The following is a 57,671-nucleotide window of genomic DNA, read 5'->3' on the forward strand; positions in this document are numbered from 1 at the left end:
GAGCTTATGTCACGAAAACCCCTCGCGTGAAATCTGGTCGGATAACCTACTTTGGATTCAGAAGTCCGGTGCAAGGCAAAGCGATTCACAACAGGTCGTTTGCAAATTCGCGATCAATGCAGCACTAGTCTGATGGTCGATCCGATGAGTTAACGCTAGTGCCATGCAGGGAAAGGCCCCGTTCAGACCAACGTCAGCGAATGTCGGCTTTCGCGCAAAAGCATCCCGTTTGAATACGAGTCGTTGCCATCGAGGCCGAACAATGGAGTGACCGATTCAGAATCGAAGTATGAGCCGAATCGCGTCATCTCCAATGTTTTCAAGCAACATCGAGGCTATGCAGGAATCTGCAAATCGGTCTGTTGGCGAGGTATCAAGCGATTCAGATCGAGAAGTGTGATCAATCTCTCGCCCACTTTCGCAATTCCGTTCACACAGGTTGCATCGAATTCGGCACAGATACTGGGCGTGTCCTCGATGTCTGAATTAGCCACATTGAGAACGTCATTGACACCATCGACCAATAGGCCGGTGATTTTGTCGTTGATCGTGACGACAATAATCACGGCAAACTGGTTGTACTCGATGGTGGGCAGCGACAGCTTTGAACGCAGATCCAAAATCGGAACAACCGTGCCCCGCAGGTTCATCATCCCACGAACATAGCCAGGCATATTTGGAACGGGCGTGATTCGCGACAGCCCCTTGATTTCTTGGACCCGCAGGATTTCGACACCAAATTCTTCATCGTTCAGCTTGAACGTAAGGAACTGACTCCCGTCGCCGGTTCGTTGAGCTAGGACGTCCGACTCATCGATAACTTCTGACATTCAAAACTCCAAAACTTGTTTGATTGGATGACCGCCAGCTGCTGTCGAATAAAAGTAACTGGAATGTCGCTCGACTCGTCTAAACGCAGAGTCGTCTGAATTCATTCCGAACTTTTCTTGGCAAGGCTGCAACTGCGATCGAACGTGCTGGGTAGCCAATCGTGTTCAGGATTGGCTATCGTAAGAATGGATCTGTACCGGCAATGCTCTGGCACGCGTCCTGTAGTCAATCTATGCCGATCGATGGATCGGTGACGTATCGATGTGGGCAAACCTTCGCGGGACCTGTTGCGGTTTGCCCTCTGTGCATTGCTAAATGCCTCTCTGTCGCTACGGGATGTCGCCAAATTGGCGATTCCCAGACAAGGGTCCATCAGTACGGGAATCCAACGATTCAAAAGAGAAGAAAAGGAGTAGACGTCGTCCAGCGGAAGCGTTCGCTAATCACGTGCCAACAGCCATACACCACGTTTGATCTGTTCGAGCAAAGGTTTCCCCTGGATGGTTGCCAGGTCTTCAAGAGTGAAGTCATACACCGAGATCGAATTCGAGCTCAGTTCATCCACCCGTATCACTCGTGATTCGTCATCACCGGCCAAAAGGTAGAAGCGGCCCGGCTGAAATTGCGGATCGACCCTCACCTTGTTATCGGAGCCGCGGTGCAGATCCAACTTTGCCTCGATGCGGTAGCCTTTCGCGAAAGTCCCTGGCAGTTTTGGTATGTCGCTGGCTGAATCAATGACTGGTCGCTCGCCGTCATTCTGCTGATGACCTTCTAGGGTGATCTCGAATTCGAGTGCCGTGACCAGATCCCGAAACGCTTTGATGGCAGGGTTGATCAACCCTTGCATTCGGGTCTGAGCGTTCCGAACCTCGTTTAGCTTTGCAGCCGGAACCGCTTGTCGTCCCTGTTTGGCACCGGAGATCACCATATTGACGGTGCCGTTCCACTGGCCGACGGTCGTGCTAAAGCTGGTTTCCAATTGCCGAACGCGTTCCAGTGCCGTCCGTGACCTGCCGAGTTCGAACTCCTTTTGTGCTTCGGCAACGGACGAAGGGTAAGAACCTACACCAGGAAGCCCGTCGATGACCACTTCGTTCGGAAGTCCTCGAACGGCACCGCCTGGAAGGCTTCCGGTCCGCTGAACCGCGGCGATCAAGTTGGAAAAGTGGGCGGCTTCGAGCTGAATCATGCTTCGACAAAAGCGTTGGGAGAGAAGTCCATCATCGCGATATTGTGGGAACAGTTTACAGGCTGAGCACAGGCTAATGCCAGTTGATCGGTGAAACGGAATCGAGAAACCGACGCTAGTGCGTTTGCGGTTTAGGTGGTTGCGGGATTGAGCCGTGTAGGCGCTAGCCGCGGTTGAGTAGACTTGGCCGTTCGATATCAAGTAACCGACGCTAGCGCGTTTAAGGCTCAGTTGGGTTGTCCTTGAGCCGCTTCGGCGCTAGCCGCGGTTAGGTGGATTCTGGAAGTCGACATCAAGCAACCGACGCTAGCGCGTTTACGGCTCAGGTGATTGCGGCCCAAGTGATTGCGGGACTGAGCCGTGTTGGCGCTAGCCGCGGTTGGATGAATTTTGGAGGCCGAGGTCAAGCAACCGACGCTAGCGCGTTTGCGGCTGAGGTGGTTGCGGCCCAAGTGGTTCCGGAACTGAGCCGCATCGGCGCTAGCCGCGGTTGGGTGGATTAGGGAGGCCGCGGTCAAGCAACCGACGCTAGCGCGTTTGCGGCTCAGTGGTTGCGGCCCAAGTGGTTCCGGAACTGAGCCGTGTTGGCGCTAGCCGCGATTAGGTGGATTTGGGAGGCCGAGGTCAAGCAACCGACGCTAGCGCGTTTGCGGCTCAGGTGGTTGCGGACCAAGTGATTGTGGGACTGAGCCGTGTTGGCGTTAGCCGCGGTTAGGTGGATTTGGGAGGCCGAGGCCAAGCAACCGACGCTAGCGCGTTTACGGCTCAGGTGGTTGTGGACCAGTTGATTACGGGATTGAGCCGCATCGGCGCTAGCCGCGGTTGGGTGGATTTGGTTGTTCGACATCAAGCAACCGACGCTAGCGCGTTTACGGCTCAGGTGGTTGCGGACCAAGTGATTGTGGGACTGAGCCGCATCGGCGTTAGCCGCGGTTAGGTGGATTTGGGAGGCCGACATCAAGCAACCGACGCTAGCGCGTTTACGGCTCAGGTGGTTGTAGACCAAGTGATTGCGGGATTGAGCCGCATCGGCGTTAGCTGCGGTTGGGTGGATTTGGGAGGCCGAAGTCAAGCAACCGACGCTAGCGCGTTTGCGGCTCAGGTGTTTACGGCGTAGGTGGTTGTGGGACTGAGCCGCTTCGACGGCGCATTGCTAAACTCATTTTGCGATGGCGAACATACGGCTTGATTGACGCAATTCGCGTCTCAAACTTAAAACGCAATCCGATAAAGTGTTTCTTTCCCTTTTGACCAAAACAAACTTTCTGACTCAACGTTACATCAATGAGGTTTCAACTTCGGATAAGATCCTCAATACCTTAGTGATCCTTGACACCTTCGATGACGAATCACGGGTCTCGTTTTGATCACTAATACTTGTCGAGCTTCCGTCACTTTGCTTTGGAGTAAGAAATGAAGTTTGCTATGGGTATGCTGTCGGTTCTGGGCTTTTGCCTTGCGTTGACTTCGATGGGATGCGGACACTCAGAAAGCGTGGTCGCACCAGACCCAAACACCGTCGAAGAAACGGTTCCCGGTGGCGCCATGAGTGAAGAAGAATACGCAAAGGAAATGGCGAAAGCTGAGAAGGGTTGATGCCCTTTAAGCGAAGCTTGTCTTTCGAAGATACCCCAGTGCTGAAGCGGATAGGTTCACGACTTAGCCGCTGTGATCGCTTGTATCCCAAGCAAGCGAACACCATTGGTATCGCAGTGTAATCAAGCTTCGCAATGTAGAGCGATTTCTGCATGATCATTTATCATGCGATAACATCTTAGCTTTGACCTGCGCGTGACCTTGCACCGTCTCGATCAGGATGCGTTTAGTCAAGGCGATTGTGATCACCTATATCGTTTTACAGTCTTTGTCCAACGCGAGCGGGCTTCGCGTTATCTTCGAAAATGGTGCGTTGCCAATATAGGGTCGCTTCCACAAGTGGCGTCATGAGGCTACATCCGACCGACGCGTCCATCCAATGGACACTGTAAATTGGTTGACCGATGGCTTCTAAGTCGGGTCAGCGCCATCGTCTTCTTAAGGGCTGCAACGCAACGCTTCCATCGTCCACTGAGCATGTGCGTTGATGCGCACTTTGGTTCGCATGGTCTTATAAGCAAGCTATAAGCAAATGCCTTCTTTTCAATCCTCTGGACTCACCACGCCAAACGAATACTCTTCTGTACACTGTTATGATATTTTTAATGTTTTAAGCATTTTTACATAAGATCTAACGGACCCTTTGAACACCCCACTGGTTTATGTAAGGGCTGCCTGTATTTCAAAGGCAACTTTTCTTTTTATTCATCCGTGGAGCAACTCAATGCGAAGCAATGGTGTCAGGGACGGGCGTTCAGCATTCACACTCGTGGAATTGCTAGTCGTCATCGCCATCATCGGTATCTTGGTGGGACTGCTTTTGCCTGCCGTTCAAGCGGCACGTGAAGCGGCGCGACGAATGAGCTGTAGCAACAATTTCAAGCAATTAGGCTTGGCGATTCACAACTACCATTCTGCATTCAAGCAGCTTCCGCCTCATGGCGGCGGTACCGGTAAAGGCTTGGAAACACCACCGGCGTGGTGGCGTGCTAGTGACACGGCAAACCGTAAGGCACTTAGCGTTCACGTCGCCCTGCTTCCTTATATGGAGCAACAGGGGCTTTGGGATCATATTTCCAATCCCAGTATCAAGACTGTGACAGGCGCTCCGCCGCCAGCGATTACCGGAGGAGCATGGCCAGCGATGGGTCCCAGCCCCAAGGCATATTCAACCAATCCCGGATATATCCCTTGGCAAACCGAAATCCCAACCTTCCGATGCCCTAGCGATCCTGGCCAAGGTTTGCCCGGTCGAGGACGCGTGAATTACGGTCCATCCCTTGGGGACGCACCTCGTACGAACTTGGCCAGTCACTTCGATCGAGCCGAAATGGTTCCAAGCTTGAGTGGCGGTACGGTTGCCAACGCGAAGATTCTTCATCGCGGGTTCTTTGCTCCGTATTCGGAATTCAAGTTCCGCGATGTCAAAGATGGACTTTCAAACACCATCGCGATGGGTGAGATCGTGTCGAACCTACAGGACAACGCGATCAACGGATCGATTTCATGGGACTCCGGTGGCGACAATAACGACCACTTCGTGAACCCATTGCACTGTGTCGATTCCAACGAGATCGATCCTGAACGACCACGGTTTTGGTGTTTGTCGTCCAGCGGTAACTGCACTCCGCCTGTTTCTATCGTCAACGGAGAAACCAACGGTCGCGGGATGAGCTGGGCGTCGGCGTTCCGTTTGTCGATCTCGGCCGTCTTCACCGTTCGTCCTCCCAACAGTGAGTTGTGTATCGGAAAGTGGGCTGACAACGAAGGCAACTTCTCGGCAAGTAGCCACCACCAAGGCGGTGCACACATCTTGATGGGTGACGGTGCTGTCGTCTTCATGACGGACTCCGTCGAATCGGGTGACCAACACGCCACCGGTATCTTCGATGGAAACCGTCCCGGAGACCGAAGTCCCTATGGCCTATGGGGTGCCCTGGGAACCAAGGGTGCTGGCGAAGTGATCGATGATGCGATCGCTCAATAACGCCCAGTAGTCGATACCCAAAAGTGAACCGTCCCTGGAACGAGCGTTTCGCAGCTTGTTCCAGGGAACACTTCTGCTGAAGACGCGGATTTATTAAATCCCAAGTCAATTCTGTCTGCCACCATGGGGTAGGTTCTCTCGCCTGTGCTGACCAATGATCTTTTGACACTCCGATTCGGTCTATTCGCAATCGTCCTCCTTGCTCGATTTCATTGGGAATCAACGTTTCTTCCACAGAGAGAAAGGCGATAGTGAAATCACTACGTCACTGCGATCGCTATCTTTAGTCAAGGCGATTGGCAAGCAGAAGGAGCCAGCCCGCAAGACCGGAAAAGGCGTCAATGTTCGCGTGGTTCGATTATCTTGTTGAGTCGCGATCTCAATTTAAAGCGAGGTGCTGATCGGTGGTTGTCGAAGACGAAACTGTATCTTTATCGCCCTCGATCACTCGAGCTTCGATAACAGGCGTATTGCGATTGCCTTAAACGGATTGGGCAGCCAACCCTGTTGGAGTGCGAGTAAGCTTTTTCTGCAGATGCACGCACCAGCTACTTCGCAGTCCACATGGCAACGGCATGCCCAAAAGCGTGGTCCCGCCAAATTGTCGCGCGATCTCAATCGGGTGGCGATTGCATCGATCGCGATCCTATTGGTTGGTTTACTTGTCTGGCTCCTGTTCCCACCATTCTTCGCGCGCCAGACACAGTTGGTTTTGATTCGTGCCGATCACGCGGCATCCATTGATGTGCCCGTCGTTCCATTTGCGGAACAAGATTTACGTTCACTACAGTCAGTTGATGGATGGAATGTGTCTGATTGGAGTTCCTTATGGAAATCAACTTCGTCCGCCAATCAGCTTGGCGATCGCTTTGCCGGCCAGCAGTTGCGCAGCGACGACACGTTGGTCGTCTGTATTGCCGCACATGGCATCAGCAGTGCCAGTGGTCCGGTGCTACTATGCAATGATTTCAGTTTACGACGCCAGAGTTCTGGTCGAATCGCAGTCGAAGAACTGCTCGACCAAATCCGACGTTCGAGCGCAGGAACGAAGATCCTCGTCGTTTATGACGCGGGGATCGAGTTCGACCCACGATTGGGCGTGGTGTCCAACCGCTTTGCCAGTCAGCTATCTGATGTTGTCGAAAAAACGAACGACCCATCGCTTTGGGTTTACTGCTCTCATGGGCGAAACCAACATTCGTTCGTCGAAGACGCTGCCAATCAAAGTGTGTTTGGGATGTTCTTCACCGCGGCAGCAGGTGGAGCCGCCGACCTGGATCAAGATCGCCAACTGACGCTTCATGAACTTGAGCGCTTCACGAGCGCAAACGTCGCGAAGTGGACCAATAGCGGATCGTCTGACGATTGCTTTCAGTCGCCAATGCTTTTATGGGGTGGTGATCAAAGACAGCAGCCGAATCCGGTCGTGCTTTCAATCGATCCGTCGAAGGAACCCCAGTCTTGGTCGACCGCAGAGCTGCTGAATCAAAAACACAAGGATTCGGGTTCGAGCGTTCTGGCCAGTGAGACATTCGCGAATAATGCGAGTTCCCCAGGCGTCATCAACCGGCTTGCCTCGACGTCGACCAACAACGCACAGGCCGCACCCCCCAAGACGGAATCACAAGACGGCACACCTGCGTCTTCGGACCAAAGCTCGACTGACAAGCCGGCGAAACTTGCGTCGGCCAACAGTGATGCTGCTTTGTTGTACTCGGCTTGGCAACTACTTGACCGACTCACAGACCCGAGCGGACAAAACGCTATAGAACCGAACGGCAGCGTTGCCTTGGCGACCCGGCCTCATCTATTGCGAGAACTTCAACGTGAAGTTCTGTTGATGGAGCGGTATGTTCTTTTCGGATCCCAATCCCAGCAAGAGATTGGACGTGAACGGATCTCCCGATTGGTTGACTCGGTGACCACGGATGTATCGAAAAACAGGCAGAATCCCCAAGCAATCAAAATTGCAGATGCGGTCTTTCCACAATCTGGAACACAACGGGCAGATGGATTACTTGCGGAGATTGACACCGACGATTTAGGACTTGGCCTATTGATCGGTGAACTGCTGGATAACCCAATAAAGATCGACCTCAGCGGACTGGATGTTGCACTTCGACGAAGCGATCGCCAAGCATTCGAGGTCTGGATCAACACCAAATGGATCCCTGAATGCGAGCAGTATCGTCAGCTTCGTTGGATTAAATCTCTCGGACAGCAGAAGGAACTTGCTTGGGAAACGCTTCAATCGGCCGCGCGATCAGCACTTCTGGGATCTCGGGTAGCCGCCCTCGACTTGATCCACAATGGCTGGTGTCGCGAACGCGTTGAGCTGGCTGATGCGGATCATCTGTTTGCGGCAGAACTTCTAGCAAATCACGTCGGGGCGGACTGGCAAACGCGAGCCGCAAGCTTGTTCGATAAAGCGAGGGCGAAGTATGAAGCCGCCCAAAAACACACCGACAACTTGGCACAGCTTGAGTACAGGTTCGAAAAGGCGATCAGCCAAATTCCGATTTACCTGTCGATGCTGACCAAAATCGAAGACGAAGATTACCGCAATAACGCTATCGAACTCGTTGAAATACTTATCAAAACAACGAAAGAAGCGGCTGACACACTTGTGCATTCCGACACAAGCGACCTCGAAACGAGTCGCAGTCGATTGACAGCCCTGGATCTCGCGTTGAACCAAGCGGGAAAGTTGCTCGGTGACGCTTCCGCACGCCAACTGATTGATGGGGCTGCGGATCTAAACACAGCACACCTTGCACGAATTCTGTTGTCCAGTCCGCTCTTGAACGCGAGCCTTCGGATGCAGCTTCATTCGGTCGTTCACTCCGAATCGTCGCAAAAGCTCCGCACCTATGGACTTGCTGACCTGACAGTTCCCGCATCGGGCGATCAACAAGACGAAGTCTCGTGTGTTTGCGGTGTAGAACAAGCACGTGCAATGGCAAACCTGTTCACCGAGTATTCGGAACTTGTAAATCTGACGTCGGGCAACCCATCAGGAATGATCCAAAAGTCGCTTGATGCAATTCAGCAGTCGCTCGCGCAGATCACGAACAGCGAAGCGACCAACCAAGAAGACTTTTCCGCGTTGGTGACCACATTCGAACAGGCCGGAGTGTCGTTTTACGAGTCCTTGGTGCGTGACCTTTTGAACTCAACATCGACAGACCAGGTGCCTCAGCAACTGCGTTCGCTGCGAATGCTTGACGGTCGAGACGCTTGGCGTTTTGCATCGATTGACACGACAACGCTTTCGCTTCCCAAGAGAATCCAGTCGACACAATCTTGGCTTGCTCGACGCCGGTGGCAACGAGAGACATTCCAAGATTTGAATGACGCGGCCCGTTCTGATACCGTCGTTGCGGCTCTAGATCAAAACGATCGCCCTATCAGTTTGCCTTTGGTCAAGTCGGTTCAACAAGTTGACTTGCAGTATCAGAACCAATCCAAAATCACGCTGCAGATTGCCAATCCGAGTGATCGACCGATGTCGCTGATTCTATCAGTCGATGTCGACCGCATGCTTGTCGATCTTTCGTCACCCGAATCAGCTGGCCACGATTCTACGGAACCCGAATTTCAGTGGTCGACAGCCTCAACAGAATTCGGCACGCGACAATCGAAGCCATTTCAACTGAAAGCCCATGAAAAACGCGATCTGGTTTTCAACGTCCATCGAAATGGCCTCGCCAGCGAGTCAACCGAATTGACATTCGACTTCTTTGCGACGAATCCAACCGAACTGGCGATCGATTCAACCACACTTCTGGCGAGGCACATCATTGATGTCCGAATGCCAGTCGCAGAACTGTTGATTCGCCATGGCGATCAGGATGCAAGCTCCAGCGAGTCCGGTTTGGAAATTCGACCATTCCCAAACCGAGTCCAGGATCTACAGTTCGGCTTGATTGGGCAGACGAATGCCCAAAAGTCTGTTGAGCTAAATTGCTTTGCGATCGGCAAGCCGATCGCCGATTCAGACTGGCTGGATCATGCTTCGGACTATGTCGGAGCACCGTTGTTCGCTGCAAAGTACGCGATGTCAACGGATGGAGCACCTTGCTTTGCAGGCCCGGCCGAAGGCGCTGCACCTGAAGCCGAAAAACCAGCTGACGAGAAGGCTTCTCCGGTCCCGTCGCAGCAAATTCCTCACGGAATGATCGCGGTGATCAAAGATTTAAGCACGGGCCAATCAACGTTTCGATTGGTGGATTTCGCGATCCAACGTCCTCGTCGCTTTTTGGATGCGAAAGTCTCATTCGATGGGAGCCGTAATCAAATCGTCATCGAGCTGCAAACCCGCGATCCGCGTTACCTTCCACCGGGAGGGCCGGTCAACGTGAGTTGTTACCTAGAAGGCGGAAGCGAACAGACACGCGGAAAGCTCAGTGGTCTGCTATCCGCCAGCCGACCTCGCGAAAAACTTTTCATCGACCTTGCGGCCCCTTCCGCAAAACCGCTTCGGATGTACATCGATGTCGACGACTACCCACGTGCGTTCGTGTTTGATGTCGTCTGCCAACCCGGAAACATCATTGGCGAACAAACGGACCTGGTCGAACTAGCAATGACCAGCGATTCGCTTCGCGGAATCTTGCCTGCATCAGACGAAATTCCCGTTTCACTAAAAGTAAACGCGCCGGTCGGAAGCTTTGAATCGCAGAACGATACGATCGAATTGGGTTTCGATCTGAACGGCGATGGGGCTCCTGACCCGGAATCGAGCGTGATTCTAGACAGCGATCGCGAAGTCCATATCGGGATTATCAAAGCGACAGCCGATGGCAAGGTGACGATCGACGCGACAGCGACCGACCATCGTGTTCTGCTGCCATCGGTTCGCCTCGAGAATATTGATATCCAGGTCGCGGCAGAAATGGAAATCAATGAGGTCAATTATAAAGCAGCGCCCATCGATCTATACATCGATACGGCAGCACCGGTGATCGGTCCGGTCGACAAAGTATCTCCTTCGCGTCCGTCCATCGCGGGGCAGGAAACGGATCTACTGGTCTTCGGATTTGACGAAGCCGCTGGGGTTCAGCAAATTGAAGCCGTTTTTGACAAAGATGGCTCGGGTGAATTTCCTGAAGACGCAAAACCAATGATCGCCGTTCGCCAGTCGTCTCGGCAGTGGGTTTTGTCTGCGAAGTTGCCCGCGGACCTCGGTCCACACACCCTGCTCGTCCGGTCAACCGACGCAGTTGGGAACACGAGTGAACCTTATCCTGTCGATTTAAATGTCCAAGCGGCAGTGGAAGGTGCAAACCCAAGCGAACTTCCGTTTGTCGAATTGCTCGGTACGATTCAGCTGCGTGGTAAAGCTGTGCCCGGTGCGGAAATCACGCTGATCGATCTTGCCCCCGCCAAAGCACCGACGACGTCGGCCCCAATCGTTGCCAAAGCAGATTCGGCTGGACTTTACAAAATCGCAAAGCTGAAACCGGGATCGTATTCTCTGATGGCGCGAGGCGTCGTACGAAACCGCGTCCATCTTGTTGAACAAACTTTAACTGTTCCTGGCACAGACCCGACGAATCGGCACGATATCGAACTGCCCTAGTGCTTTGTTCCAACTCGATTTTTGGATTAGCCGTAAGTTGTTGGCTACGGTTTCAGCGCAATAACCGAGGCTAACGCCCGTCGGCAGATGCCCCGAACCCGCTCAATTTTAGGATCAGCCGTATGTTGTTGGCCACGGTTTGAGTGCAATAACCGGGGCTAACGCCCGTCGGCTCATGCCCCGAACCCGTAATTTCAAATGGAACGAGGCTCAAGCGGTTTTGCTTGCAAAGCGGGCGGCCACACAATCGGCATGTCCGGCAATGTTTCGAGGGTTCTTTTAAACGCGGTGATCGATTCGACCGATACGGCATGATGTGCATGCTTACTGCCATCGATGGGGCTGGCAAGCGGCAAACCTCGACGCCACATTCACGGAAACGTATGACTTTGCGCCGCGACTGTCTAACGAACATCTTCTGTATCGCCGGATTGCTGGCGATCGTCGGATGTGCGACGGTTCCACCGGCAGCCGCTCCGGCACCGCCCGCAGCTGCGCAGGCCGGTGGTGCGACCATTGTTGCGGTCGCCGCACCGGCACCGCCCGCAACAACGCTGCCTCAGTTTTTGGGGCTAGATCTCGTGTTTGGTGGTGCTCAAAAGGCGACACTGTGCGTCCGCAATCGATTAGGTGCACGCTTTCCTGGGCTGGAACCCAAGCCGCCGGTAAAATCGATCACCGATCCGGCCAATCTGGAACCGGGCGCAAGTCCAGCAGTTCAGGCGGCCGCCAAAGCCAAAGCGGAAGAAGACCAGGCACCTCAAAAGGCGAAAGCGATCCGCTATCTGGCTAGCCGTGGATGTGGTGAATGCTTTCCCGATACCGAAGACGCGCTGCTCGCCGCTTTGGACGATTGCAATGAGACGATTCGATACGAAGTCGTCCGAGGTTTGCAAAGCTCGGTGGGTGGATGCTGCCAAAGCTGTAAAGAAAACAGCTGCTGCACCGAGAAGCTAATTCAGAAACTTTACAAAATGGCCTACGGCAGAGACGACTACGGGTGTTTTGTCGAGTCCTCGGCAAGAGTTCGTCGCAACGCACGATTGGTGATTTGCAAATGTGGTGGAGGACCGACGACAATCGACGGAGCTGCTCCCTTGGAAGGCCCTGGTGATGAAGTGATCATAAGCGAACATGCAGAGCTTTCCGGTGCATCGATCGCGTTGAAAACCAACGAGCCGGCTGATGTGGACCTCACTTCCGTTGCACAGGGATTTGCCCAACAAATCCGGTCACTCGAATCCGGGTCACAGGAAACGGCCTTGCCGGAACCTAGCCCAAACGACACGAAACTTCGAAACGACGCCCCACGGCGTTCAATCGGTTCTGGAGTTGTCGTTGCCAACACGCCGCTTGGCAGTTCAAACGAAACGAAAACGGTCGGCTTCATCCTTCCCGCGACCTTCGATGCCGCACAACGAAGCACAACCGGTCCGTCCCCGGCCAAGTCAAAGCCTCTTCACTAGCTGACGTTTTCACGGAACCGGTTTCATGTCCAAACCTTATGCCGAAACGTCAGCCAGATCTAAATGGCAAGGCGAAACTACCGGACGCAGCCACCGCCTTTCGGCCTTACGACGCTGGGCGGCTCGGTGTTTTTGGCCGCTGTTGATCACGACGTCAATCTGTGGTTTCACGGGGCTCGTTTGGCTACTGACCCTCGTACCAAAGCGTACGCCCATTTTGGTTTTCGCGGCGGCTCCGTACCAATGGCCTCTGCCGCCAGTTGAATGGGAAGCCGAGGATCTGCAGCGTTTAGAATCACTCGATCGGCAAACGATTTCCATGAATGGAAATGACGTCGACGTTCATGGCGCGAATGATTTTCTAGAGCGGTTAAGTGCAGCCGTCGAGCACGCCAACGGCCAGTGGATCGACCAGCCACTGATCGTCTGGGTCAACCTTCACGGTATCTCATCAGGCGACCAAGCTTACTTGATACCACCCAATGCTTCGCCGGTTGATCCGACCACTTGGATCGACTTTCGCGAAATCCTAAGGGTTTTCGATTCCAGCAGCCTACAGCGTGAAACACTGCTGGTGCTTGATTGCAACCACATGCAGGTCAATTGGCATGCGGGACTGAAGGCGAACCGTTTTGTCGAAAGGGCTGGTTCTTTAATCCGCCAAGCGTTTGACAAGCAACAAATCGGAAGCAACGTTGCGTTCCTTTTCAGCTCACAAGACAACGAACACTCACGTCATTCGGCTAGCCTACGCGGCTCTGTCTTTGGACACTTCTTTCATCAAGCGATTGCAGGTGCATCGGATCGCTCTGGTGACGGCTGGGTCAGCCTGACCGAGCTGGATCAATACGTGAAGAAAAACGTCAATGAATGGGTTTCGTTCAATCGCGCCAGTTCTCAAAGCCCCTCTCTGTTGCGTCACGATGACACGGTCGACTTTCAACTAGTCCGATCGATGCGGAATACAGGTGGGCAGCAGCTTACAGCCGCTGACGTCCAACAACCGGCAGCGCCGACCATATCGGACACGGAAATGAAGACGCTGTGGAAGTCGCTCGACGCTCTTCGTGAGATGGCTGTTTTTCAATTCGAGCCGATCGCATTTCGCGATCTCGAGCACCGTCTTCTATGGCTGGAGCAACTTTCTGTTGCCGGTGCTGGCTACCAAAAGCTAGCCAATAGTGTGGCCGAGCAATTGAAGAATGATTTTGCTGCAATTGATAAGCGGATCGCGAATCAAAACAGTCATCGCGACCTCTTTTTTGCGGCATCACGATTGAGCGGAAAGCCGGCGAAGCTTCCCGATTCGGCAAGCGTCCATTCGTTCGCCGTCGCGAACTTTCTTGGTAGCGAATCCAATACCGTTGCTGATGAACTGGCGGGCCAACTCAGGTCATTTTCTGCGCAGCCTGACGTTGGCCACCTAAAGACGGCAGCTGAAACCTTTCGGGATTCGGCAAGTGATATCTACACCGAAGAGCAACTATTTCGGATGCTTGCGCGGTATCAGACGCCGGAACTTTGGGACCATGCCGCATCAATCGGTCGCCTGATTCAAACACGGAACGCGATCGACCAAGTTTGGCTGGCAACGGGCAGCAACAACCTTCCGCGCCCCCATTGGTTTGCAGTAAGAAACACGGCTCAGCTCGGCGCGATTGACCAACTGCGCCGCGAAATCGAAGACGACACGTTCTCGATTATGCCAGAAGCACTGGAAACGCGACTGGACCGATTGGATTCGATGCTTCGGCAGCAGCATGCCGAAATCGACCAACGAGGCAACGTCCAGAAAGACTGCGACAGCAGGGCTGCAGCGCTGCCCTATTTGGCGATGTGGCGGACGAGCCCACTTCGGCATGCCAGGTTTGCCGAAACCGATCAGCAAGCTCTGAATGATCTCGTTTCACTGATCAAATCCAATCGATTACTTTCGATCGAGCTCGGCCGGCAGCTGGAAGGCCCAGTTTCGACAGCGTCTGATTCGCTCAGTCGCGATTTTGCGGCTCAACTCGAACAGACCCATCAAGAAATCCGTGCCGCAATCCAGCAAAGCGAATTATCAGATGCTTCTGTTGTAGACCGCATCGAAGCTCTATTGCTGATGCCGACGATCGATGCAATTCAACGGTCAGAACTAAAACAGACTTCACGGCAACTGGCCGCTGGTCTCGCGGCGGCAATGTTGGCAAACCAATCGCAGGCAATCAACTCCGATTCAGGGCAACCGCAAAGCGACAATTACGCCGAACAGATATCTCAATGGGAATCCCACCCACTGGATGTCCTGCTCGATAACGATGAATCAACGCCCTTGATCGGCCCCGAGTTGATTACTAGCTACGTTGAGTCCATTGACAAAGCGAGCGCCAACGCAACAGGACTCAAGACGCTTGAGGAACGCCGAGATGCTTTTGTCATCTTGTCGTCGAAAATGCGTGCATCATCTGCCATCGCGACGCCTAAATTTGCAACCGATCCGTTGCAACGCTTGCTTCAAAATGATGTTCAGCAATTGCTGGTTCAACAGGCCGAACGCAGCCTGCGAGACCTTTGGGGAAACGCAGGCTCAGGGGAAATGTTCTGCGACACAGCGGTCAGCAACTACTGTGACGCAGTGGAAATCATCGAGCAAGCATGGACTCCGATCAGCGCCAGCCCCATCCCGACTTCGGAAAAAAACGCTTCCGCCACATTTCCTGCGATCACTAGACTCCGTCAGTCCCTGACTGCGAGACTCGCGAACGCAAACGAATGGCTGACAACGAGCTCTAACGCTGCCATCCAAATTGAAGACAGTGCCAAGATTCGTGCTGATCTTTCGGTCGCGACAAACTTAGCCAAAACCGAGGATCCTTCGTTTCCCGATGGAACCGCGGTCATCAAGTGCTTTCAGGGAGCCACCGCATTCGACCCGATCGAAATCGAACCGTCGGACTCACGTGCGGTCGGAAGTGCTAACGAGTCCTTCTCGCTTTCAATCGCCAGCGACGATGTGATTAAGTCCACAGGCTTTCAGGTTGCCGCAGTGTTCCGAGGACACGAGTTCAGGCAGGATCTTGACGTCAAACGACTTGGCGGTGTCACGATCACCACGCAGCCACAGCCGAGCACAATCAGCGACATCACCCTGAATGCCAATTCAGCCGGACTGTCTGTCGGTTTCATCTTGGATGGCTCAGCGAGCATGGACGAACCGCTACAAGGTGAATCAAAGCGACGAATTGATATCGCAAAGGATGCGCTGCAAGCGATGCTAATGGAACTCGCACAGCGTGGTGACTCCCGTGCAAGTGTTCGGGCGTTTGGTCATCGGGCGGGTTGGAGCACGACAGAGCCACTTCGAATCATGACTCGGCCGGACCTTATCGATTTGTCGCCAGCACAAGTCGTCCCGGCTCGCGATGTCGAGACGCTTTACGAGCTGTCTCACCTAAACGTCATCGCGGCGCAGAAAACGGCTGCCGAAATTGCAGCAGTTCAGCCATGGGGCCAGTCGCCACTTTACCTTGCCGTCGCCGATTCACTAGGCGAATTTCCTTCGAACCGAACCGCCGACAATCGGCATATCGTTGTCATCACCGACGGCGAAAACTATCAGTTCGCACCACCGAGTGATGGGCAATTCAGGCCGACGACCGATCAAGACATTCGCCAGCAATGGCAACGATCCCAAATCCCGATCCATATCCTAGGACTGGGAATGGACCGAACCGATGATGCGGGAGCAATTGCGGAATTCGAACAACTCTGCCGAGACACTGGTGGTCAGTTCCATGCTCTCCAGTCGTCTACCGACTTGAAACAAACGCTGGCATCGCTGCTGCGAGTCCGCAGCTACGAGGTCGTCAACGAATCTTCACAACTTGCTCCGGTGACACGAACCAGCGTCGGAAAATCCGTCCGTCTACAGCTTCCTTCTGGAAAGACCCAGCGCTTTGGGCTGCATCTCGAAGGCGACTTCACTCACCCGCCAGTGAGCGAACAAATGCAGCTGGAAGGCGGTGAATCAATTCAGCTATTCGTGGACACTCAGGGAACTGAAATATTTGCGTTCCCCTTCGACCAGGACGTCGTCGCATCACAAAGGCTGGTCACGTCGGATAACTCCGATAGCTCGATGCTGCTTCGTTTGCATCAAGCCAAACGCCAACAATCGACTGTCACAATCCAAGCGTCCGTCCAAGAACTTTCAAGCACAGCGACGAACCGGTTCAAACCAACGGACAAACCACAAAGTTACTGGATCGAAGTCCAGCCGCTGGCGAAGTCGACGAGCGACAACAGCTTTGTGGAAAGCGGGCAACGATACGTGTTTAACGACCGATCGTTCGAAAACAAAACGCCTGTTCCGGTAATCAGCCTTATCGCTGAAAACTGGCCTGCAGCGGCAACACACGCCAGCGTCAACGTTTGGATCGGCGATCAGGATAGTGCTACGGTTGAAATCTTACCTGCCCCATCGGACGCGTTAACGTTGGCGGCTCCCGAGACAAAAATTGTTCGCGAAAATCCACGAGGCGGTATCAGCCAAACCATCGCTTTTCAGGCGAACAGCAAACTGATTGCCGAGATGGCAAAGCCGATTCCCCTGGAGATGGAGGCGTTTACGCCAAACGAAACGGAAGATTCGGTCGCCCATCGCTTCATTCTCCGTTTCAAAGAAGCTAGCGAAGACGTTGATACGATCAAGATCGCTCCCCAATCGAAAGGGATCGTCCCGGATCGGATCGTCCGTCAATACGATACGGTTGCTGGCGTTGCGGTACACACGTTTTACTACGCGACGAAGCCAAGCAACCTAAACGGTATCAACTATCAGATAACCGATCGTGTCTTTGAAATTGAGAATGCAAAGCGACTGCCGTCGCAGACTCATCCATCGCCCGGGCTGCAAATCGTGATTCCGCCTGAAAACGGATTGATTCCGGTTGGCACCGCATTCCGGCGTCAAACAACGGGCCAAGGTCACTCACTTCGATAATGCCCCTTTGGCATTCCGAACGTCTTGCTGACCTACAAGCTTCAAACGACTTGGCACATGCGATAGAAGCGTCCCAAACAACCTATGCGTTGGACGACACTCCACGCTGTGTGGCCGGCTTGCGAGTACCGAAGATCCGAAAACAGAAGATCCGATAGTCGAGCGTCTAGCAACGATGCGGTGCGACTTGCGCTATCAACAGAACTTAGAAGGTCCAGCGGAAATCCATTCGGATCATGCTTTCGTACCAGTGGCTGGTCGTGACCGTTGTGCCGCCACTGACACCTAATTCGAACAGCCCGAATTCGCCTCCGGAGTCCTTCACAACGCGAATGCCGGGGAACACGTTGATGATGTCTTCGCCATCAACAGTGATCGCTTGTCCAAGCGAACCGGTTTTCTGAGCGTTCAAGACCGACCAAGCGACCATTTCAAAAGTCGGAATGATTGCAAACGTGTCACTGTCGTATAGTACGTTTGCGACACCGAACCCATATCGCAGAACGGGGCCTGAAAAATCAGGCTCACCACCGATAGGGAACCACAGCTTCAATTCGCTGTGCAGCATTGTGCGGTCACTGTACCGGTAACCTGCGACGAAGCCCGGTTCCATCGAGACATGCCCATTTCCACGACCGGCCTTTGCAGTCCCGGTCGCCATTTGGGTTCGCAAGACTTGCGTCAGCAAAAGCGAGTCACCATCCATCATGACGGTTTTGGTTGTCAAAACCATATCACCGAGGCTACCGGTGTTACCCAGCACGGTTGGATCGATAAAGCGAAGCGGAAGTTCCGTCGTGGCAGAAAACTTCGCACCGCCAACTTCGATAGCGACGCGTAAATCCTGGTAGTCGACCGAATCCTCGACCGGTACGGTAAGCGATGGGCCTTTCGCTCCTCCCATCCGCGACCAAAAGAATTCAGCACGGTCGGGGTATTCCCAGTTGTAGCCCGCTTCCAAACGGACGCGAATGTTGTTCGAGGGACGCGCTGCATCGATTTCGGAAAGTGCAAAGGGCAGTCGCTCGACACCAACGCCCAGATCTCGGCATCGGGCAACGGCCATCATCGTGTGAAACTTGTCCAGGACATTCCGAATCGGCGTACGCCGTGTCTGGAAGCGATCGGCGAGCCGACTTTTGACGGTACCGGGCACCCAGCGAGAGTCCGCTTGAGCCTGTGACGGCAACTGAACTCTTTCTTCTGCCAAGTTCAGTCCGGCGACACCATCTTTATATTGCTGCGCTTCCAATTCGCCCGTGATCGACGGAACCGCAATCGGCTCGAGCGCATCGGCAATATGAACTTCTGGATGCAGCATCGGCAAGCCGTTGGCCCCATGGGTCGGGACCGCCGGCTGAAACACCAGCTTGGGCCGATTGGATCCGCCAACGATCGAGGGACTGGGCGACTGAGCCCAAGTCGGAATGGACGACGTTTCTGCGGGCATTGTCATCGATTGCTGCACATCGATGGACGGCGTGGACGCGGTTGCCGGCGCGGGCAAGACGAACTCGCTGGTGCTAGCATCCGACATCAACGGCGATTGTGCTGTTGCAACGAACCCCGATAGCGGCAAGCTTCCGAGGGCGAGCAGCAATGTTTGCAGTGGGGAGGTTTTGCCGCGTTGGGTCACTGAATCTCTTAAGCCAACGAGTCTGTCGAGTTGTTCGCTGTGGAACAGGGCCATGAAACAAGGCCGCGCGCAATCATCCTGTTGCGGCACCGGTGCGTTGATTGTTGTATCGGTCATTCCGCCAGTACCGGTCATGAAAACTGGGGAACTTCGATCGGTTATCAATCAGTCTGCATTCGATTTTGATTGGAATCATGTCAGAAGTCGGACGTTGCGATTGTCGTGTGCCGATACGGATTCCGTTGAATTACCGAAACCGCGCAACCCACCAGCCTTTCCCAAGCTGCAAGGTGGTCGCGACCGGCAGGCAAAGCTTACAATTCAACACAAGCGACCTCTCCCACAACCGGCACCACCAGCTCGACTGAGGCTTACGGGCCCATGAAAAACCCTCCCGTCCATTGGTATCAAGGACTGTTCGTCCGACCGCAGCATTTCCAAGCCGCGGACCGATACTGGTTGGAACACAGCCATACATCGGAGAGCTGGGACCATCCTTACAATTATGGGCTTCGCTCATTCAGTTACAGTAAAGATGCCTTGGCAAGCGGCCGGTTTCGCGTCGAAGAACTTGATGCAAGATTGCGTGACGGGACGCTTATCCGACTTGAGCACGGTCAAGAGCTTGAGATCGATTTGAAGCAGGCGTTTGACAATCAAGCCGACTCCGATGGCGACAACACACTGATGATTCACATCGGTGTTCCGAAGTTAAATCTAGGCGGCAGCAACGTCAGCCAGCCAGACGCTTCTTCGATGACACGCTATTCGAGAATCGAATCTCACATTGCTGATGAAAATGGCCAGTCCAGCGGTCAAGCGATCGAGTTTCGCAAGTTAAACCTTCGTTTGATCGTCGGCGACGATGTCGCTGGCTACGAGGCCATTCCGGTCGCTCGGGTCCGCAGCGCCAGCGACCGAGATGTGCAGCCGATTATCGATGATCAGTACATACCGCCGATCCTATCGACTCAGTCCTGGCCTCACCTTCGTCGTCACTACATCCAAGGTATCCGTGATGTGCTCAGCGGAAACATGGATGTGCTCAGCGAACCTGTCCGCCAGCTAAGCGTTGGACGTCATAGCCTTGAACCGGCGGATTCGGGACGCGTCTCGATGCTGGACCGGTTGAACGAAGCCTACAGTGCACTGGATGTGATGGCGCCGGCACTGGGGGTCCACCCGTTTACGGCGTATAGCGAATTGGCGAGGATCTTGGGACGTCTTTCGATCTTTGGAGCGCAAAGACGCGCCGTTGATATCGAGCCTTATGACCACGACAACATCGGCTTTATTTTCGCTGACATTCGCGAGAAGATCCTCGGCATTTTATACGCCACGCAGTTTGATGAATATCTGCGAGCGAACTTCGATGGCCACGGTTCGACCATGATTGCCAAGCTCGGACCGGAGTGGTTTGACCCCGGTTGGGAATGGTACCTTGGCGTCGAACGGGGTGGTGCCAGCGAGTCAACGATGCTCGAATTGCTGGAACGATCGTCGGAATGGTACTGGGTTTTCGCCAGCGCAGACCAAGTCGAAAACTATTTTCACATCCGGCAGAACGGACTCAAGCGAGAGATCGTCAATTCCACCATTCCAGATCTACCATCGCGACAATACTGGACATACTACAAGGTGTCGCAGGACGAATATGAATCACCGGCATGGGCCGAGATTCGACGGACCCAATCGATCGCGATGCGGGTCCGGAACTTCGAAGAACTGACCGGTGCAAGGCACCTCGACGTGGTATTGCCCGATGGCAACCGTGCTCGCTTGCGATTCGCCCTCTTTGCCATCCGAAGCTAGGCCATGACTCCGCGATTTGCCGATGCCGTCGATCCGATTTTGATCCATGCGTTTTCGCTGATGCAGCGAATCGATGGCGGTTCGGAAATTTCACCGGCTGAAGAAAAGCGAACCTTCGAAGGTCTGTTTCAGCAGGCAGACCGGCGACTGGAAGGCTTTTCGGACGACTGGGAGTTGGCTAAATACGCCTTGGCCAGTTGGATTGATGAGATGCTTGTCGATGCACACATCTGGCCAGGACAACTTTGGTGGCGTGACAACGTTCTGGAATGGACGCTATTCAAATCGCGACGTTGCAATGACTTGTACTACGTCAACGCAAACCAAGCTTTGAATTCCGGATTCGACGACGCACTGCAATTGATTTATGTCTGCGTCATGCTTGGCTTTCGTGGTCTTTACCGCGATTCACATTTGAATCGCATGCTGATCGACAAATACGGCTTGCCGTCCGAACTGCCTGCCTGGGCTTCCGAGTATGCAGGTGTAGTCGGTCAAGCGAGACAACGCTGGAACGAGGCGACCGCGGGACAGGAAAGCGACCGCGAAATCGCGACGGCGATGCCACTTTGGTCGCGTGCCCATATGGTTTGGCCATGGCTGATCGTAACGTTGTTGGTCGGCTTGGTGGCCCTCACATTTTTGATCACGTAGCGAGAAGGTTTCAGGTCAACTTTGGCCCGACCGCAAAGATCCGGAACGAATCGGAAGCAGGGCGATCAACGCTTTCGCAACATTTAATCCCAAACGCACCGACAATTCACAAGCTTGCGAACCGAGATGTCCAACGCAGCGACTCCTGAAGAAAAGCCGAAACGCAAGCGATGGTATCGTCGACTGACGCCACAAACGGTCGCCGGTCGCGCGGCTTTTTTTACGTCGCTGGTTCTCTGGATCGTCTTGATCGTCGTTTGGTGCCTGCGTCTTTTTGGTGTCGATAGCGTCCGCGTCGCACACAGCATCAGTGTCGCCCATGCGTTTGGCGAAGTGGCACTAGCGATCGTGATTCCCATCGTGCTGTACTTTGGGATCAAGCGATGGAACCGAGTGATCGAAGGTGAATTTCCAGACATCGATCGTGCATGGGAAGCCGGCGTCGCGGCACTGGAAGCGAAAGGTGTATCGCCAACCGATTTCCCAATCTTCATGGTCCTGGGATCGTCTGACGAGCACGACGAACGCGGCTTGATGGAAGCACTCGATTCGCCACTTTTGATCCATGGAGTCCCCGCGTCCGATGGTGTTTCGCATGCGCTGAAATGGTACCTGACTCCGGACGCTCTTTACCTGTTCTGTCCAGGTGCAAGCTCACTTAGCAAATTGATGAGCCGACTTCGTTCGACTCCGCTGCGTCACGCTCCCATCCGGCAGCTGACTCGTCAATCGGCTCCGACTGAAACTTCGTCCGTCGGTCCGACAAGAATCGAACGTGTCGAACGCAAGCCAGCGACAGCCCCATCGCCGACGCCAGCGACTGCGAACACACCCGCTGCCCCTCCAACACCACCGCCACCCCCTCAGCAGCCCGCCAGTCGTCCGCCACAACCGACCGGCACGTTCATGGGCACGATCGGACAACATTCGTTATCACCACAAACACCCGAACCGGCCGCACCTTCGGCCTTCAACCCACCGCAAGTGTCCAAACCTTTGGCACCCGCGAACGCGCCTACGGGCCAAAGCCAATTAAAGCCGATGCCGTCAATGGCCAACGCTCCCTTCGGGGCCCCGCGCTCGATCGCAGCTGCGCATCAAGGCACATTGATGATCGATCAATCCACTGCCGCCGCGATGGCAAAAGAGATCGCTCAAGAACGTTCGCCGCAAGAACCCGCTTCGTCAGCAACACCGCCTGACGCAATGAGGCAAAGCTCTGCAGCAGCGGCACCACCAATTGGGACAGTAAGCACACCGTCGCTGGACCAAAAACCGAGCGCGACGATCAAGGCGTCTCAAATGGCGATGCCACAAGTCAGCGCGAGTAAAAAAATCGCTTTGCCCGAAAACCTGGACACTTCAGATCAACTTGCCAGGCTGACGTATGTCTGCAAACTGCTGAAGCGATTTCGCCGCCCGGTTTGCGGAATCAATGGTGCGGTGACGCTATTGCCATTTGAGCTTTCGCAAGTTGGACCGCTGCAACTGGCCGCCGTTGCACAATCGGCGCGAAATGACGTCACAACCATTCAGAAACATCTTGGCGTTCGCTTCCCGGTGACCGCGTTGCTTGTCGGGCTTGAACGTGAAGCCGGTTTTATCGAACTGGTTCGCCGACTCGGTGCAGACCTTCTATCGCGTCGACTTGGCGGCCGTTTTGACTTACGCAGTCGCCCAACGCCCAATGAGTTGAACACACACAGCGATCGGTTATGCGATGCTTTCGAAGACTGGGTTCATCGGCTATTCAGTCGCGACGATGGGTTGGAACAACAACGCGGCAACCGCAAGCTTTATTCGCTGACCTGTCGCATTCGGCACGAGCTAAAACCACGACTGAGAATCGTTCTTGGGCAAGCGTTCGGATGTGAATCCAACGACCAAGTCGAAAACGTTGACACCGACGAAGCATTCTTTTTCAGTGGCTGCTACTTTGCGGCAAGCGGTGCCGAAACGGGCAGGCCAGCCTTCGTCAAAGGCGTCTTGAAAGACAAGCTTGTTGACGAGCAATCGAAGGTCCAATGGACTGAGGATTCCCTCGCAACGCATCGATATTTCCGAGCCGTTTGCCTGGTCGGATGGCTGTTCGCCGTGATCCTATTGATCGTCCTGATCATGCGTTTGATCTAACGCAGCAGACGAGGGTGAAGGTACACTTTCCACCATCTCGACAGGAACCAGCTCCACATCGGTTGAGTGACCGAGCGATTCGTCCTGTAACTCTTGGCTAATGATCTGATCAATCTGATCTTCAAAAGTCGCCATGTCCGACACAGCACTCGCGCCGATAGACGCCCCTGACAGCGTCGAAGCGTGGCTCGGTGCAGGCGACCGCCGCTTGGGAAAGCTTTCAACGGTCCGGTCCCACACGCTGCCAAATAGCTGACGCAACCGATGCCTTGAGGGTTGGGTTTTGGCCGAGTGATTTGCGCCCGCAAGATGAATGTTGTAGTACTCCAGCAAGGCGCCCATTTCGAAGTTGATATTCTTTGTCGCCAAAACGTATTGGACTCGCGCACGATTTGCCGCGCTGGATGCCTCTGCGAATCGCTGCTCAGAATCAAGCAGTGCGTTGTAGTTGAATTGACGCACGGGAGCCTGGGCTTCACTGACCAGAATCTCATACTGCTTGCGAGCCGCATTTTCACGATTGATCGCGGTCCGAAGCACCGCGTATGCCCGGTCACTTTCCGCGATCGCGCTGCTAATGCCATAGATGACTTGACGTTCCAATTCGTCTAGCAACGACTGTTCCCGAGCCAGCTTTAGCTGCGCGTTTCGTACTCCCGCCGATGCTTGGCGAAAACCGATCGGATAGTTCATACTCAACCCGACCAAAAACTCGTGCGTATTGGTCATCACGTCGCTTCCGCTATCGACAATTTCATCATCGAGCCAGCTGTCTCCCAACGCTCGGTAGCGATAGCGTCCGACAGCATCCAAACGAGGCATCAGAAAGTTACGGCTGGCTGAAAGCTCGTAGCGACGCCGATCGACATTCAATCGCTGTCGCTTTAGTTCTGTGCGACGCGTGATGGCGTTGCTCGCGACGTTGTTCCAATCATAGGTGATTGGCGCGAGTGTCGGTTCGCTCGAAGTTCGAATCAGGCGACCGTCGTTGATCGACAGCCCCATCACCATTCGTAGTCGACGTTCACAGGAGTAGACGCCTCCGGTTCCTTGGAACGTCCCGCCACCGCTGCCGTTGAACGATCGTGTCCCGATCACCAAACGCCCGGCAAGCGAATTCTGCACTTCTTCCTCAAACCGATAATATTGCTCCAAAGCCTGGGCAAGCTTGTCTTCTTCGGCGCCGGGCAACCCCTGGCGTGCTTTCAACAGCTGGTATGTATGCAAAGTCCGATCGCGAGCTTCGCGTTTGACATTCAGGTCTTCGTATGCGAAGTGCAAATCCCAGTAGGCGTTTTCGACGTCGCTTAAAAAGTCACGAAGTGCAATCTCCAGGTCTGCGACCGTCGCATCGGCGTTGACTTTCGCGATCACAACGCCGTTGTAAATTCCGGGTGTCGCGTTGGGGCCTGCAATCCGGTTGAAGGAAACCGAGCGGCCTTGCAACAAAGCCTGCCGGACTTCGCCTTCGAAATTCCAAGCCCAAGCCCTGCCCTCGATCAAATTGCGATCCGAGTTGTTGTTATCAGCATCAAAGTTGTGACGCAGCGTGTATGTCGTTCCCGAAGCAGTCCGCTTGCTCAAACTGGACTCAAATCTGGTCAGGTATTGCTTAAAAAAATTATTGCCCTGTCCGGTAAATTCATTGTTCAAAACGCGATCATTGTCTTCGTAAAACAAATCGCCTTTCAACCGAGCGTCATATTCGCTCAGTGCTGCTTCCACACCCGCGGTCGGATCGGTCAACGAAATCGCGGGCTCGTAGATTGTCGAAGTGATGCTGGGCGATTGAATGATCCGGGCGCCGAGACTTCGCATCACGGTGCTATTCGCTAAAGCCAACTGAATCGCTTCATCGATCGTCATGTCCCACGGCTCGGGCGATTTCCAATTCGTGTCACGACTGCCACGGATCGAAAATGGCTGGAGCGGACCATGATCGCGAATCTCTTCGATCGAATGTCCAGCTTCGTCGGATGCGGTCGCTTGATGGGGAACCGTTTGATGCGCAGCGAGGTGCACCTGCGACTCGCCAGCCTGTGATGGGTGAGCTTTCACCGACTCAGCTGATACTGAACTGCCCTGTGATCCTGCGGCATCTACGGAAGCTGCGTTGTCTCCAAGAAGCAATGCCAGATCGGACGGCGTCGGCTTATTGGCCGTCGAAACGCAGCCTGCCAACGTCAACAGCGCGAAGTTTGCGGTCAACCAGTAGTGGGGAACTCGTCGCGCCATGAATCGTCGCTGTCTATCCGTAGCGGTTGGGGCAGGTGAAGTGGTACGATCTGGACCTATCCGGTAATTCGGCAATCCGTCATACGGAATGGAAATCGTTTCTGACAAAGACTTCATTTTCGACAATCACCGTTCAATCCACTTAATTCGCAAGCAAACGCCCAAGGTCGAAGGAATTGACGAATCGCGTTCAAGTTTCGCCTGACCAGTCTGAAAATGGTTGGTCTGAGATCGAAGAATTTGTCGCTGGGATTACCGAGCTTTCCCAGACTCCGCAAAGCTTGCCAGAGTTTGCAAGCAACACCATTGATCGGACTGCACATCTGGTCCAAGCCGACGCCGGATACATTTGGCTAGCAAATGGCAATGGCGAAGTTCACTTAATTGCCAGCAACTCTCCAGACGCGCCTGATTCGCTTGCAAAGCAGCACCCAAAACACGCATCTTTCCTCCAAGCGACGCTTCGTTCTGATGGCGTTCTGTTCGAGACGGTCGAACCTGCAAAGCAAAAAGCTAACAGCGAATCGATCGTTTGGATGGGCGTGGCCTGCCAGCTTGACCACGATTCGACTGCAATTATCGAACTGGTCCAGCGAGGCGAGCTTAGCCCGGATGCCCGAGTTGGCCATGAGCGGTTGATGCTGATGGTCAGCCAGTTGACCGCATCGTTCGCCAGGCAACTACAGTCCCGACAGTTTGACCACGCTTATCTTCAACAGCAGCAGCAAGATGGCTTCACCCGGCTGATTCACCGCGATTTGCAATTGGGTCCGACCGCGTATCGAATTGTCAACGAGGGCCGACGCCTTATTGGCTGCGATCGGCTTTCGTTATTGGTCGCCGACCGCCAACGATTCAAAGTCACTGCGGTCAGTGGCGTCGACACGATTGATCGAAACGGCCCGCTGGTCAGGCAAATGCAAACTCTTGCCGAAGCGGTCGCGCGTTCCAAGCACTGGCTCCACTATCGCGGCGACACAAACAACCTACCCGAGCAGCTTCAAGAGCCACTCGATGACTTCATCAACGAAGCGAATTCGATCGCGATCGATGTCGTCCCTTTGTCAACGCAAGTTGATAACGATCAGCCCGCATCGCAGCAGGATTTGATGTCCGAATGTCTGGGGCTGTTCGTTGTCGAGTATTTCCGACGGGACCGGCAACGCGTTGTTGACGAATCGGGCTTAGAGTCACGAATATTGACAGTCGCCAGCCTAAGCGTTTCCGCTCTTGAGAATTCGTTGGAATACGAGTCACTGCCGCTGCTAAGACTTTCGAGGGGGCTTCGAGGGGTACGACGTTGGAGCAGCACACGCCGAACACGATTGCTATCCCTCGTCACGTTCCTCGTATTGGGACTACTGGCACTCATTTTGGTTCCGACGACGTTCTACGTTCATACGCCGGGAATCGCACAACCGAGTGTTCAGCGGCACCTTTTCGCGCCGATGGATGCCGAGGTGATTGAAGTACTTTGCGAACACGACCAGCGGGTTCAACAAGACCAACCGCTAGTCCATTTACAAAGTCGAACACTGGATCTTGATTTACAACGATTGCGTGGCGACTATCAAGCGACCGAGAAAAAGCTTCTCGCCATCGCATCGGCACGGGTTCAGCAAAACCGAAACGACGATCGGTCTCGCTCGAACGCGGAGCTAGCCGCCGAAGAAAACGTTTTGCAACAGCGTTTGGAAAACCTGAGCGCAGAAATTCAATTGACCCGAACACAGCGTGATCAACTACACCTGCGCAGCCCAATCACCGGACACTTACTGACTTGGGACCCGAGTAACTTGTTGGTCGACCGACCCGTCGCACGCGGCCAACGATTGCTTACCGTTGCCGACCTGGATGGTCCTTGGAAAATCGAAGCCAGGATTCCCGAACGCCAAGCGGGACATGTCAAAGCATCCTATGCGACGAATGATCAGGTGTTGCAAGTTGTCTTCACGACGACAGACGGAACGCAGCATGCATTCGAAGGACAGTTGGTTCAACTGTCCGGTCGCGCCGATCTTGATGAGGATTCACAACTTGTAACTCGGGCTCGTGTCACGGTTCCCGATGATGCACGGTCACTGCTTCGACCAGGAACAGAGCTACGGTGCAAAATCGATTGTGGACAACGTCCGATCGGATTCGTCTGGTTTCATGAGCTCTTTGAGTCACTACGATCATGGTTCGTTTTGTAATAGAACAAGGTTCAATGGCTACGAAATTGATTCTTCCAATACATAAACTTCTATTGATCACCGTCGCCGGCTTGCTATTGCCAAGCCGCGCTGATGTGGTGGCATCCGAGATACCGGTCCGGTCCGTGCTAATCAGGCTGGTCGATCAGGTAGACGTGCCCGCCCGGGCGATCGGTTCGCTGGTAAAGGTCAACGTCGAAGAAGGCACTCAAGTCACTGCGGGACAGGTACTCGCGCAAATCGACGATACCGAAGTGAGGCTCGAACGTTCCAAAGCTCAGCTGGAAATGGAAATTGCGAAGCTTGAATCGCAAGACACCACCGAGATTCAGACAGCGAAGAAATCGCTCGGCCAAACAACGCGACAATACCAGCGACTTGAACGAGCCAAGGCGGCTCGCAACGGAAGTGTTTCTGATTCGGAACTCGACCTGGCTCGTACCGACATGGAAAAATGCGAGTACGAAGTTCAACAAGCCGAAAGCGAGCTGGAAAAAGCCGCCGTGCGATTGAAGTTGGCCGAAAGCAAACATGCCTTGGCGGAACGGAACGTCAAAATCCGCGAGATTGTCTCACCTCAGGAAGGCGTCGTCGTTGAAGCAAAACACCAGAACGGTGAATGGGTCACTCCGGGCGAAACGATCTTTCGTGTCATCAGCACGCGGCGATTGCGAGTGGATGGCTTTATCGATGCATCGGTCGCTTCCAGCGATCTACGCGGCAACCGAGTGAAATTGCGTGTCCTCGAAGACTTGCCGAGCGGCAAAACGTTCTACGGCAAGATAATCTTCGTCAGCCCTGAAAATGATCCAGTCACCGAAGAGGTTCGCATCACCGCCGAAATCGAAAATCCGGAGGGTGATTTACGTCCTGGGCAACGGGCATCAATGGCGATACTGGTCAACTGAGATCGATGATGCGGAATCAAACCGACGATCGAAAAAGTCCTCGCGCCGATGTCTCCCCAGGACTTTACGCCAAGAAACGCTTCCACTTGATGCGTCGGACGGATCTAGAGGTTGTCCCGCAGTCACGTGCCGGTCGCCAAGTTTGGGTGATCAAAGATCCGATCTCGCTTCGCTATTTTGAACTGAGCCAAACCGAGCATTTCATCTTTTCGATGCTCGACGGCAACCATTCGCTCGATGCGATTGAAGAGGCTTTTGAAGAACGTTATGTCAACCAGCGACTACCCGCGGACCTGATCCAATCCTTCGCCGCCCGACTGCACAGCCATGGACTGATGATCGCAAAGTCTTCGGATCAAGGCGATCGACTCTGGGACCGCAATCAAGCTGAAAAACGCCGGCGCTGGATTTCGGCACTGGCGAACCCGCTGGCGATACGTTTGCCGGGAGTGAATCTATCGTGGCTACTTGATCGGCTTTACCCCAGGGTCGCTTGGATCTTTAACTGGACAACCCTTTGGCTGATCGGATTTCTGGCGATCATGGCGATAGCCGCGGTATTCAGCCGCTTCGATGTTGCGTTGGCGATGATTCCGCAGCTGGATGCCTTTCTGTCGCCACGAAACTTAGTCATCCTCGGTATCGTTCTGGCGGCGACCAAGTTCCTGCACGAACTTGCACACGCCCTCACCTGCCAACACTTTGGTGGCAAGTGTCATGAGATGGGCGTTTTGTTTCTTGTCTTCACGCCTTGCCTTTATTGTGATGTGACTGACAGCTGGCGCCTGAAGAATCGTTGGCAACGGATCGCGATTTCGTCTGCCGGAATGATTAGCGAGATTGCACTCGCGTCGATCTGTGCACTGTTTTGGATGATTGCCGAACCGGGCTTAATGCGTTTGGTGCTGTTCAATGTCGTCGTCGTCTGTTCGATCGGAACGCTGTTGATCAATGGCAACCCACTGCTGCGTTACGACGGATACTTCATCCTGTCTGACTTGACGGATCAACCGAACTTATGGCAACAGTCTCGTCGCATGCTCGGCAGCCTATGGTCGTGGTGTTTAACTGGCCAGTCACAGCTCAATCGCCAACAATCGGCATTCGGTTCGAAGCCAAGGCAACTTGCATTGGTGGCCTATGGAATCGCTTCGATTGGCTACCGTGCAACCGTTTTGGTATCGATCATCCTATTGATTGGCAGAGCATTGATCCCCAATGGTTACTGGATCGCCGCCTATGCACTGTTGCTAATTGTCGGCATCGGCGACACGATTCAGCCGATTACATCAATCTGGAACCTTGCGAGAAATCCGATGTACCGTCGACGTCTTCGCCCGAAACGAATTGCAACCGTCGCGATCCTTGCGGCAAGCATTCTGGGTTCTGCGTTTGTTATCCCGGTCCCCTATCGCATTCGAGGGATCGCAATTGTCGAACCCGAGGATGCGCGTCAAGTATTCGTTTCGGTCCCCGGAATTCTTCGACAAGCGACCTCCGAAGGGAAGATCGTAAAGGCGGGAGAGCCCCTAGCGCTCCTGGAGAACATGGCACTGGAACGCGAAATCGAATCGATGCGATCGCAAATCGAATCGCAGCGTTTACAACTTCAGAATCTCAACGCGATTCGTAACGAGTCACCTGCGGCGGCCGCACAGATACCGATGGCAACACAGATCCTTGCTGATCTGAACGACCAATATGACCAGATGCAGCGTGACCGCGACGCACTGCAGTTGCGATCACCGACCGACGGCGTCGTGATCGCCCCCAACCGAATCGTGAACCAACCGAGTGGCGAACTGGAACTCGTCTCGTGGCAAGGACGACCGTTTGACGATGGCAATGTTGGGGCCTATCTACCACGACAAACGCTTTACTGTCTCGTTGGCGAAACCGACACATTCCAAGCGACCGTCTATGTCGATCAATCAGACGTCTCACTGGTCCATGTTGGTCAATCTGCCAGCCTTGTATTTGAATGTTCCCGCAACCAGGTGATCGACGGGACAGTGACTGAGGTTTCAGAAATCAACGCGGACCAAGTCCCAGAAGAACTGAGCGTTGACAACTGGATTGCGACTCGCCCGATGGCTTCGGGACCAGCAATCCCGCTGCAGCCGACTTATCGGGTAGCCGTCGAGTTGCCCAACGAAGTGACGCCACTGGTACTGGGATCACGTGGTCACGCGAAAATCCACGTGTCGCCGCAAACGATTTCAACGCAACTGATGCGGGCGGCACAAAAGACGTTCAGCGTACTGCGTTAACAGCACGCATCCAATATGGCTGGCGGAATCCACTGGCATGCTTTTGCCACGGTGGATCAAACGCAAGGCTGACGGGCAGCAACGTGGTTTTCCAACTGATGTTTGCCGCACTCTGGACAGCCGGAACTCGATGCAAACAGCCGGTCGCCATCCCATAGCGTTCCAGATACGGGTCTTCGAAGTACAGCGGCCGATGGCAGAAAGTGCCAGACCACATAAAGTCACGTAGGACAAAATCGCTACGCGCAGCGGTATAGATATGCTGGATTGAATTGACCACGGGAAGCTCGCTGTCATCTTGCGGCAACTCTTCGGTCGCGATCAGTTCTTGCTGCTCCGATTCGATGTTTCGCGGTCGGATGTCCAACCACTGATTGGATACGTTTGGATTCGCCTTTTCAGCACCAACAACCGCGTTCACCTTTGCATTGGGGCGAACCAATCGAACATCGCTATTCGGCTCAGGAAGCGGCTCCAGAGTTTGTGAAGGACGCAGGTTTAGATCCGACGCAGATCGCACATTTTCCTGACCGTCGAAATCTGACTGGATCAATTGCGCGATTGTTGTCCGATCCTCGGCGCTCACCACTGGAGTTCCGAATCCAAGCGACGCAGCCGATAGGGTCAGCTTTACAATTGAACCGAACGCGGCGCGCTTCAGTGGCGTCTTCGTCTTAACTGAATCGCGGAGTCTTCTGTGTGCCGCTCGTGGGGGGCACCCACAGGTCTGTCGGTAAAGCAACTTGGCCAGGCTTTGCATGATCACATCCATGTATCGATTTGCAATGTCCATTCGCGTATCAAATCGATTCGGTAAAAAAACCTCGTACATTTCGTTTTTCGATGCTGACGACTCCCACACGAATGACCGGTACGATCCGATCAAGCCAGCCAAAGCGTCTCGCATTGCGGAAGGTTGAAATGTCAAACCTCAAAGGTTGGGAAAAGTTCGCGGTTTATACCGAAAACGATACGGAGCTGCGCATCGACGTGGACATAGCGAGAATCGATCACTCAGCATTGCGCGTCGTGCAGAACAGGGAGATCGCTTCCCTTTTGAAAACGCTTTCTAAAATAGACCTGTCGAAAAGCGACAAATTACAAGGACGTTGTGGCACAATCCGATGGAACCTTCGCCGGTCGATTCGATCCAAGCCATAGCCTCTGCCCCGACGCAAACGCCGTAATTACGCCACGGATCCACCTTTTTCCCGAGCCCCAAAAATGCCGACCCGAGCTGTTCTTCGCTGGTTGCGCCGTCTGGGGAGCCGTTCGTCCGCATCGCTGTCAAAGCGATCGACCGGGCGGAAACGTGACCGGTTGGCTTGCCTGCTGAACGTGACACAACTGGAGACACGGCGAGTTCTCAATGCTGACGGATTCGTTGGCGAGCTGTTTGTCGATGCAGGTGAACAGGCAAATGACGGTCAACAAGACTTTTTCGAAATCAACGTCCTCGACGATCAAGTCGACGTTCATGTCAACGGCCGACAAATCGGCTCCACTGCCTTGGACCAGATTTCAAACATTCGGCTTCAAGGGTCCAGTGATAACGATCATGTTCAGGTTAATTACCTGGGCCAACAACCTGCCGGCCTAGACCTGTCCATCGACACCGGATCGGGAGACGACCTCCTGCGACTGGTCTCCACCGATAAGCTGGACTCCTTGGTTTATGCGATTACGGGCAATGAGAACGCCACCATCCAACTGAATTCTTCGGCGTCGACCGATCCACAGGGAATCTCGCGCGACCTAGCTTCCTCAATTCAGCTTCACAATGTCGAACAGATTCAGCAAGACCTGAATACCGAATCGATGTTGGTCAATCTCGATCGTTCGGAGCTTGACGTTCGGTTGACCACGCTTGGCGAATTGGGAAGCCAACACGAACTGCGAATTGGCGAAACACTTAGCGAGTCTTTCGATCAAAATCCGTCCATCTCCATCGAGTTCAAATCGTCTTCGTCCGACTTCACGATCGATACGACCTCGGATGCTCAGGACGCCGGTCGCAACAATGTGACCATTGTTGGTGAAGGAATGTGGTCGGGATCCGGCTTCCACATTCTTGGTGACACTCGTGATCACTTTGTCTTCGAAGGCGTCCAACACTTCGATGGGAACGACGTCAGTATTTCCACCGGCGTGATCAACTGGAACGGCGAACTCGTTTCCCAAGCAGCTTCGATTGATCTGCAAGCTTCACAGTCGATCAACTTCTCGCAAAATTCGGGCGTCTTCAATTCGCTTGGTTCAGTTAACGTTTCGGCACAAGAAATCATCTTCCAAGGAACCATCATTTCCGAAGGTGGCAACGTCAAACTCGACAGCGGAGCGTCGGGTACCACGCTTGTGTATGGATCGATCAACGTAGACCACTTTGCCGATAGCATGGTTGGCGGACGCATTGAAGTCTTAGGCGAACGCGTTGGAATATTGGACACTGCGATCCTTAGCGCATCGGGATTCGCCGGGGGCGGGACAATCCTAGTTGGAGGCGACTACCAAGGCGGCAACGACACGATCCATAATGCAGACCGCACGTTCGTCTCATTCAACGCGGCGATTTTTGCAGATGCCATCGAACACGGGAATGGTGGAACGGTCATCGTCTGGGCGGATCAATGGACTCGCTATTACGGTCATATCAGCGCTCGCGGAGGCCAACAAAGTGGCGATGGAGGCTTCGTCGAAGTATCGGGCAAACAGTCGCTTGACTTTGCCGGACGGGTCAACCTGCAAGCCGAAAACGGTGAGCAGGGTTCGCTATTGCTTGATCCTCTGGATGTCAACATCGTCAACGGTGGTGCCGACGGTGGCGAGATAGCGGATTCCGAAGTCCTATTTGCGGATAGCCCCGGCAGCACGTTCAACATTCAGGCATCTTCCATCACGGATGTCGTCGGACTGATCGTCATTCAGGCGACCAATGACATTGTCGTCGATGAAGCGATCAGCCTCGCGACCGCATCATTAGCCTTGCAAGCCGGCAACGACCTAACGATCAACTCAAGTATCGATGTTGGCGGTGACCTATTTCTCGAAGCTGACTCTGTCCATGATTCACCCGATGGCTCGGGAACCCTGACCATCACTGGTGCCATCAGCGTCACGTCAACGACAGGTGAAATCCACCTGATCGCACCGAACTTTTCTTTCACAGGCGGAGCAACGGTCGGGTCTGGAACGACGAATGTCTATTTGTCGAAACCACAAGGTGGAACACTCGACATCGGCTCCGATATCGATATTTCGTCACTTGCTGCTTTCGCGACCGCCGGAACGGTCACACTGGGACAAGCGACCACCGGTGGCGATGACAGTTCTTTCACCAATCAACAAACTATCACAGTCGATACAGTCAATTTCGGCAGTGCTGCGACCTTTGCCGCTGCAGACGCGGGACAGATCTCGGTCATTGCCAACGACGGTGTGATTATTGATGCGACTTTAACGACCAATCAGAACCTGACAATCAACGCAGATGCGGACGCGGACGAAACCGGAACACTAACGGCTAACAACAACAAAGACATTGTCACCAATGGTTTCGATTTGGCGGTCACTGCGGCTGACGTGGACTTGGTCAATCAAGCAACAATTGATGCCTCGACCGGCAATGTAAGTTTCACGTCGACGAACAGCTCCGGCGTTGAACTCGGCACCACAAGCTTGACTCGATTCAATCTGAATGTAGGTGAGCTTTCAGACATCACAGCGAATGACCTAACTGTCACGACAGACCAAACGATCATCGTCGACGGTGTCACTGCTGCATCCAGCAACGCGATCGCGGGCGATTTCATTTTGGTTGCCAACGGCGCCAGCTCAACCGTCACATTCAGCGGCACGGATTCGACTTTTAACGCCTTGCAAGTTCTTGCGTCCGACGGCGTCACTGTGACCGCGGGCTTAACTACCGCCACAGGCGGCATATCGATCGATGCTGATACCGATGTAGGAGACGGCGTTGGCACCTTCGAAGTCTCAGGGCTGACAGGAAAAGTGGACACCGGAGGTCAGAACCTTTCGGTCACCGCAGACGACATCACACTGGCAACTTCACTTCTAGTCGGTCGAATCGATACCGGAGCCGGAAGTGTCACTTTGATCGACTCCGACGGAAGCGGGATCGCGTTTGGTTCAACTACTGTCGCGACCGATTTCGAACTGACCGATGCTGAATACCAAGAAATCACTGCTCAGCAACTGACGCTGCAAACGTCAGGCAATTTGATATTCGATGCGGTCGCAGCAAATGCGAATGTTGACGAAGTGCAATTGATCGCCGACGGCGGATCGTCCACGATCTCTAGCGGCAGCAACAGCTCTAGCTTTGCGATCTTCAGCTTGTCGTCCACCGACGGGATCACCATCAACGGAGACGTAACAACATCCGGGACCATCACTGTTGACAGTGATAGCGACGATGACGGCAGCGGAACTTTTACAATCGCATCCTCCGTTGCTGTCGATTCGACCAATCAGGCGATCAGCATCGTTGCCGCCGACGTTGACTTCACCGGTACATTGAATTCCGGAACGGCAAGCATTTCGATAACCGAATCGGTTTCTGACGGGATCCAAATCGGCGGAAGTTCAGGTTCAACGGGGTTGGTGATCTTCGCTAGCGAACTCGACAATCTGACAGCGACGGGACTGAATCTTGCTACGGATGCAAACGTGACCATCGCCGCGATTGACGCAAGTGAAAGCGATCAAATTGCGGGACTGGTTGACATCACGACGACGGCGGCTGCCACGATCAACGCCGTCGCCACATTCAACGCATTGCGAATCAGATCCAACGATGGAATCACCGTCAACGCAAACCTAGCGACGGCAGTCGGCGACTTGACTTTAGACGCTGATTTCGACAACGCGACCTCGGGAGGTTTGCAGTTCGCTGCCGGCGTGCAGCTGGATTCTGCGGGAGCGATACAACTTGATGCGACCACAGGCCTCGTTACCGCCGCGGGTAGCCTGACCGTGTCAGCTGACAATGGTATTTCGCTTTCGGATTCGCTTACCTCTGCGGGAACGTTGACCTTCAATTCCGATGACGACGCGGATGGAACCGGTACGTTGACGATCGGCACCGGCGTAACTTTGTCATCGACCAACCAAACCATTGGGCTTACTGCAGCCGATCTTGTCCTCGACGGTTCTGTCGATTCCGGGACTGCTAGCACGACATTACAGTCAACGAGCAACCTTGGCCTGGGTGCGACAAGTGTTACTGGAATGAATGTCACGCAAAGCGAACTCGATGCGGTTACCTCCAATGGCCTGACTGCGCAAGCAAGCGGCCAGCTTGTCGTTGACGGTGTCACACAGCCAGTCAACGTTTCTGGTTCAGTCACACTGATCGCTAGTGGAACTAGCCCATCGATCCAGTTCCAAAATAGCGCATCCTCGTTCCTTGCATTGTCTCTGCAAGCGGATGACGGCATCACCATCGCTGCGAACGTTACGACGACCGCAGGCGTGTTGTCCATCAACGCTGACGCCGATGGAAATGACAACAACGGTACGCTCAGCATCGGTGCAGGAGCAACACTGACCAGTACCAACCATGCGATTCAGGTTACCGCCAACGACATCGCAATCAGTGGAGCGATTTCAAGTGGTACCGCAAGCACGACAATCACGGATTCCGATGGCAACGGGATTGGCATGGGCACCCAGACGGTGGCCAACGGATTGAATTTAAACCAAACCGATTTGGACGCCATTACCGCTTCGGAGCTTTTTCTTACGAGCGCTGGCGGGATTTCGGTGGGTGGAGTCACGGCCCCGGCCGGACTTTCAGGAACGACCCATTTGGACGCAGCCGGAACGATTCGTTTCGAATCAGCTGCGTCGACATTCCAGTCGCTTGATGCGGCATCCGACGATCTAATTGTCGTTGAACAAAACCTTTCAACTACCGTTGGCGGAATCACTTTGGATGGCGACTCCAACGGGTTGGTCGATACCAATGACCAGATTCAGTTTGCTTCCGGAGTTGCTTTGAATGCCGCAACGACACTCACACTCGATGCGAGTAACGGGAACTTGACATCAGCAGGTGCACTGTCACTGACCGCCAATGACGGAATCAGTCTCAACGATGCTTTGGCTGCGAACGGCACACTCACGATCAACGCGGATGCTGACGCTAATGACGGAATCGGAACGCTAACGATAGCCGGTGGAATTACCAGTAGTAACGACGACGTTTTAGTTTCCGCAGATGACATAAGCCTTACCGGCGGGATCGATGTCGGAACGGGTGCGATCTCGATTCAAGCGACAGGAACTGCCTCGATCGCTCTCGGAAGCGCTAGCGTCGCCAGTGGCATTCAGCTAACCGACGCAGAATTGGCAGGACTAGTCGCCGATGACTTGACGATTCAAGCTCCCGCCGAAATTCGCGTTGCCGCCGTTTCATCGCTGACACAAATTGCAAATGCAGTGAACCTGATCGGTAGTGGAACCACGTCACAGATCATCTTCGAAACCACCGCATCCTCGTTTCAAGCGTTGAATGCGACGGCAACCGATGGCATCACCGTCAATACGAACGTCGATACGTTGGTGGGTGGAATCACATTGACAAGCGACAGTGATGGGGATGAAATCGGATCGGTAACCGTCGCCAGTGGAGTCAGCTTGACCTCGGCTGATAGCGTTCAAATCACCGCTGAAGACATCGTCCTGTCTGGAAACATTGTTTCCACAAGTCAGGTAACGCTGACGGATTCTGGTGGAGGAACCGCGGGTTTCGGAATCGGTGACACCACGATTGTCGGAGGAGTCAACCTGTCCACTGGCGAGCTGCAACGAATCTCATCGACCGACCTTCTGATCACGACATCGGGTAACGTCGAAGTCGACAATGTCAGCGCGAGCAACAGCAACAATGTCAGTGGTCTTGCAACAATCCAATCCGGCGGCCAAGTCACGATTGCAGCGACTGGCGCCGTTTTCAATGCACTTTCAATCGATGCCGATGCCGGAATCGTTGTTAACGGAAATCTAACGACAGACAGCGGAAACCTGTCACTCGATGGCGATGCCGATACGTCTGACGATGGCGTAGGAGTTGACCGCATTACCTTTGCCGCAGGAATTCAAATCTCTTCCGCTGGCAACCTGACCTTGGATGCCGATGGCGACAAGATGATTGGGTCGGGAACCCTAACGCTTAATGCGGCGGATGGGATCACCATCAATGACGACCTCACGACAAGCGGCGCGATTAGCTTCAATGCAGATACCGATGCGGGTGACCAAACCGGAACACTGACTGTTGTCGCGTCCGCAACAGTCGACTCGACAAACAACTCTGTCCAGATCACAGCCGATGATATTGCATTGCTGGGGAACCTTACCGTCGGAACGGGATCACTGACCATTGTTGATTCGGACGGCGATGGCATCGGGCTCGGCGACGCGGTGACCGCAGGAATCAACCTAAGCGGAGCCGATCTGCAAGGATTGGCAGCGACCAATCTGACGTTATCAACTAGCGGAAACATCGAAGTCGACAACGTCACCGCGGCGAATTCGGCCAACATCACCGGTGTCATCCAACTTAACAGCGGATCGACAACCACCTTTTCGTCCACGTCCGTTTTCAACTCAATCAGCGTCAACTCCGATAACGGTGTCATTGTTCAAGGAAACCTAACCGCAGATACCGGATCAGTCTCCATTGACGCCGACGCGAACAACTCAGCCGACGGAAACGACCAGATTCAGCTTTCCTCTGGTGCACAGATCAACGCCGTTTCAACAATCTCACTCGCGGCGACAAACGGCGGTATCACTGGCGCCGGAACACTCTCGTTGAATGCGGGCGACGGAATTCAAATTCAAGACGCCATCTCCAGCACTGGCGCGATGACATTCGATGCCGATACCAATGATGATGGTATCGGAGTGCTACAAGCTCTCTCGACGATCACCTCGACGAACGCCAACATCGACGTCACGACTAGCGACATCGATTTCCAAGGGAATGTATCCGCCGGAACAGGCGAGATTTTCATTCGAGATTCCGTCGCATCTGGAATCTCCTTGGGCGACAATCCGATGGCGGGTGCGATTAGCTTGGGCGATAGTGAATTGCAACTGCTCACGGCCAACGGTCTTACACTTCAAACGCAAGGCGATATCACCGTCGACAATGTCACGCCTCCGGTATCAATCTCCGGAACGGTCGCATTGATTGCCAACGGTGCCGGATCAACGATCTCTTTTCAAAACGGAGCATCCTCATTTGATGGACTAAGTATCAGTGCGAGTGATGGTGTTTCGGTCGGCGCCGATTTAACCACCACCGGTAGCTTAACGATCAATGCGGACACTGATTCGCCAGATGGAATTGGAACCTTTTCTGTGGCCGCGGGAGTCACCGTCAATACAACGAACCAAGACCTTTCGGTCACCGCCAACGACCTCGACCTGCAAGGCAACATCAATGTCGGCTCTGGCGATACCTTGCTGATAGATTCAGACGGTACCGGAATTGGACTCGGCTCAACCGCCGTCGGGTTCGATATCAGCCAAACTGAATTACAGCGAATTTCGACTAACGATCTTGAACTACAAACGAGCGGTGGAATCACGGTCGACAACATTTCCGCAGCCAATAGCAATGCCGTTAGCGGCACTCTTCTTTTGAACGCCGACGGCGCGATCACATTTACCGCCAATGGCGCCACCTTCAACGCGTTGACAGCACAAGGAAATGGCGTGGTCGTCGCGGGCGTGCTCGCGACCGATGTTGGGGACTTGTCGCTAGACGGTGATAAAAATAATGCAGGCGGAGATGACTTAGTTTTTGCCGCCGGCGCGAGCGTCTCATCGGCAGGAAGTTTAACTGTTGCCGCAACATCAGGTGACATCACATCACCAGGCGCTTTAACCCTGCAAGCCGCTGACGGTATCAATATCGAAGACGATTTGATAACAAACGGCACGCTACTGCTGAATGCAGACACAGACAGTGACATCGACGATGGACAACTAACTCTGGCCAGTGGAGCCTCCGTCGTTACGAACAACGGCACCCTGACAATCATTGCATCCGATCTGGATATCCAAGGGAGCTTTGATAGCGGTACCGCTTCGACAACGATTCAAAACTCTGAAGGCGATGGAATTGGGCTTGGAACCGCAACGGTCGCGGGCGGGATGAATCTAAGCAACGTTGACCTACAGGATTTTACCGCGACAGATTTCACAATCAGCACCACTGGCGATATTGTTGTCGATGGATTCACACAAGCCGGCACAATCGCAGGAACGACAACTCTTGATGGGGACAACGTCACCTTCTCTGGCAATGCGTCGAGTTTTGAAACGCTGCTGGTCCAAGCTGACGACAGAATCGAAGTCAACGCAAATGTGACAACGGTGACGGGTTCGTTGGAATTGATTGCCGACGCCAACCTGTCTTCTGATACCAATGACGACATTCTTTTCGCTGCCGACACACAGTTGACCAGTGCGGGCCAGCTCACCCTACAAGCAACGACTGGAGACATCACCGGTGCAGGCGCTTTGACACTGCTCAGCGCCGATGGGATGACGATTAAAGACTCGCTCACTACCTTAGGTGCATTGGTGATCGATGCCGACACCGACAACGGTGGTTTGGGCACGCTAACCGTTGATGCCGGTGTCACGGTCTCGTCTACCAATCAATCAATTTCGCTGACCGTTGGTGATATGTCGATCGCGGGCGGCATCGATGCGGGTACCGCGACGATTACAATCGAAGACAGCGACGGAGCGGGCATCGGACTTGGAAATGCAACCATTGTTGGCGGCCTGAACTTGACCGTCGCCGACTTTCAAGACTTCACCGCTGGCGGACTGGTCTTAACAACGGCCGGCAACATCGAAGTCGATGGGATGTCACAACCAGCGACGCTCGGTGGCACGACGCAGCTGAATGCCAGTGGCGCCGGATCCACTGTTACTTTCTCCGGCACTGCATCTTCGTTCAACACCTTGTCAATCGATGCCAATGACGGTGTATCAATCCAAGCGAATCTTTCGTCCACCGTTGGTGACTTGACGATCAATTCCGACGTCGATGCAGGTGACAATAACGGCACACTGACAATCAATGCCGGCGTGGTGGTATCGACGCCCAATCAGCAACTGCAGATCACCGCCAATGACATGGACCTGCAAGGCACCCTGAGCAGCGGAACTGCTGAAACGACAATTGGTGTTTCGGACAGTTCGGCGATAGCTTTGGGTAACGCAGTCGCTGTAAACGGGCTGACACTCGACACGTTAGAAATGACTCGAATCACGTCGGGCGACCTTACGTTCCAGGCGTCGGACAACATCATTGTCGATGGGGTAAATCAGCCCGGCACCGTCCAAGGCACCACCAATCTACAATCCGGCGGTACCGTTCAATTCACAACCACCGCATCGGTATTTACGGCACTTAATGTCGAAGCGGATGACCAAGTGGATGTTGCGGCTGATGTGACAACCACCGGTGGCGATATCATCTTGGACGGTGATGCTGACAATTCTGGAGGAACCGCGACGTCAATACTATTTGCTGCCGGCAGCACGCTAACGTCCAGCAATGCGATTACATTGAACTCATCCACCGGTGGAGCGACCGCAGTAGGCCAATTGGATTTGCTGGCCAATACCGATATCACACTCAACACCGATCTTGTGGCCAATGGAATCGTTTCACTTAATGCCGACAACGATGCCAACGGAAGCGGAACGGTGACGGTTTCTGGGGCTGGATCGATCTCCAGTACCAACCAACAGATCAACATCACTGCGAATGACCTTGCCCTCAGTGGAGCGGTATCAGCAGGTACGAGTACGGTTCAGATAAGCGATTCCGATGGCTCCGGTATCGGACTAGGTTCTGCGATCGTGTCCGGTGGTATTTCGCTGAGCAACATCGACGTTGGGAATGTTTCCGCAGGCACACTGTTGATCAGCACTCAAGGCAATATCTCCGTCGATGGTTTTACGCAACCAAGCTCGATCACGGGGGATGTTCAACTTCAAGCAACCGGTGGATCGTCAACCATTGCCTTCTCAGGCAGCGATACCACATTCGAGGAAGTCACAATGACGGCTGCCGACGGCGTTAGCTTGGCGGCAAATGTCACGGTACTTTCCGGAGACGTCACGATTCAAGCGGACAGTGACGCCGGCGACGGAACAGGAACATTCTCAATTGCCTCGGGTTTTACTCTCGACTCATCGAACCACAACGTATCGGTTACCGCAAACGATATTGATCTACAAGGGACAATCAACGCGGGCACCGGATCAATAACGTTGATCGATTCGGATGACTCCGGAATACGCATCAGCAACTCAGGCGCTACTGGAGTGTTGTCAGTTTCTGAAGCAGAATTGAATTCGGTCGTCACGTCGAACTTAACATTCTCGACAGGCGGCCAAATCCTGGTTAGTGACGTCACTCAAAACACTGCAACGGCGGATTTAACTCAGCTGATCGCAGGGTCCAATGTTGTCTTTGGGACCGATACATCGACCTTCAATTCACTGAACGTTCAAGCCGACAACGGAATCGGTTTGTTCGTCGGTGTCATGACCTCTGAAGGTGACCTTTCCCTTGACGGTGATGCGAACAATTCGGCTGACGGAAACGATACAGTCTTATTCTTTTCAGGCGTGCAAGTGTCTTCCGCAGGTGATTTGACCCTTGACGCGACGTCAGCTGAAATCCGCGTCAACGGCACCGCGACACTTCAGGCCGATGAAGACCTAACCATCAATGATGCTTTGACCAGTACCGGCACATTGAACCTGTACGCTGATGCGGATGCCGACTCGAGCGGAACACTATCGGTTGCGGCAGCCGCATCGATTGACACAAACAATAACGCATTGACCTTGATGGCGAACGACCTTTCCATTGCAGGAACGGTCTCATCAGGAACCGCGACAACCACCATCAGTGACTCTGACGCCGGTGGTATCGGGCTTGGAAACGCAACCATTGTCGGTGGGTTAAATATCGACAACAGTGAATTAGATAAATTCACCGCCGGTGCGATGCTATTCTCAAGCAACGGAAACATCGAATTGGATGGTCCGGTTCAACCTGCAACCGTCTCTGGTAGTTTGGATCTAGAAGCTGCCGGATCCATTTCGTTTTTGAACACGACACCGACGTGGTCGGCCATCGACGCTAAGGCGGATTCGGGCATCAATGTCAACGTGAATTTGACGACCAGTTCAGGTGCGCTTGATTTGGACGCGGACGCGGACGATTCAGGTTCTGGACAATTGAACCTAGCTTTCGGCGTCCAGCTTAGCTCAGCATCAACGATATCGCTCGACGGAGCGTCGATCCAAGGCAGTGGAGGCTCCGCTTTAAACGCTGCCGACGGCATTACCATTTCCGCTGATTATTCGACTGGTGGGACGCTTACCATTGACGCCGACACCGACTTCGGTGACCAAACTGGGACGCTGAATGTTTCGACCGGCGCTTCGATCACCACCGGCAATCAGCAACTTTCGATCACCGCTGAAGACATCAATCTGTCCGGAACCCTCGATACCGGAACGGCTCAACTGACGATTGCCGATTCCGATGGAAGTGGCATTGGCTTAGGAAACACCATTGTCGGAAATGGACTGAATATTTCCGGATCTGAACTACAAAACATCCAAGCCGGTCAGCTTAACCTCAGCACTACCGGTGATCTTTATGTCAATGGGATCTCGAGTACGAACAGCGCTGGCGTTAGCGGAGACGTTGTCTTGCAATCGGGAAGCCAAGTTAACTTTTCGGGCTCCGATTCGACCTTCGGATCCTTAGACGCTCAGGCGAACGACGGTATCAATGTTAACACCACAGTCATCACGAATGTCGGCGACCTTCGCCTCGATGGCGATGCCAATAACGCAGTGGACTCATCCGACTCGATTCTGTTTGCCTCTGGGATAAATTTGACTTCAGCAAGTCAGCTTTCTCTGCAAGCTGACCAAGGAAGTCTGGTCGGATCCGGTGCATTGAACCTCTTTGCTGCGGACGGCATTCAGGTCGAAAGCGATCTATCCACCTCCGGCGTTTTGACGATCAATGCCGATACGGATGCAAACGACGGTGTTGGGACGCTTAGCGTCAATGGCGGTTCGACGATCACGACGAATAACAATGCATTAAACATCACCGCCGAGGATGTTAGCTTTAGCGGCTCACTCAATAGCGGCACTGCGACAATCACGATCACGGAGTCCGAAGGCGACGGAATCGGTTTCGGAAGTACGACTGTTGCCGGAGGATTGAACTTTACCAATGGTGATCTTGCTGGTTTTACGTCCGGCGGTTTGACGTTGACAACCTCAGGCGATTTCGTTGTCGATGGCGTCGTCCAACCGGGCAATATCACGGGGCTTGTGACACTTTCAGACTCCGGCTCATCGTCGGATGTAAGTTTTGCCAATAGCGGATCCACGTTTGGGCAGCTGGCGGTCAACATCGGCGGCAATATCTCGGTCGCCGCTGATGTCCAATCGACATCCGGTGATTTGCAATTCACTTCAACCGGCAGCCTGTCCGTTGCCAACGGCGTCCAAATCGTCGGAGCGGGAAACGCAACTGATCTCACGATTGCGGCGAGCAACGTCACACTTGGAAATGGTTCATCGGGTTCAGAAAGTCTTTACAACCCAAATACCGGCAACATTTCCATTACGACCACAAGTGGTGCCGTTGATGTCGACGACTTTGCGATCGCAAGTGACTCTGGGACTATCTATATCAATGCGGTTGGTGGGATCACTGAGTCCTCAAACAACGACACGGTTAAAATCGCGACATCAGGTTTCATGACGCTTTACGCGGGGAATTCGGTAGGTTCGACCGCGGGTGCAAATCTAGCGGGAACCGGCGCGATCGATATCCAAGCAACCGTGTTAACGTCGTCGCTGTATTCGACGGGTGGACTATTCCTACGCATTGACAACGCGGTCAATGTTCTGGGACTTCAGACAACCAACGGCAGCATCGAAGTATTGTCGACTGATGTGATGAACATGCTCAGTCCCGTGACTGCCGGCGGAGTGGGTGATATTACGCTGATCGCATCAACGCTATCGTTCATCGACAGCGGAGACGTCACCACCAACTCAGGTTCGATCAACGCTAGCGCTACAACGAATGGCGGATTGCTAATCACTGACGGAGCTGTCTTCACCACCGATCAGGGAAGCATTAGCGGCCAGTTTGTCAATGCAAACAATCCGTTTGACGGATCCAGCGATACAGGTGACCCACTAACCGATTCCAATCGGATCGCACAAATCAATTTGGTCATTGCCGATCCGTACGCCACCGGAATTGGGATCGAAATCGATTGGCAAGAAGGTAACCCAACAGGGCCAGAATTTTCCGCCGCCCCAGGCGACCCACGGACGCAGATCGTTCAGTCGACCATTAGCTCAGGGTCTAGCGGAACCGTTTACGCGCACAACTACGAAAACGCCCCCGACCCTACGGATCCTTCCGCAGACATCAACGTTGAATTGCGAATAACGGAAATCGCTGGCGGATCGATCAACCTATTTGACGCCGGCACATCAGTTTTTGATGTGACAATCAACACACCGCAATCACTCGTGCTGGTGGTGTCATCGCCTATCCTACCGTTCTTTGTTGCCTTGCCGGCGTCCGACATTCCTGATGCGATTGTTCAACCGACATCTGTTGCCGTCCAAGTAGCCGAACGTCAGCGACTGTTTACGACACAAGCGCCACAGGTACTTACCGGGTCGATCGGAACGGCAAGACAATTGGAACAACGCTACTACGTTCTCAGGATTGTTACCTTCGGATCCGAAGGCGAGATAAAAATCATTCGGGACAATCAAGAATTCCGGCTGCCGGACCTTGAAGATTCCGACTCAGACAGCGGCTTTGAAATCAGTCAGCTTCCAGAGCTGTTTAAGCGACTGCCCGATGACCGTTACCGAATTTATATGATCGAAGGACAGACAGAACGACTTGTACTGGATTTCATCATTCAAGATGGACAACCAATCGAAGCGCAGCACACTGACAACGCTACGTCATATCGCCAGACCAGCGAAGGTGACGTGACAGACAGTGAAAATCAGCTTGATGTGTCTAAAACCCATTCGCCAACCACGCGAATCGACGGTCCGCATACCGATACGCAGTCGGATCAATCGAGTTTGATGGAGCGTTTTGGGCGAGCACCATTGGTGGCCGCTGGCGGCATGATATTAACGGCAGAGATGATGCGATTTACAAAACGCGATACCGCGTCCTCCCGGCAAATACCGATACAGAATCAACGACCAACCAAACGTGATCAAGCAACGCACGTTGGAGCATCCCGATGAAAATCATTTGCACGTACTGTGGATCGGAATGCGGTGAGCGCGAACAGCAGAACGGACGTTGTGGAAGCTGCGCGTGTTTCTTTGTCGGAACCGAGGTCGTCGTTCAAGAAGAAGACGCGTCACTCGGAAACGCCCCGACCTCAGATACGGGACATCCCGCGGTCGATTCCGATCCAGCGATCGAACCACCGCCGGCACCTCCAAAACCTCCACCGATCGTCGCTCCAAAATCAGAGCTAGGGGCGTTGCTGGAATCGATGATGCCCGAAGCAAACCAGCTTTTGGGAGGGTTCAACCCGGACTCGGTCGAACCTGATTTGCCGATGATGGGCATGGAAGCAAGTGAAGGGCTAATTCAGCCTCGCAAGCTTTCGCCCCAATACCAAAAACGTGTCGAACGAACCTGGCAATCCACATTCGGTGGCGGAGCCTTTTCGGCAGAGCACACGCTTAATTCGGCTTCGCCCTCGATGGGCACCAAAAAGGATTGCCCTACACTTAGCATCGCGACGCGTAAGATCTCACGTGCCGAAGATGGCGATAGACGAGATATCGACGGTGACTATGAACTTAAAGAAGTTATCGGCGAAGGCAGCATGGGGCGTGTCTGGTCGGCGCGACAAACATCACTTGATCGAAACGTAGCCGTCAAAGTTCCGATGGCTGAACTGGCTGGGTCGGGAAGCGTTGGCGAAAGCCAGTTCATTTCCGAAGTCGTCGTCACCGGGCAACTGGAACACCCCAACATTGTTCCGATTTATGAGCTCGGACGTGATGCCAATGGTCTACCGTTTTACTCGATGAAGCACGTCCAAGGGCAAGCTTGGAACGAGTCCATTGCGGATAAGACGACTGCGGAAAACATCGAAATCCTGATGAAGGTCTGCGATGCGATCGCGTTCGCTCATGACCGGAATTTCCTTCATCGCGATATCAAACCACACAATGTGATGGTGGGGGAATTCGGCGAAGTCTCGGTCATGGACTGGGGTATTGCCGTTGCTGTCCAGCGCGATCCGACCAAACCCTGGGCTTCCGTCGCGACGGGCCCAGCTGGAACCCCGGCCTACATGGCGCCAGAAATGGCGGCGCACAATCCGTCAGAACTCGGCGCGGTCAGCGATATCTATCTGCTTGGCGCGGTGCTGTACGAAATTGTTACCGGAACCCCGCCGCACCCTAAGACTGGCGACACCAGGGCGGCGTTACTCGCCGCCGCAGCCAACGAAATCATACCGACGACAAAGACCGGTGAATTGGTTGACATAGCGCGTCGGGCGATGGCGACCAACTTGGAAGACCGATACCAGACGGTCAAAGAATTCCAAGACGCGATTCGTGAATACCAATCCCATCGCGAAAGTATCAAGCTGTCCGAAAGTGCGAAACAGCATTACCAAAGCGCTGCCGAAAACCACAGCAGCGATGAATATGCACGTTCTCGATTCGCATATGAAGAAGCCTTGCGGTTGTGGGACGGCAATCATTCCGCACGACAAGGTTTGAAGGTTGCGACGTTAGCCCACGCGAAGAACGCGCTTGATCAAGAAAACTTCGAACTGGGAATCTCGATTCTCGATGCGTCCGACCCAAGTCATCGCGATTTGTTAAACAAGCTTGAATCCAGTCGAGCACAACGACGCCGGTTGGCCGCGGTTTCCAAAATCGCTGCAGCCACGGCGGCGATCGCAGTTTTTGCTGTCGTCGGTGTAACGTTTTATTCCTACGGAGAATTGAAAGATAGCGCCGCAAAACTTGAGACCGAAAAAGAAGTCGCGGTTCAAGAGCGACAAAATGCAATGCAAAGCGAAGAAGCGGCGATCGCTGCCGCTGACCTCGCGAAAGAAGCCGAACGGAAAGCGAAGTTGGCCGAGCGCGTCGCCCTCGTTGCCAAAAACGAAGCACGCGGCGCCGAAGTAGTCGCGCGTCAGGAAAAACGACGCGCCGAAGAGGCAGCCTATGCGTCCGAGATCGGCCTCGCGGCAGAATCGATCCGGCGAAACGATTTCGAAAAAGCAGAGCGAATTCTCGACAAAATGGACCCGCTTTCCGGACAACCCTTCAATGCCGTTATGTCTCGCTTGCGTCATTTGGAATGGGGAATCCTGCGGGACGCGTCAGCTCCGTCGTCGATGCAAAAACTGCTGACCGATGTGCACGTCGACTCCGTCACAAGCTCAGTCGATGGTCACATCTTTGCCGCCGGCGCAGACTCTGGAAACGTTTATCTATGGACCAAATCAACCGACGAACAATTGGGCGAACCCGTTGTTGTCAACTTCGGCAGATCCGTCACGTCAGTGGCGCTGTCCGACGATGGATCGAAGCTTGCGGTCGCAGGTATCAGAAACAACCAGATCGACAACGGTGAAAAGGATCAAACCTCGGAAAACACATATGCGATCTCTGTGTGGGAAATCAAAGACGGAAACGTCGCGGCAACACCGATCATTTTGCCCGGGCACCAAGCGACTGTCTTGAGCTTGAGTTTCTCTAAAGACGGACAACGACTCGTCTCTGGCGCTAGCGACCGAAAGGCAATTGTTTGGAACTCGGTCGATGGCACAACGATCTCGGTCATGCGTGACCACTTGGAAAAAGAAGTCTACGACGCCCGCTTTTCCCCCGATGCATCACAGGTTGTCACGAGCTGCGAAGACGGACGGGTCCGCGTGTGGAGTCTAAATACGAATTCCAGTGAAGCCAAAAAGGTCCATGACCTCCGCGGGCACGATGGCCCGGTCTACTGTGCCACGTTCACACCCGATGGCCAATCGATCATCTCGGGCGGGTACGATCGCAAGCTGCTCAGTTGGTCATTAAACACGGCATCAGGTCGTCCCAACGACCTATCAAATCGTCTCATTGCGCAAGCCAGCGAACAAAGTTCTCAATCAGCCGCGTCTACGCAAATCGGCAGCGATGAGGAACAGCATGAAGCGAGCATCCACGCAATAGCAATCGGTCAAATCGATGGACACGACTGTCTACTAAGTGGCGGAAACGACAACACCATCCGAGTTTGGAATTTCGATCGCCAAGCTTGGTCGCTCGATAAAGTCCTACGTGGTCATGGCCGTTGGGTCCGCTCTTGTGTCTTTTCCGATAACGGACGAACGGTTGTTTCCGGAGCATTCGATGGCGTGAAACGCTGGAATTGGAACGCCTATGAACTGCCAAGAGATCTATTCCCGGTAGCAGAACGCCGTCTTGGAAAACGCCCAAGCGAGATCGGCCTGTCAGCGGTTTCAAATTCGATCTACTCTCCTGATGGTCGCTGGGTCGCAAGTTCATATAGCAACGGCAACGTCGCCGTATGGGATTTAGCAGCCGACGATCGCTCCGAAAGTCAGCTGCTTGGTGAAGGCCACGCGTTGCTAACCGCGACGGGTCAATTTTTTGATTCTGACAGCCAGCTTTTGACGTCAGCTGGCGACAACACAACCCGACTTTGGGACGTCCAACGTGGCAGCCAAACCGCAGTCCTTTCAGGGACCGGCTATCGCGGTGTCGCTTCGATTGTTTGCCAACAAGCCAATGGTGACTTTCTGGTGGCAACTGGCAGCGACAATCGGTTGATTCCAGCAAAGCTGTGGTCGGTTCAAGCGGATGGCCAAATCAGTCACCTACCGCTTTTGCAAGATCAAGCGGTAAAGTCAATCGAAGTCGGGCCAATCGCAGGTGCAAATCGATCAACAACGCATTTGACCAGTTCGACTGTTGATGACGAGCAGTTTCGCCAATACCGACAACGTGTTCGTAGGATACCCGACGTCACCAAGATTTCCTCTTCGCCCGATGGACGCAAATTCATCATCGGTGACGCATCAGGTCGCTGCTATGTCTACGCGACTCCCGTCAATTCCTCCGATCCCGAACTAATCAGTTCTGTTTCGATTCACGGTACACCGATCACTGATCTCGTTATCCTTCCAGACAACAGCACTGCGATTTCGGCCAGCGAAGACGGACGTATCCGACAATGGCAATTGGATGACGGACAGGTCATTGGAGAAGTTCCGTGGGCAGGCCCAGTAACCGACTTGGATCTGTCCGAAGACGGGACGAGGCTTATCGTTGGTCACGCACCGGTCATTGGTCAGGACTACCCGATCGCCGAAGTTTTCACTATCGATTCCGATGGTCGTTTCTCATCCAATTGTCAGCTGAATTCGACCGAACCATCAACTCGGACGACAAAGACAATACGTCCAACTGTTCAATCCGTGAAATTCAGTAGGGATGATCAAACAGCTTTGCTAAGCCTGTACTTTCCCGAACAGGTTGAAAACGGCAACCGAATTGGTGAGTCGAGTTCCGGCTATCGGATGGCGTTGTGGAACGCTTCGAATAATGGGCAAGAAATCGAGTGGATCCAAAACGGGGAGAATGGTGAAATCGCCTCTGCTTTGACCACATCCAACAATCGAAAGTCACAACTTCTGGTCGTCGGTGGAAAAGGCGCGCGACTTTGGGACCGACAGGATTCCGATCCGACTCGATTCACAAAACTCGTCCATAGCTTTCGCCCGATCGCCGCGATCACTTCTACAAGTTTTTCGCACGATCCAACAGCCAACCGATCGGAACAACTTTTGATTGGCGATAGCGAGGGCAATCTAAAGGTCTGGCAACTGAACGATAATCAGTGGGATGAAAGCTCCGGAGTTGCGCAAAGTCTTGCAGGTCATCATGAATCCGAGATTATTGCCAGTCAGTTTCATCCGCTTGACCCGACTCGATTTATTTCGGTCGATCGACTCGGTGCATGGCACCAATGGCAGCTCGACGAATCGCAACAATGGCAGATAGTTCAAAGCGGCAAGTTCACAGACGATTCATCAACATGCTTTGTCGCGATGTTCTCCCCAGACGGTCAGTCCGTTGCTGTGGGAACCGACTCCGGAGGCCAACTTTGGAAATTCGATGACAACGGCCAAATTCAAAAATCTGCACAACCATGGGAATCCGGCCCCGTCAGAAACCTGGTATTCAGTCACGACAACCAGTTGATCGTCACAACCGACTCCGACCGGAACGTCTGCTTTTGGGACATGCAATCGAAGCTGCTTGCCCGACTGAATGAAGACGATGCTTTGTCCGTATCAACAATGGATTTATCCAAAGATCGTCGCCGATTCGTCACCGGGCAAGGGAAGCGAGTTGTTATTTGGGACACCAGCCGAATTGATCCTTCAAATTCGGCCCAAACCATGGTGAATATCCCAGAACTGCTAAGCCTGGAAGAACATCGCGCGGTCACATCGGTATCGCTGTCGCCAGATGGCAAGAATCTGCTATCGGCCGGTTCCGAAGGTAGAACGGTGATCTGGAATGGGAAAACGATCGCACCAGTCACGATGACCGGTTCTAGTACACAAATCCTTTACCGCATCGGATCAAAACCTGCTCGACTGGATGGATCGATCATCATCAACGATCCGTGTAACTTGCTGCGTTATGACAATGCCCGAATTCACGTCAGCACAACCACACTTGATGGCGACGAAGACTTGCAACGGGATTTGCGAGAGCGACTAGTGATTGCCCCTGCAGCAAACGATGGCTTTACGATTGACCGTGCGAAAGGAGACGTTTTCTACCAAGCTTATGCTGGCGCTCCCCGTCAACTGGTTGCATCAATACAGTCCGCCAATCGCCCCTCAGAAGGCTTCGACAATCCAGCCAAAGACGTCGATAACCACGCCGAATTGGTCGTACAGCTCTCGCCTCAGATCACGTCAAACATTGTCGAACGTCTGTTAGGGACAATCCATTACTCTGTTGACTCTACCGAACTTGCTACCGTCGATCAATCTTTCGATCCGGCAAAGAAGGAGACGACCAAGTCCAATGCCGTGAATTCGCGGAAAATCAAGATCCGAATTGATTCGCTTGGATATCGTCAAGTCGAGCAATCAAGTTTGCCCAGCACAAACGCGAGATTGTTCCCAAGTGCCTTAGAAAGTGTGATCGAAATTGACATCGAAACGACAGGGACGCAGGACGCTTCGCCACTTGAAGGCCAGGTAGCTCAATTGCATATCGCTAAATAGTTCGTTCCGGATTGGTCTCGTTTGTTCGGCAAACCAGCCGCACCCTGAACGCGACGTCTTGATCGCTGTTTGGTCAAGTCGCCTCCACAAAGGAGTGTTGTGCTGATATACAACGACGTCCCACTTCTCTGGAACCAACCGCGATGTTCAAAAAGCGTCATACCGAAGTCGGTGCTAAACCCGGCACTTTGATGATTTCCGCCGAAGCACCAAAACCGGCGATGTCGATGATTCACTATCGGCAGGAAGGTCGTGCGGAAGAAAAGGTCGTCAACGATGTCAACGAACTGAAAGCGGCATTTCACGACGGTCACGTCACCTGGGTCGACGTCCAAGGATTCGGCGACCACGAACTGATGAAATCCATCGGCGAAATCTTCGAACTGCATCCGTTGCTGCTTGAGGATGTCGTCAACCTTCCGCAGCGAGCCAAAGCGGAATCGTACGACGACCAACTTTTGTTGATCGTGAAGATGGTCGCCGCGGAATCCGCTTCTACAATCGAATTAGAGCAAGTCAGTATTGTAATCGGCCCAACCTATGTGCTGACATTTCAAGAATTCCCAGGTGACGTTCTCGATCCCGTTCGTCGACGAATCCGCGCCGAGAAATCATTGATTCGAAGCCACGGGGCCGACTATTTGGCATACGCGATTGCAGACACCATCGTCGATGCCTACTACCCGGTTTTGGAAACGATCGGGGACCGCATCGAGGCGTTAGAAGACGATGCAGTGATGCGTCCGACACCTGAGCTACTGCGTGAACTGAACCGTTTGAAAAACCGGTTGGTCAATCTCCGACGCGCCGTTTGGCCGCAACGTGAAGCAATCTATTCCTTGATTCGAGACGGGAACACCGTGATCGGCGAAGATGTTCGGTTGTTTCTACGGGATACCCACGACCACTGCGTCCAAACATCTGAAGTCATCGAAATGTACCGGGAAATGGTCGCGAGCTTATTAAACACCTATCTAACCACCATCGCCAATCGGACCAACGACGTGATGAAGGTCTTGACCATCGTCGCGACGATTTTTATTCCGCTTACGTTCATGGCCGGCATCTACGGCATGAACTTTGACCACATGCCTGAGCTTCATACGCGATGGGGCTACCCAATCATCTGGGCCGCGATGATCGTCACGGCCGCAGGTATGGTTTACTTCTTTCGACGCCGCGGATGGCTTGGCGGTGACGATTCGATGGGTGAACGATAGGGAGCATGGGCTGAACAAAACGCGAGGTGTTTTCTGTTCGTTTGCAAACGGATCACAAGACAACTATAGACACGTCGGCTATATTGAAGCGAGGTAGAGAGTTCGGCCATCCCATCCGGTTCGCAGGTGTTTGGAGTCTTGTAAATGGATCGCAGAATACTTTCACTCGGTTTTGTATCGATCGTCATCACTGCAATAGCTGCGCCAGCGTATGCGCAGGTCGCGGAGGTAGTCGCCGCAGCTGATGAGACGGCTGAGTCAGAAGAGTCATCTGGCATCGCTCAAGAATCAAAGTCGATCGTTTCGGAAGGGAAGTTCTATCGTTTGATCAACGGAGAATCGGCTTCGGTCCCATTGGTTGAAAAACCGGTGCTCAACCATCTCGATTCCGAGCGAGGAGAACAAGGTGGTGTGTGGGTGGTCGGTAATCAAGACGAACGCCCCGTAGCCATCATCAGCCTTTGGACCCGCCGTGACTCGACCTTTTGGGTGTATTCGGTTGCGTCACTGTCGGAACAAAATCGGATCGAAGCGACTTTGGGATCCGACATTCGCTGGGCACCTCAGCCATTTCAATTGGAATTCCATTCGCTGACGCTCGACGCGGCCCCGTCCAATTCGGCCCCCATTCGCTATTCGCAACTGAAACGAATCGCACGCCTGTTTAGCGGCCATGAATACTGGCAGGATAGTCGTCATGAGTTACGCATTCTGGCCCGCGAGATGTATCGATATCAAGATCCACAGAAAGGCATTTTGGACGGAGCGGTGTTCTCGATCGCCCACAATACAAACACGGAATGTTTTTTGTTGTTGGAAGCGTTCGAAAAGGATGGGAAGAAATCGTGGAGATACGCGCTTCGCAGAAATGGATTTGCCAAACTACACATTCATTTTGACGGAAAAGAGGTTTGGACTCGACCGACCATTGGCATCAATGGAAATACAGCAGACCCGACTGATGCCTATTATTTGTTTACGCTTCCGCGTAAGAAATAAATTTTGCGAAGGGTGCATGATGAGTCGTAGTTTTGAAAACGATCGGTACTGAGCCGCATTCGCGCTAGCGACGGTTGAAAACAACATCAGCCGCGCGGCGCCAGCCCGCGGTTAACGAACCTGTAGAAACTGCGGACGAAACCGGGGCTAATGCCCATCGGCTGATAAGAAGGAAACGCTGATACACTTCGCGATTAACCTCAACAAACCGCAGCTCACAGACCAAACAACTGAGCCGGTTCGCGCTAGCGACGGTTGATACCGTTCACGATCTGCACACCACGCAGCCCACAACATCAGCCGCGCGGCGCCAGCCCGCGGTTAACGGTATGCGCCAGGACACATAACCGCTCGCTCGCGCGATGCGGCTGATTGAAAAGGGAACGCGGCTAGTGACATTGCAGCTCACAGACCAAACAACTGAGCCGGTTCGCGCTAGCGACGGTTGAAAACAGTTCACGATCTGCACACCACGCAGCCCACAACATCAGCCGCGCGGCGCCAGCCCGCGGTTAACGGTATGCGCCAGGACACATAACCGCTCGCTCGCGCGATGCGGCTGATTGAAAAGGGAACGCGGCTAGTGACATTGCAGCTCACAGACCAAACAACTGAGCCGGTTCGCGCTAGCGACGGTTGAAAACAGTTCACGATCTGCACACCACGCAACCCACAACATCAGCCGCGCGGCGCCAGCCCGCGGTGAACGGTATGCGCCAAGACACATAACCGCTCGCTCGCGCGATGCGGCTGATTGAGAGGTGTTTTCGAGCACTACTGCTCACGTTGCCGTGCGAGGTACCTTGCCAATTCATCTTGGTTGATCGCTTTGTTGTCGTCGCGATCTGCTTGTGGCAAAACTTCTTTCCCTAGGAATCCTTGGCCCGACTTCTCTTTCAATTCACCACTCCGGATCACTCGATCCCGGTTGACATCATGACGTAGCATCAGGCGTTGCGCTTCGGCGGCATCCTGATCTGTGTAGCCTTTTTCGTCACGACGTTTGCCCATCTCTTTTTCGATTTCCAGCATCGTGGTCTTTCCATCACCGTCGGTATCAAACGCTAGAAGTCCATCAGCGATCGCCGGCTGAAGCTTGACATAGAGAGCAAGCTCTTCCTTTGTCGCGATCCCATCGAAATTGGCATCAACGGGTTGCATCAAAGCACGTGCTGACAACAAGTCTTTCGGTGTTAACCCGAGCTTTTGACGATGCTTCGCAATCATCGTGGCAATTTCGGTCAACGAAAGAAGTCCATCTTCATCTTCGTCGAAACCGTCCGGCTTCGCGGGCATCGGAGTTCCTTCCCATTCACTTGGTCCAAGGCGTCCATCACCGTCTCGATCAAAACGATTTCGGATTTTGATCGCCCATCCCTGATCGACGCCAATAATGCCGATCTCTTTTCTGATGACTCGGCGAAAGGCAAAGGCATGGGTCAATTCTTCGACCGTTAAAATGCCATCGGCATTGGCATCGATCTCATCAGGCTCTTCCGGCCATGCTGCGGTGATCTCTTCCGGATCGATCTGGCCGTTGCGGTTCGAATCGTGCTTTCTGATTGAACGCTCGGCGACGGTTCGATCAATTTGCTCGACATCCAGCTCTTCTCGGATCGATGCAAAGTGAAGTGCGATCTCGGGTTGCGAAAGCAATTGGTTGCGATTCAGGTCGGCTCTTCCGGCAAGAGACGCCCACTTCAATTTCTTACACTCCGTTTCATTCAAAACGCCGTCATCATCAAGATCAAAGATCGCAAGGGTCTTGTTTGCGTCGTCCAGATCCGACTGGATCAGTACCAGCGAATAGCGATCTTTCACCGGTTCGCTTTGGGCGTGGCAATACTTGGGCGAAAGGCAGGCTGACAACAATGCTGCGGCAGCCTGCAAACAGATGGTCAATTTGACGCGACGCTCTCGCATGGTCACTGGTCTCCGCTCTAAAACCATTGAATTTGGACACGCGACGATCATCTTAGCACCCTCCCGCCCGCAGAGGGGACACTGATTGTGCGATTTCAATTAAACGGCTTGTTTCGAGGTAACCAGATTGCGCCAAAATCTGATCGCTTTTCAAAAGATCACAATCAGCCGCCAGAAAGCCAAGACTGGATGTTGTAAGACGAGCAGCAAAAATGCCTTCACATTGCTGTTGACGAAAACCACCCCGGATTGCTACCGAAAAAACACCTAAAGGAATGAGTAACGAATTCCTACTACTTTTCAACGATTGAACCACCTGGACAGAAGGAATTGACCATGGTGCCTACGATTGGTCGGACATTAAAACGGCGTTTTGCGGTCCCATACGGCTGCTACAAACTTGTCACAGGGCGGCAATCAATGCTCCGCCAATCAGGCTGGTTTCAAAGCGTACGAGCTTCGAAACCCGAATCAGTTGATGGTCAACCAGTTCCATGGATGAATTATTCGATCGTCGAATTCCTGTCCGAACGCTTGGACAGCCAGATGACTTTGTTTGAATACGGAAGCGGCGGTTCGACACGGTATTTCGCGCAGCGC

Annotated in this window: 22 protein-coding genes (1 of these 22 only partly in view); 16 read left to right on the top strand and 6 right to left on the bottom strand. The window is 53.6% G+C overall.

Annotated features, from left to right (window positions below; genetic code table 11):
• Positions 1–335: 335 nt before the first annotated feature.
• Both LOC67_RS23000 and LOC67_RS23005 read right to left on the bottom strand, forming a co-directional pair.
• Positions 336–830 carry a chemotaxis protein CheW gene (locus LOC67_RS23000; protein WP_230265184.1) on the bottom strand — a complete coding sequence of 165 codons (495 nt, stop codon included), beginning with the start codon at positions 828–830 and terminating at the stop codon, positions 336–338.
• 440 nt (positions 831–1,270) lie between these two features.
• A complete protein-coding gene (locus LOC67_RS23005) occupies positions 1,271–2,023 on the bottom strand; it encodes a hypothetical protein (RefSeq protein WP_230265185.1) in 753 nt (250 codons plus the stop codon).
• Between the two features lie 1,413 nt (positions 2,024–3,436).
• Here LOC67_RS23005 and LOC67_RS23010 point away from each other — a divergent pair.
• The 5 genes from LOC67_RS23010 (at position 3,437) to LOC67_RS23030 (ending at position 17,637) form a co-directional block, all read left to right on the top strand.
• Positions 3,437–3,619: a hypothetical protein gene (locus LOC67_RS23010; protein WP_230265186.1), complete on the top strand. Its 183-nt coding sequence runs from the start codon at positions 3,437–3,439 to the stop codon at positions 3,617–3,619.
• 724 nt (positions 3,620–4,343) lie between these two features.
• On the top strand, positions 4,344–5,606 hold the full coding sequence (locus LOC67_RS23015) for a DUF1559 domain-containing protein (protein WP_230265187.1): 1,263 nt from the start codon (positions 4,344–4,346) through the stop codon (positions 5,604–5,606).
• Between the two features lie 622 nt (positions 5,607–6,228).
• Entirely contained in the window at positions 6,229–11,187 is a 4,959-nt protein-coding gene (locus LOC67_RS23020) for a carboxypeptidase-like regulatory domain-containing protein (protein ID WP_230265188.1), read from the top strand.
• Between the two features lie 320 nt (positions 11,188–11,507).
• Positions 11,508–12,653: a hypothetical protein gene (locus LOC67_RS23025; protein ID WP_230265189.1), complete on the top strand. Its 1,146-nt coding sequence runs from the start codon at positions 11,508–11,510 to the stop codon at positions 12,651–12,653.
• Positions 12,654–12,678: 25 nt separating this feature from the next.
• The gene (locus LOC67_RS23030) at positions 12,679–17,637 is read left to right on the top strand and encodes a hypothetical protein (protein ID WP_230265190.1); all 4,959 of its coding nucleotides are present in this window, start codon (positions 12,679–12,681) and stop codon (positions 17,635–17,637) included.
• 205 nt (positions 17,638–17,842) lie between these two features.
• Here LOC67_RS23030 and LOC67_RS23035 read toward each other — a convergent pair whose 3' ends face one another.
• Positions 17,843–19,174, bottom strand: a complete 1,332-nt coding sequence (locus LOC67_RS23035) for a hypothetical protein (protein ID WP_230265191.1) — start codon at positions 19,172–19,174, stop codon at positions 17,843–17,845.
• Positions 19,175–19,654: 480 nt separating this feature from the next.
• Between LOC67_RS23035 and tssK the strand changes: the two genes are divergently transcribed.
• The 3 genes from tssK (at position 19,655) to LOC67_RS23050 (ending at position 23,872) form a co-directional block, all read left to right on the top strand.
• Positions 19,655–21,085: a type VI secretion system baseplate subunit TssK gene (tssK, locus tag LOC67_RS23040; protein WP_230265192.1), complete on the top strand. Its 1,431-nt coding sequence runs from the start codon at positions 19,655–19,657 to the stop codon at positions 21,083–21,085.
• Positions 21,086–21,088: 3 nt separating this feature from the next.
• Positions 21,089–21,739 carry a DotU family type IV/VI secretion system protein gene (locus LOC67_RS23045; protein ID WP_230265193.1) on the top strand — a complete coding sequence of 217 codons (651 nt, stop codon included), beginning with the start codon at positions 21,089–21,091 and terminating at the stop codon, positions 21,737–21,739.
• 126 nt (positions 21,740–21,865) lie between these two features.
• The gene (locus LOC67_RS23050; RefSeq protein ID WP_230265194.1) at positions 21,866–23,872 is read left to right on the top strand and encodes a type VI secretion protein IcmF/TssM N-terminal domain-containing protein; all 2,007 of its coding nucleotides are present in this window, start codon (positions 21,866–21,868) and stop codon (positions 23,870–23,872) included.
• Here the strand turns inward: LOC67_RS23050 and LOC67_RS23055 are convergent.
• Positions 23,840–26,224: a TolC family protein gene (locus LOC67_RS23055; RefSeq protein WP_230265195.1), complete on the bottom strand. Its 2,385-nt coding sequence runs from the start codon at positions 26,222–26,224 to the stop codon at positions 23,840–23,842. The two genes, LOC67_RS23050 and LOC67_RS23055, sit on opposite strands and share 33 nt — an antisense overlap.
• Positions 26,225–26,283: 59 nt before the next feature.
• Here LOC67_RS23055 and LOC67_RS23060 point away from each other — a divergent pair, with 59 nt between their 5' ends.
• The 3 genes from LOC67_RS23060 to LOC67_RS23070 are packed head-to-tail and all read left to right on the top strand — an operon-like array spanning position 26,284 to position 31,480.
• A complete protein-coding gene (locus tag LOC67_RS23060) occupies positions 26,284–28,302 on the top strand; it encodes an efflux RND transporter periplasmic adaptor subunit (RefSeq protein ID WP_230265196.1) in 2,019 nt (672 codons plus the stop codon).
• 14 nt (positions 28,303–28,316) lie between these two features.
• Positions 28,317–29,210, top strand: coding sequence for an efflux RND transporter periplasmic adaptor subunit (locus LOC67_RS23065; RefSeq protein WP_230265197.1), 894 nt, complete (start codon positions 28,317–28,319; stop codon positions 29,208–29,210).
• A 5-nt stretch (positions 29,211–29,215) separates the two neighbouring features.
• Entirely contained in the window at positions 29,216–31,480 is a 2,265-nt protein-coding gene (locus LOC67_RS23070) for a site-2 protease family protein (protein WP_230265198.1), read from the top strand.
• Here LOC67_RS23070 and LOC67_RS23075 read toward each other — a convergent pair.
• Complete coding sequence (locus tag LOC67_RS23075) at positions 31,464–32,312, bottom strand: hypothetical protein (RefSeq protein WP_230265199.1); 849 nt, start codon at positions 32,310–32,312, stop codon at positions 31,464–31,466. The two genes, LOC67_RS23070 and LOC67_RS23075, sit on opposite strands and share 17 nt — an antisense overlap.
• Positions 32,313–32,704: 392 nt before the next feature.
• Here LOC67_RS23075 and LOC67_RS23080 point away from each other — a divergent pair, with 392 nt between their 5' ends.
• From LOC67_RS23080 to LOC67_RS23095, 4 genes are all read left to right on the top strand, one after another.
• A complete protein-coding gene (locus LOC67_RS23080) occupies positions 32,705–46,873 on the top strand; it encodes a beta strand repeat-containing protein (protein WP_230265200.1) in 14,169 nt (4,722 codons plus the stop codon).
• Positions 46,870–52,929 (top strand): protein kinase domain-containing protein, encoded by a 6,060-nt coding sequence (locus LOC67_RS23085; RefSeq protein WP_230265201.1) that lies wholly within the window; start codon positions 46,870–46,872, stop codon positions 52,927–52,929. The genes LOC67_RS23080 and LOC67_RS23085 overlap by 4 nt, the downstream gene beginning before the upstream one ends.
• Positions 52,930–53,072: 143 nt before the next feature.
• Entirely contained in the window at positions 53,073–54,149 is a 1,077-nt protein-coding gene (gene corA, locus LOC67_RS23090) for a magnesium/cobalt transporter CorA (RefSeq protein WP_230265202.1), read from the top strand.
• Between the two features lie 144 nt (positions 54,150–54,293).
• The gene (locus LOC67_RS23095) at positions 54,294–55,148 is read left to right on the top strand and encodes a hypothetical protein (protein WP_230265203.1); all 855 of its coding nucleotides are present in this window, start codon (positions 54,294–54,296) and stop codon (positions 55,146–55,148) included.
• Between the two features lie 774 nt (positions 55,149–55,922).
• Here LOC67_RS23095 and LOC67_RS23100 read toward each other — a convergent pair.
• Entirely contained in the window at positions 55,923–57,071 is a 1,149-nt protein-coding gene (locus LOC67_RS23100) for a hypothetical protein (protein ID WP_230265204.1), read from the bottom strand.
• Between the two features lie 498 nt (positions 57,072–57,569).
• Between LOC67_RS23100 and LOC67_RS23105 the strand changes: the two genes are divergently transcribed.
• Positions 57,570–57,671: the 5' portion of a class I SAM-dependent methyltransferase gene (locus LOC67_RS23105; protein WP_230265205.1), read on the top strand. Its footprint extends 387 nt past the window's final position; the window shows 102 of its 489 coding nt (coding positions 1–102); the start codon lies at positions 57,570–57,572; the stop codon falls past the right edge of the window.

Origin of the sequence: Stieleria sp. JC731 (assembly GCF_020966635.1) — a bacterium.
In the GTDB taxonomy this organism is placed as follows: domain Bacteria; phylum Planctomycetota; class Planctomycetia; order Pirellulales; family Pirellulaceae; genus Stieleria.

Bases quoted from the DNA above. Each gene is read 5' to 3' on its own strand.
- tssK (WP_230265192.1), top strand. From the start codon at position 19,655: ATGAAAAACCCTCCCGTCCATTGGTATCAAGGACTGTTCGTCCGACCG.
- LOC67_RS23015 (WP_230265187.1), top strand. From the start codon at position 4,344: ATGCGAAGCAATGGTGTCAGGGACGGGCGTTCAGCATTCACACTCGTG.
- LOC67_RS23045 (WP_230265193.1), top strand. From the start codon at position 21,089: ATGACTCCGCGATTTGCCGATGCCGTCGATCCGATTTTGATCCATGCG.
- LOC67_RS23085 (WP_230265201.1), top strand. From the start codon at position 46,870: ATGAAAATCATTTGCACGTACTGTGGATCGGAATGCGGTGAGCGCGAA.
- LOC67_RS23065 (WP_230265197.1), top strand. From the start codon at position 28,317: ATGGCTACGAAATTGATTCTTCCAATACATAAACTTCTATTGATCACC.
- LOC67_RS23030 (WP_230265190.1), top strand. From the start codon at position 12,679: ATGTCCAAACCTTATGCCGAAACGTCAGCCAGATCTAAATGGCAAGGC.
- LOC67_RS23070 (WP_230265198.1), top strand. From the start codon at position 29,216: ATGATGCGGAATCAAACCGACGATCGAAAAAGTCCTCGCGCCGATGTC.
- LOC67_RS23005 (WP_230265185.1), bottom strand. From the start codon at position 2,023: ATGATTCAGCTCGAAGCCGCCCACTTTTCCAACTTGATCGCCGCGGTT.
- LOC67_RS23010 (WP_230265186.1), top strand. From the start codon at position 3,437: ATGAAGTTTGCTATGGGTATGCTGTCGGTTCTGGGCTTTTGCCTTGCG.
- LOC67_RS23100 (WP_230265204.1), bottom strand. From the start codon at position 57,071: ATGCGAGAGCGTCGCGTCAAATTGACCATCTGTTTGCAGGCTGCCGCA.
- LOC67_RS23000 (WP_230265184.1), bottom strand. From the start codon at position 830: ATGTCAGAAGTTATCGATGAGTCGGACGTCCTAGCTCAACGAACCGGC.
- LOC67_RS23055 (WP_230265195.1), bottom strand. From the start codon at position 26,224: ATGAAGTCTTTGTCAGAAACGATTTCCATTCCGTATGACGGATTGCCG.
- LOC67_RS23075 (WP_230265199.1), bottom strand. From the start codon at position 32,312: ATGTACGAGGTTTTTTTACCGAATCGATTTGATACGCGAATGGACATT.
- LOC67_RS23095 (WP_230265203.1), top strand. From the start codon at position 54,294: ATGGATCGCAGAATACTTTCACTCGGTTTTGTATCGATCGTCATCACT.
- LOC67_RS23080 (WP_230265200.1), top strand. From the start codon at position 32,705: ATGCCGACCCGAGCTGTTCTTCGCTGGTTGCGCCGTCTGGGGAGCCGT.
- corA (WP_230265202.1), top strand. From the start codon at position 53,073: ATGTTCAAAAAGCGTCATACCGAAGTCGGTGCTAAACCCGGCACTTTG.
- LOC67_RS23035 (WP_230265191.1), bottom strand. From the start codon at position 19,174: ATGTCGGATGCTAGCACCAGCGAGTTCGTCTTGCCCGCGCCGGCAACC.
- LOC67_RS23025 (WP_230265189.1), top strand. From the start codon at position 11,508: ATGCTTACTGCCATCGATGGGGCTGGCAAGCGGCAAACCTCGACGCCA.
- LOC67_RS23050 (WP_230265194.1), top strand. From the start codon at position 21,866: ATGTCCAACGCAGCGACTCCTGAAGAAAAGCCGAAACGCAAGCGATGG.